The organism is Prevotella sp. RM4, from assembly GCF_000701965.1.
Classification (GTDB): Bacteria; Bacteroidota; Bacteroidia; order Bacteroidales; family Bacteroidaceae; genus Prevotella; species Prevotella ruminicola.
This window is the reverse complement of the sequence record NZ_JNKG01000008.1, coordinates 346,027-403,697: the sequence shown is the minus strand read 5'-3', so window position 1 is coordinate 403,697 and position 57,671 is coordinate 346,027. Positions and strand designations below refer to the sequence as shown.

The 57,671-nt window shown below is 49.3% G+C and carries 46 protein-coding genes, 1 tRNA gene and 1 riboswitch (1 of these 48 running past the window's edge); of the genes, 17 read left to right on the top strand and 30 right to left on the bottom strand.

What is annotated here, in order from left to right; genetic code table 11:
- Positions 1 to 274 carry the 3' portion of a flavodoxin FldA gene (fldA, locus tag T499_RS0107520; protein ID WP_013064475.1) on the top strand. It extends 221 nt beyond the left edge of the window, so 274 of the gene's 495 nt are visible here — the last part of the coding sequence; its start codon lies off the left edge, out of view; it ends in the stop codon at positions 272 to 274.
- A 158-nt stretch (positions 275 to 432) separates the two neighbouring features.
- Positions 433 to 1,821, top strand: coding sequence for a DUF1593 domain-containing protein (locus T499_RS0107515; RefSeq protein WP_033150435.1), 1,389 nt, complete (start codon positions 433 to 435; stop codon positions 1,819 to 1,821).
- 103 nt (positions 1,822 to 1,924) lie between these two features.
- On the opposite strand, the gene T499_RS0107510 is transcribed toward T499_RS0107515, so the two are convergent.
- The gene (locus T499_RS0107510; protein WP_036908982.1) at positions 1,925 to 2,320 is read right to left on the bottom strand and encodes an NADPH-dependent FMN reductase family protein; all 396 of its coding nucleotides are present in this window, start codon (positions 2,318 to 2,320) and stop codon (positions 1,925 to 1,927) included.
- Positions 2,321 to 2,366: 46 nt separating this feature from the next.
- Positions 2,367 to 2,552: riboswitch (cobalamin riboswitch) on the bottom strand.
- Positions 2,553 to 3,650: 1,098 nt separating this feature from the next.
- On the opposite strand from T499_RS0107510, the gene T499_RS0107505 reads away from it, so the two are divergent.
- Together T499_RS0107505 and T499_RS0107500 are read left to right on the top strand one after the other, a co-directional pair.
- Positions 3,651 to 5,456 (top strand): helix-turn-helix domain-containing protein, encoded by a 1,806-nt coding sequence (locus tag T499_RS0107505; protein WP_033150434.1) that lies wholly within the window; start codon positions 3,651 to 3,653, stop codon positions 5,454 to 5,456.
- A 21-nt stretch (positions 5,457 to 5,477) separates the two neighbouring features.
- Positions 5,478 to 6,887 (top strand): histidine-type phosphatase, encoded by a 1,410-nt coding sequence (locus tag T499_RS0107500; protein WP_198021263.1) that lies wholly within the window; start codon positions 5,478 to 5,480, stop codon positions 6,885 to 6,887.
- 156 nt (positions 6,888 to 7,043) lie between these two features.
- On the opposite strand, the gene cysK is transcribed toward T499_RS0107500, so the two are convergent.
- Positions 7,044 to 7,991: a cysteine synthase A gene (gene cysK, locus T499_RS0107495; RefSeq protein WP_013064323.1), complete on the bottom strand. Its 948-nt coding sequence runs from the start codon at positions 7,989 to 7,991 to the stop codon at positions 7,044 to 7,046.
- Between the two features lie 177 nt (positions 7,992 to 8,168).
- On the bottom strand, positions 8,169 to 9,461 hold the full coding sequence (locus T499_RS0107490) for an O-acetylhomoserine aminocarboxypropyltransferase/cysteine synthase family protein (protein WP_013065213.1): 1,293 nt from the start codon (positions 9,459 to 9,461) through the stop codon (positions 8,169 to 8,171).
- Positions 9,462 to 9,639: 178 nt separating this feature from the next.
- On the opposite strand from T499_RS0107490, the gene T499_RS0107485 reads away from it, so the two are divergent.
- Positions 9,640 to 10,107, top strand: coding sequence for an Lrp/AsnC family transcriptional regulator (locus T499_RS0107485; RefSeq protein WP_033150433.1), 468 nt, complete (start codon positions 9,640 to 9,642; stop codon positions 10,105 to 10,107).
- Positions 10,108 to 10,110: 3 nt separating this feature from the next.
- On the opposite strand, the gene T499_RS0107480 is transcribed toward T499_RS0107485, so the two are convergent.
- From T499_RS0107480 to T499_RS0107455, 6 genes are all read right to left on the bottom strand, one after another.
- The gene (locus T499_RS0107480; protein WP_033150432.1) at positions 10,111 to 10,554 is read right to left on the bottom strand and encodes a MarR family winged helix-turn-helix transcriptional regulator; all 444 of its coding nucleotides are present in this window, start codon (positions 10,552 to 10,554) and stop codon (positions 10,111 to 10,113) included.
- A 37-nt stretch (positions 10,555 to 10,591) separates the two neighbouring features.
- Positions 10,592 to 11,137 carry a glutathione peroxidase gene (locus T499_RS0107475; RefSeq protein ID WP_013064456.1) on the bottom strand — a complete coding sequence of 182 codons (546 nt, stop codon included), beginning with the start codon at positions 11,135 to 11,137 and terminating at the stop codon, positions 10,592 to 10,594.
- Between the two features lie 129 nt (positions 11,138 to 11,266).
- Positions 11,267 to 11,884 (bottom strand): nitroreductase family protein, encoded by a 618-nt coding sequence (locus tag T499_RS0107470; RefSeq protein WP_052173541.1) that lies wholly within the window; start codon positions 11,882 to 11,884, stop codon positions 11,267 to 11,269.
- A 111-nt stretch (positions 11,885 to 11,995) separates the two neighbouring features.
- Positions 11,996 to 13,351: a protoporphyrinogen oxidase gene (gene hemG, locus T499_RS0107465; protein WP_033150431.1), complete on the bottom strand. Its 1,356-nt coding sequence runs from the start codon at positions 13,349 to 13,351 to the stop codon at positions 11,996 to 11,998.
- 2 nt (positions 13,352 to 13,353) lie between these two features.
- Entirely contained in the window at positions 13,354 to 14,718 is a 1,365-nt protein-coding gene (gene hemN, locus T499_RS0107460) for an oxygen-independent coproporphyrinogen III oxidase (RefSeq protein ID WP_033150430.1), read from the bottom strand.
- A 53-nt stretch (positions 14,719 to 14,771) separates the two neighbouring features.
- On the bottom strand, positions 14,772 to 15,635 hold the full coding sequence (locus T499_RS0107455; RefSeq protein WP_033150429.1) for an AraC family transcriptional regulator: 864 nt from the start codon (positions 15,633 to 15,635) through the stop codon (positions 14,772 to 14,774).
- A 248-nt stretch (positions 15,636 to 15,883) separates the two neighbouring features.
- Between T499_RS0107455 and T499_RS0107450 the strand changes: the two genes are divergently transcribed.
- From T499_RS0107450 to T499_RS0107440, 3 genes are read left to right on the top strand one after another with little or no spacing between them, the layout of a single operon-like run.
- The gene (locus T499_RS0107450) at positions 15,884 to 16,279 is read left to right on the top strand and encodes an L-rhamnose mutarotase (protein WP_013064670.1); all 396 of its coding nucleotides are present in this window, start codon (positions 15,884 to 15,886) and stop codon (positions 16,277 to 16,279) included.
- Positions 16,272 to 18,092, top strand: a complete 1,821-nt coding sequence (locus T499_RS0107445) for an L-fucose isomerase (protein WP_033150557.1) — start codon at positions 16,272 to 16,274, stop codon at positions 18,090 to 18,092. The genes T499_RS0107450 and T499_RS0107445 overlap by 8 nt, the downstream gene beginning before the upstream one ends.
- Before the next feature lie 29 nt (positions 18,093 to 18,121).
- A complete protein-coding gene (locus tag T499_RS0107440; protein ID WP_052173540.1) occupies positions 18,122 to 19,741 on the top strand; it encodes an alpha-L-fucosidase in 1,620 nt (539 codons plus the stop codon).
- Between the two features lie 73 nt (positions 19,742 to 19,814).
- Here T499_RS0107440 and T499_RS14660 read toward each other — a convergent pair whose 3' ends face one another.
- The 7 genes from T499_RS14660 to T499_RS14655 all read right to left on the bottom strand — a co-directional run bounded on the left by T499_RS14660 (position 19,815) and on the right by T499_RS14655 (position 25,517).
- Entirely contained in the window at positions 19,815 to 19,916 is a 102-nt protein-coding gene (locus T499_RS14660; RefSeq protein ID WP_157054556.1) for a smalltalk protein, read from the bottom strand.
- Between the two features lie 73 nt (positions 19,917 to 19,989).
- Positions 19,990 to 20,514 (bottom strand): HU family DNA-binding protein, encoded by a 525-nt coding sequence (locus T499_RS0107435; protein WP_033150427.1) that lies wholly within the window; start codon positions 20,512 to 20,514, stop codon positions 19,990 to 19,992.
- A gap of 407 nt (positions 20,515 to 20,921) precedes the next feature.
- Positions 20,922 to 21,917, bottom strand: coding sequence for a hypothetical protein (locus T499_RS0107430; protein WP_033150426.1), 996 nt, complete (start codon positions 21,915 to 21,917; stop codon positions 20,922 to 20,924).
- An 18-nt stretch (positions 21,918 to 21,935) separates the two neighbouring features.
- Positions 21,936 to 23,570 (bottom strand): DUF4153 domain-containing protein, encoded by a 1,635-nt coding sequence (locus tag T499_RS0107425; protein ID WP_157054555.1) that lies wholly within the window; start codon positions 23,568 to 23,570, stop codon positions 21,936 to 21,938.
- Between the two features lie 90 nt (positions 23,571 to 23,660).
- A complete protein-coding gene (locus T499_RS0107420; protein WP_033150424.1) occupies positions 23,661 to 24,485 on the bottom strand; it encodes a nucleotidyl transferase AbiEii/AbiGii toxin family protein in 825 nt (274 codons plus the stop codon).
- Positions 24,469 to 25,104 carry a type IV toxin-antitoxin system AbiEi family antitoxin domain-containing protein gene (locus T499_RS0107415; RefSeq protein ID WP_033150423.1) on the bottom strand — a complete coding sequence of 212 codons (636 nt, stop codon included), beginning with the start codon at positions 25,102 to 25,104 and terminating at the stop codon, positions 24,469 to 24,471. Before T499_RS0107415 ends, T499_RS0107420 begins: the two co-directional genes overlap by 17 nt.
- 227 nt (positions 25,105 to 25,331) lie before the next feature.
- Entirely contained in the window at positions 25,332 to 25,517 is a 186-nt protein-coding gene (locus tag T499_RS14655; protein WP_157054554.1) for a hypothetical protein, read from the bottom strand.
- Between T499_RS14655 and T499_RS14650 the strand changes: the two genes are divergently transcribed.
- The 3 genes from T499_RS14650 (at position 25,507) to galA (ending at position 29,722) form a co-directional block, all read left to right on the top strand.
- Positions 25,507 to 25,848 carry a hypothetical protein gene (locus T499_RS14650; protein WP_157054553.1) on the top strand — a complete coding sequence of 114 codons (342 nt, stop codon included), beginning with the start codon at positions 25,507 to 25,509 and terminating at the stop codon, positions 25,846 to 25,848. The genes T499_RS14655 and T499_RS14650 overlap by 11 nt on opposite strands.
- A 174-nt stretch (positions 25,849 to 26,022) precedes the next feature.
- Positions 26,023 to 27,153 (top strand): DUF4421 family protein, encoded by a 1,131-nt coding sequence (locus tag T499_RS0107410; RefSeq protein WP_084162967.1) that lies wholly within the window; start codon positions 26,023 to 26,025, stop codon positions 27,151 to 27,153.
- A 121-nt stretch (positions 27,154 to 27,274) separates the two neighbouring features.
- Positions 27,275 to 29,722 carry a beta-galactosidase GalA gene (gene galA, locus T499_RS0107405; RefSeq protein WP_033150421.1) on the top strand — a complete coding sequence of 816 codons (2,448 nt, stop codon included), beginning with the start codon at positions 27,275 to 27,277 and terminating at the stop codon, positions 29,720 to 29,722.
- Here galA and pdxT read toward each other — a convergent pair.
- The 10 genes from pdxT to T499_RS0107355 form a co-directional block, all read right to left on the bottom strand.
- The gene (gene pdxT, locus T499_RS0107400; RefSeq protein ID WP_033150420.1) at positions 29,706 to 30,266 is read right to left on the bottom strand and encodes a pyridoxal 5'-phosphate synthase glutaminase subunit PdxT; all 561 of its coding nucleotides are present in this window, start codon (positions 30,264 to 30,266) and stop codon (positions 29,706 to 29,708) included. The two genes, galA and pdxT, sit on opposite strands and share 17 nt — an antisense overlap.
- A gap of 25 nt (positions 30,267 to 30,291) precedes the next feature.
- Entirely contained in the window at positions 30,292 to 31,167 is an 876-nt protein-coding gene (pdxS, locus tag T499_RS0107395) for a pyridoxal 5'-phosphate synthase lyase subunit PdxS (protein ID WP_033150419.1), read from the bottom strand.
- A gap of 7 nt (positions 31,168 to 31,174) precedes the next feature.
- Positions 31,175 to 32,065, bottom strand: coding sequence for a bifunctional hydroxymethylpyrimidine kinase/phosphomethylpyrimidine kinase (locus tag T499_RS0107390; protein ID WP_033150418.1), 891 nt, complete (start codon positions 32,063 to 32,065; stop codon positions 31,175 to 31,177).
- A gap of 100 nt (positions 32,066 to 32,165) precedes the next feature.
- Complete coding sequence (locus T499_RS0107385) at positions 32,166 to 35,069, bottom strand: TonB-dependent receptor (protein ID WP_033150417.1); 2,904 nt, start codon at positions 35,067 to 35,069, stop codon at positions 32,166 to 32,168.
- A 27-nt stretch (positions 35,070 to 35,096) separates the two neighbouring features.
- Complete coding sequence (locus T499_RS0107380; RefSeq protein ID WP_033150416.1) at positions 35,097 to 36,095, bottom strand: LacI family DNA-binding transcriptional regulator; 999 nt, start codon at positions 36,093 to 36,095, stop codon at positions 35,097 to 35,099.
- Between the two features lie 340 nt (positions 36,096 to 36,435).
- Positions 36,436 to 38,529 (bottom strand): PP2C family protein-serine/threonine phosphatase, encoded by a 2,094-nt coding sequence (locus T499_RS14160; protein ID WP_157054552.1) that lies wholly within the window; start codon positions 38,527 to 38,529, stop codon positions 36,436 to 36,438.
- Positions 38,530 to 38,554: 25 nt separating this feature from the next.
- On the bottom strand, positions 38,555 to 40,060 hold the full coding sequence (locus T499_RS0107370) for a succinate CoA transferase (RefSeq protein ID WP_013065192.1): 1,506 nt from the start codon (positions 40,058 to 40,060) through the stop codon (positions 38,555 to 38,557).
- An 82-nt stretch (positions 40,061 to 40,142) separates the two neighbouring features.
- Positions 40,143 to 40,790, bottom strand: a complete 648-nt coding sequence (locus T499_RS0107365; protein WP_028906842.1) for a PAQR family membrane homeostasis protein TrhA — start codon at positions 40,788 to 40,790, stop codon at positions 40,143 to 40,145.
- A 47-nt stretch (positions 40,791 to 40,837) separates the two neighbouring features.
- Positions 40,838 to 42,280, bottom strand: coding sequence for a glycoside hydrolase family 28 protein (locus T499_RS0107360; RefSeq protein ID WP_033150555.1), 1,443 nt, complete (start codon positions 42,278 to 42,280; stop codon positions 40,838 to 40,840).
- Positions 42,281 to 42,366: 86 nt separating this feature from the next.
- Positions 42,367 to 42,451 (bottom strand) — tRNA-Leu (locus tag T499_RS0107355).
- A 156-nt stretch (positions 42,452 to 42,607) separates the two neighbouring features.
- On the opposite strand from T499_RS0107355, the gene T499_RS0107350 reads away from it, so the two are divergent.
- Positions 42,608 to 43,705: a mannose-1-phosphate guanylyltransferase gene (locus T499_RS0107350; protein ID WP_033150554.1), complete on the top strand. Its 1,098-nt coding sequence runs from the start codon at positions 42,608 to 42,610 to the stop codon at positions 43,703 to 43,705.
- Here T499_RS0107350 and T499_RS0107345 read toward each other — a convergent pair whose 3' ends face one another.
- The 4 genes from T499_RS0107345 to T499_RS0107330 all read right to left on the bottom strand — a co-directional run bounded on the left by T499_RS0107345 (position 43,706) and on the right by T499_RS0107330 (position 46,676).
- On the bottom strand, positions 43,706 to 44,098 hold the full coding sequence (locus T499_RS0107345; protein WP_033150415.1) for an HIT family protein: 393 nt from the start codon (positions 44,096 to 44,098) through the stop codon (positions 43,706 to 43,708).
- 23 nt (positions 44,099 to 44,121) lie between these two features.
- On the bottom strand, positions 44,122 to 44,589 hold the full coding sequence (gene greA / locus T499_RS0107340) for a transcription elongation factor GreA (protein ID WP_013064600.1): 468 nt from the start codon (positions 44,587 to 44,589) through the stop codon (positions 44,122 to 44,124).
- A 144-nt stretch (positions 44,590 to 44,733) separates the two neighbouring features.
- On the bottom strand, positions 44,734 to 45,690 hold the full coding sequence (locus T499_RS0107335) for a phosphatase PAP2 family protein (protein WP_033150414.1): 957 nt from the start codon (positions 45,688 to 45,690) through the stop codon (positions 44,734 to 44,736).
- On the bottom strand, positions 45,681 to 46,676 hold the full coding sequence (locus T499_RS0107330) for an NAD-dependent epimerase/dehydratase family protein (RefSeq protein ID WP_033150413.1): 996 nt from the start codon (positions 46,674 to 46,676) through the stop codon (positions 45,681 to 45,683). The genes T499_RS0107335 and T499_RS0107330 overlap by 10 nt, the downstream gene beginning before the upstream one ends.
- Positions 46,677 to 46,835: 159 nt before the next feature.
- Here T499_RS0107330 and rnr point away from each other — a divergent pair, with 159 nt between their 5' ends.
- From rnr to pulA, 5 genes are all read left to right on the top strand, one after another.
- Positions 46,836 to 48,977, top strand: coding sequence for a ribonuclease R (gene rnr / locus T499_RS0107325; protein ID WP_013064580.1), 2,142 nt, complete (start codon positions 46,836 to 46,838; stop codon positions 48,975 to 48,977).
- 105 nt (positions 48,978 to 49,082) lie between these two features.
- A complete protein-coding gene (locus T499_RS0107320; RefSeq protein ID WP_084162965.1) occupies positions 49,083 to 50,666 on the top strand; it encodes an ATP-binding protein in 1,584 nt (527 codons plus the stop codon).
- A gap of 117 nt (positions 50,667 to 50,783) precedes the next feature.
- Complete coding sequence (locus T499_RS0107315; protein ID WP_033150411.1) at positions 50,784 to 53,462, top strand: 4-alpha-glucanotransferase; 2,679 nt, start codon at positions 50,784 to 50,786, stop codon at positions 53,460 to 53,462.
- Positions 53,463 to 55,676 carry a glycoside hydrolase family 97 protein gene (locus T499_RS0107310; protein ID WP_033150410.1) on the top strand — a complete coding sequence of 738 codons (2,214 nt, stop codon included), beginning with the start codon at positions 53,463 to 53,465 and terminating at the stop codon, positions 55,674 to 55,676. It abuts the gene before it with no gap.
- A gap of 36 nt (positions 55,677 to 55,712) precedes the next feature.
- Complete coding sequence (pulA, locus tag T499_RS0107305; protein ID WP_198021271.1) at positions 55,713 to 57,584, top strand: type I pullulanase; 1,872 nt, start codon at positions 55,713 to 55,715, stop codon at positions 57,582 to 57,584.
- The last annotated feature ends 87 nt before the right edge of the window (positions 57,585 to 57,671 follow it).

Below are 57,671 nucleotides of genomic sequence, written 5' to 3'. Positions count from 1 at the left end.
CCTGAGCGGAAAAACTATCGCCATCTTTGGTTGTGGCGACTGTTCTACCTATAGTGATACATTTGTAGGTGGTATGGGTGAGCTCTATAACGGCATCAAAGACAGCGGTGCCAACTTTATTGGTAGCGTTGAAACCGATGGTTACACTTTCGACGATTCTGAAGCAGTTATCGACGGAAAGTTTATTGGCCTGCCTCTCGACGACATCAATGAGGACGACCAGACCGATACACGTATCGATGCCTGGTTGGCAGCTATTACTCCAAGTCTTTAATCACAGGTGTAAATTTATAAATAAGTATTTGTTTAGTTAGGGTAAAGGTGGCTAGTCGAGACGACCAGCCACCTTTCTTTTTGCAATAAAAAAGACTAATAACAGACCATTATCCGATTTTTTTCGTATCTTTGCGGCACAAATTAACAATCATGATAATGCTAAGAATAATTATTTGCCTGCTGGCTATGATGGGAGCTCTTTCGCTCCAAGCTGAATACAAAGAATTAAAACCACGACTTGTGGTGTGTACAGACATTGCACCTGCTGATGTGGAACCCGACGATATGGAGTCGATGGTACGACTGATGGCCTATGCCGACCAATTTGAAATAGAAGCATTGATTACATCAGTAGGTTGGAACTGCGATCCCTATCCTACAGAATGGGCACAGTATCTGCAACGGGTAATTGAGGCTTACAGACAGGATGTGCCGAAGCTGATGCAACGTTCGAAGCAGAAGAATTTCTTAGCATTTGATAAAGAAAGAAAACAACAGTACATAGGATACTGGCCAAGTGCCGACTATTTGAAGAGCCGTGCGGTAATGGGTAGTATTCACGGTGGCATCAAATCCATTGGTGCTGATAACGATTCACCTGGTAGCGAACTGCTGATACAACTTGCCGACGAAGACGACCCACGCCCAATCTATGTAGCTGCCTGGGGTGGTGCCAACACATTGGCACAAGCCATCTGGCGAGTTAAGCAAACACGTTCTGCTGAGGCCTTAAAGCAGTTTTTGCATAAGTTTCGCATCTATACCATTACCGACCAAGACATGCATTACAATATGCGTATGAACCGTAGTTACAGTTCGCACATGTGGCTACGTAAGGAGTTTGCCGACGATTTGCAGTTTGTGTGGGATGAAGGCACATGGCAGGAGCAGTGCGAACTTGGCAAACGCCACTGGCAACAGCATAAGGACTACATACAAGGCCGAGGTGCGTTAGGCAGCGAGTATCCTACCTACAAATGGGGAGTTGAAGGCGATACGCCTAGTTTTCTGTATGTCATGCCCAATGGTTTGAACAATCCCGACGATCCACATCAAGCTGGTTGGGCAGGCTATCATGAGCATGGACTCTGTGCCGACTCGATTACCACCGCCTGGACCAGTTGGCAGGAGCCGCTGCGTAGCATCAGTATAGAGTATAAGCAGCGTTTCTACCCCGACGAGCTTAACGATTTCATGGCACGTATGCAGTGGGCTGCCGAGGGGCATGGCAATCATAATCCTCGAGTTATCATAAACAACAACACAGGTATTTTGCCCATTCATATCACAGCTAAAGCGGGTGATACAATACGCCTTGATGCCTCATCATCGCAGGATAGTGATGGCGACAACCTGCAATTCTTATGGTGGCAGCAGCCTGAGATAGGGCAAACAAAAGTGACCATCTCCCAGTCAACCCAGAAGACAGTCACCATACATATCCCTGCAGATACTGCAAACGACACGATTCACATTATTTGCGAAGTACACGACGACGGTCCCTTTCATCTGGTAGCCTATCGCCGCATCATTATTTCTATATAGCCACTAAACTTTGTGGTTATAGTGTCTGATAAGACACGCTACACCAATGGTTGCGAGCAAAAATTCCAAAGCTACTACTAAAATGTATACCATAGTAATTTGATTATAAATTAGGTGAAACAGAACATATCCAATTTTCGAGATTGCATTGGGGCGTTTCAGCATATAGCTGTTCGCCAACAATGTGCGCATGGCGTTCACGCAGTTCATGGCAAATTTTATCTGCATCATGATTCAGTTTGTTACCTAATGCCACTAACACGGCAAAGTTCTTTCCACTTAGGCTAGCACCACGCAACGTTTGACAAGCCCACTGCCAATGGGGAGTCATACTTCCATCAGCCATAAACTCTAATGCAAGAACAAAACTCTGGCAGTTTTCTATCTGCCTGTTGTTAATACTCTGTACGCTGATAGTTTCAGCGCCAAGCTTGTCGGCTATTTCTTCTGCAATAGCCTGACAACTGTCGTATACCACGACGATTGATTCATGTTTCATACCCACAAAAATTAAGTTGCGCCTCACGCCCTTACATCGAGAGCATTTAGCAAATACCGAAAAAGGCTGGTCTTCAGACTTTCCTCCACTCCCAAGCGCCTTCTCACCCAAACGGGCAATGGCATTGATGCTTAGGAGCCATAATGGAGTTCACTGCTGCGGGACAGTCGGAGATTCTCACTCACATTCCCAATTAATCGCGGCTAAGCGAACCTTTACGGGCGAAGGTCGAGGCTATGCCTCAACGTTCACGTTAAGTCGAGGCGTAGCCTCAACTTTCACATAGACTCATTCTTGAATCACGTTGCAAATATACAACATTATTCTTATACGCCAAACAAAAAATCAAAAATAATTTGTTTTATACAAAAAAAGGCCCCAGGCCTTCTATCCGTTAGCGAGATAGTTGGCCTGGGGCACGTTTGGCAGTTAACGCTTCGTTCCATTACGCACTGCCCTTCATTGTCAAAAGGATATTGATCATTAGGTTATATCTATTACTTAAAAAAAAGAAAGAGCGATTAAATTTTCTGGTTGCAAAGGTAAGGCAAAAAATCCATTCCCACAAGGGTTTAGACAAATGATCGGGTGGTTTCAGACAAATCGTCGGACATTTCAGACAATCTGTCGGACAAAACGACACGTCGTCGGACAAATTACACAACTTTTGGCACTTAATTTCAAGATAATGATAGCAAAACACACGATAAAACTACATTTTGTTTTGTGGTTTTAAACAATTTTATATCTATAATAGGTGTAGTTATCGCGAACAAATACCCGACTATTTGTCTGAAACCACCCGACCATTTGTCTGTGCTATTGCAGATACTGTCTTTTTGTTATATCTTTGCACCAGAAATTTAAAAACAAAAGTAATAAAAGTATGGAAACAAATCTAATTATCCTGATGGCATTCGCCTTAATAGTGTTGGCAATGATTGTAAGATTGTGGGTACTCGACATGAGCCACAATGGTAAACTGTAATAGTATATATCTTAAAAAGATGCATTTCAATATTGGTGTGATAAACTTCTAAAAACATGGAAATAGCGCTGATGGTTCTGTTAGTCGTCGCCGTGATATTATTTATCCTGGTGGTAAGAATGTTGGTGCTCGACATGACTCACAATGATAATTAATGCTAACTTAATTCAACTGGCTACGCAAAAAGAGTTTCGGCATGTATTCGGCTCTCTCTGCCGGTGGTTACAGATTCTAAATCTTTATGAATGGAATATTGAAGGGGGAAAAGATAAAAACTTGATTTTTTATTTGGGTTTTTAGAAAATAACCCGTACCTTTGCACCTAGAAACAAACTATTTATCATGAAAATTTGTAGGTGCATATATATAATAAGTATAGCTATCATCCTTACCGTGCTCACGGCCTGTGGCGGTAAGGGCAGTGAAAAACGAGGCGACATCCCCGCAAAGCGCATTTCCACACGTGGCGACAGTATTGCTCTGGCTGCTAGATTTTCTGGCGACTTTGAGCATTTCCTGGCCGTTACCGACAGTTTGGCCGAAGTTGGCGAACTCTCGCCGATACGTGCCGAAGGCTATCGTGGCGTAGCTTATTTCCAGATGGGACAGATGGATAAGTGCATCGAGTGCTTCCGTCGTGTTGTTGCTATCGAGAATCCTCCTGCCGAGGACTTCTGGGAGTACATACATGCAGGCACTAACCTGGTTATCATGCTAACCACCGATCGCGACTACGATAATGCCATGCGCACTGCCCTCCTGCTTATCGACAAGCTGAAGGATGTGGACAATCCATACTGTCCTGTCGAATTACAGACGCTTTACTTAAGCCTAGGCGACACCCAGATAATGTTGGAACGCTTCGACGAAGCCAAGAAGAGTTATGACGATGCCTATCTGTGGGTACTTCGCACAGTTAACGACTCTACAAACCGACCGATAGCAGCCAGCATTCAAACCTTAGAGAATATCGCCGTTAGTCACATCAATCACCACTTGAATGAGGCCGGCGTATGGGTAGATCGCATGGACTCGCTTGTAACTATCTATGAGAAAGAGCCCAAGCCGATTGAAAAAGAATTAAAAACACTGCGTGCCTTAGTTTGGCTGCATCGTGCACAAGTGTACCAGATGAACGGAAAAACAGCCGAAGCCGCCCGCAATTATGCCCAATATATGAAAACCGACTTTGGACAAACACTCGAGGGACGCATCAACGGCTGCGGATACCTGGTAGAAGCCCGTCGCTATGCCGAAGCTGCCGACAACTATACCGAACTCGACCGTTTTATTAAGGATTGGGGGTATGAATACGATTTAGAAACCATCGGTCAGAATCTACTGCCTAAGTTCCGTTCCAACTATTTTGCCGGACGTAAGGACTCGGCCCTCCATGTGGCCATGCAGATAGCCGAAGTCTACGATACGGCGCTTGTACGCCAGAAGCGTAGCGAAAGTGCCGAACTGGCTACCATCTACGACACGCAGGGCAAGGAGCGCCAGATAGCAGAACAGCGCGCCCAGAACCGATTCGTAACAGCCATCAGCATTGCCGTCACCACAGCAGCTTTACTTATCCTGGCTTTCGGTCTCTATGCCTTCCTGCAGTGGCGCATCACCCAGCGACACAACCGCATCCTGGCCCGACAGATTACCGAAGCCGTAGAGTATAAGGAGAAATACAAGGAACTGAAAGCCGCTAACCGTTCGGCCGAATCAACAAATTCACCAAAGGTCGAAGCTGAAACTGCTGAACCAAGTACAATTGGAGCAGGACTTAGCATCTCTGATTTCACGACACTTACCGACGAGCAGTTATTCCTCTGCCTGCGCGATTTGATTGAAAACGAAAAACTGTTCTTGCAGCCCGACTTTGGCCGACAGTCGCTCATCGATCGTACAGGCTTGTCGAAAGAACGCATTGGTGCCGCCTTTGCACAGGGTAGCGATAGTGTTTCGCTGCCAGCCTACGTTCGCGAACTGCGCCTCGATTATGCTGTAAGTCTGATGAACAGCCAGCCCGACCTGAACGTTGAGCAGGTAAGTCAGGCCAGCGGATTTACCAACGCCGACACCTTTACCCGCAACTTCCGCACCAAGTACGGCATGACGCCAACCACCTATAAACAAACAAATAACAACGCGTAAAAAAAATAACATATGGACAGAATGAAAAAACTACTTTTATTAATGCTTGCTGCCATGACAGCAACAATCAGTACACAGGCACAGACAAAGCGATCGGCCGACTTCAAAGCTAAGTACCAGCTGAAGGAGGTCGTAGTGATGAGTCGCCACAACATCCGCTCACCACTGGCATCGGGCGGTGCCACCTATATGCGAGTAACGCCTTATGAATGGTTTAAGTGGACATCGCCAGGCAGTCAGTTATCACTGCGTGGCGGCGTACTTGAAACAGAGATGGGACAGTTTTTCCGCAAATGGTTGGTAGGCGAAGGACTGCTGCCCGATAACTACCGTCCCGATGGCGACGATGTGCTGTTCTATGCCAACTCTCGCCAGCGTACATTTGCCACAGCTAAGTATTTCTCAGCCGGATTCCTGCCCTTCGCCAACGTGGAGATTAAGCACAAGTACGAGGAGGACAAGATGGATCCCTTGTTTACGCCACAGTTCACAAAGATGAACGATACCTACCGTCAGCAGGTTCTCGCCGAGATAAACGCCATGCACAACGGTCCACAGGCTTGGATGCAGTCTGTACAGTCCACCCTAACGCTGGTAGAGGAAATCATTGATATGGCGCACTCACCAGCAGCGCAGAACGACACAACGCACTTCTGGTACGATGACACGCAGTTTACATTAGAGAAGGGCGACGAACCGAAGATGACTGGCGGCTTTATGCTGGCCAATAGCGTAGCCGACGCTCTGGTGCTGCAATGCTACGAAAGCGAGAGCATGTCGGTCTTCGGCCATGAGTTGACTCAGGAGCAATGGCGAGCCATCTGCGGCATCAAGGAGGTGTACGACGCTTTGCTCTTCACAACTCATAGTGCTGCCGTAAACCTGGCTTACCCATTAGTGAGTCGTATCCGTGAAGAACTGCACCACGACCGACGTAAGTTCACATTCCTCTGTGGTCACGACAGCAATCTGGCCAGTATCGGTGCAGCCCTGCGTCTCGTATATCCAGAAACCGAACAGGCTCTGGAACTACATACCCCCATCGGTTCTAAACTCGTGTTCGAGAAGTGGAGCAACGGTACAGATGAGTACGTTGCCATCAATCTGGTATATCAGGCCGTCAGTCAGTTACAGAACCGCACATTGCTTTCTGTCGAAGAGCCACCTATGATTCTCCCCGTCACCATCGAAGGACTGACGGCTAATAGCGATGGACTCTACCGTCTGTCAGATCTTGATGCCCGCATGGCCGAAACAATGACGGAATACGATGCCATCAAAGACACCGAGACTTCCGCCATCCCAGCTCCTGCCACCACCATTCCCTCCGGCTCTGCCCGTTCCTACACACTCAGCGGAACCCAGGCTTCTAATAGTTACCGAGGAATCGTTATCGAACAAGGCCATAAGACCGCAAGAACAAAATACTAGTTTTTAAGTATTGCACACCCTACCAATAAGTACTGAGCGCAAACAGCGTATGGCCCAGAAGATTCTGGCAGCCAAACGCCGCATCGAAATAACAATGCTATCGGAATAAAAAAAATGGGTGACCAAACGGTCACCCACTTTTTATTAACAAACAACTTAAAGTGGATAATCTTCGAATGCATAAAGCACTGTCGAGAGATAGCGCTCGCCAGTATCAGGCAGCAGCACTACTATCTTCTTACCCTTATTCTCAGGACGCTTAGCCACCTCGGTAGCAGCATAGAGGGCTGCACCTGCCGAGATACCTACCAGCAGACCTTCCTGCTGAGCAATCTCACGACCTGTACGGATAGCAGCGTCGTTCTCTACATCAAACACCTCGTCGATAACAGTTGCATCGTAGGTCTTGGGAATGAAACCTGCACCGATACCCTGAATCTTGTGAGGACCGCTCTGACCGCCGTTCAGTACAGGGCTCGACTTGGGCTCTACAGCAATAATTTTCACGTTTGGATTCTGCTCCTTCAGATACTTACCTGTACCGCTGATAGTACCACCAGTACCAACACCGCCGATAAAGATATCGACCTGTCCATCGGTGTCGCGCCAGATCTCAGGACCTGTAGTAGCATAGTGCTTAGCAGGGTTAGCAGCGTTCTCAAACTGCTGCAGAATCACAGCACCAGGGATAGAGTCGCGCAGTTCCTCTGCAGCGCGGATGGCGCCTGGCATGCCGTCTTTACCAGAAGTGAGTCGTACCTCGGCACCATAGGCTTTCACAAGGTTTCGGCGCTCTACACTCATGGTTTCAGGCATGGTAAGGATCAAATGGTAGCCTTTGACGGCTGATACCAGTGCCAGTCCTACGCCCGTGTTTCCAGAGGTTGGTTCGATAATGGTTGCACCTGGCTTCAAGATGCCTTTGGCCTCTGCGTCTTCAATCATCGCCAGTGCGATACGATCTTTTACGCTACCACCAGGATTAAAGAATTCTACCTTGGCAATAACAGGAGTCTCCAGACCCTTTGCCTGTGAAAACTTGTTGAGCTCAAGAAGTGGAGTGTTGCCGACGAGCTCTGTCAGCTGTTTTGCGATTTTACTCATAATCCTTACCTTTTTTTATAAAATTAATAACAAATAAATCTCTCTCTTCAATATGATTTTTATCACACTGCAAAGGTACGACGTTTTTTGCAGTCTCACAATCCCTCTTGTGTGGCATTCTATATACCAAACGTTTGGTATATTGTTGAAAAACGGGGATTTTACTCCCCGTTCCCGTTAAATTTGGTCAAAAGCCTGCGACAAGTCGGCAATAATGTCGTCGATGTGCTCAGTACCGATACTCAAGCGGATGGTTGATGGCGTGATGTGCTGCTCAGCCAGCTCCTCAGGACTCAGCTGTGAGTGAGTGGTGGTATATGGGTGGATAACCAGACTCTTCACATCGGCCACGTTAGCCAGCAGTGAGAAAATCTGCAGGGCATCGATAAACTTCCAGGCCTCTTCCTGCCCGCCCTTAATCTCGAAGGTGAAGATTGAGGCACCACCCTGTGGGAAGTACTTATTGTACAAAGCATGGTCGTGATGACTTGCCAATGCTGGGTGATTAACCTTAGCCACCTTTGGATGGTTGGCCAGGAAGTCAACAACCTTCAGTGCATTCTCCACGTGGCGCTCTACACGCAGACTCAGTGTCTCAACACCCTGCAGCAGGATAAAGGCATTGAATGGCGACAGTGTAGCACCGGTATCGCGCAGAATCACGGCACGGATACGAGTCACGTAAGCGGCAGCACCTACTGCATCGGCAAATACGATACCATGGTACGATGGATCGGGCTTAGCCAGTGTGGGGAATTTTTCGGGATTAGCCTTCCAGTCGAACTTACCACCATCTACAATCACACCACCCAGTGAGGTTCCGTGTCCACCCAGGAACTTAGTGGCCGAGTGTACTACGATGTCGGCACCATGCTCCAATGGACGGATCAGGTATGGGGTACCGAAGGTGTTATCAACGATGAATGGGATGCCATACTTGTGAGCAACAGCAGCCACACCCTCAAGGTCGAGCACATCGCTGTTAGGGTTGCCGAAGGTCTCGGCATATACTACTTTTGTGTTGGGCTTGATGGCAGCCTCGAGCGCAGCCAGATCGTTTACATTCACGATGGTATTGGTAATGCCCTGGGTAGCCAGTGTATGGGTAATGAGGTTGTAAGAACCACCATACAGGTTATCAGCAGCTACGATATGGTCACCTGCCTGCACAATGTTCTGCAGAGCGTAAGTAATAGCGGCTGCACCACTGGCAACTGCAAGACCAGCTACTCCACCTTCGAGTGCTGCCACACGATCCTCGAACACACCTTGTGTAGAGTTGGTCAGTCGACCGTAGATATTACCAGCATCGCGAAGTCCGAAACGATCGGCAGCATGCTTTGAGTTGTGGAACACATAGCTTGTGGTCTGATAGATGGGCACGGCACGTGCATCAGTAGCGGGGTCGGCCTGTTCCTGGCCTACATGCAGTTGCAAAGTCTCGAAACGATAATTCTTACTTGTACTCATAACTTTATTCCTTTCTTTTTATTTGATTAAACTTTCTGGGTGCAAAGGTAATAGGTTTAGAAAAATCTACCAAATTTCTTGTTTAATTCAGAAAATATACCTAATTTTGCAGTCGAGAAAGAAAATCTTTCCGTTTAAGAGCTTAAAATAGTATCCAAACAGAATAAAACTCTAAGTTATGGCAGATATCCTGGACGAAACCGACTTGCAGATACTGAAAACACTGCAAAAAAACGCCAAATTGACCACCAAAGAGCTGGCCGATGCCGTTCATTTAACACCAACCCCCGTCTTTGAGCGTCAGAAACGACTCGAAAGACAGGGGTATATTAAAAAGTATGTGGCTATTCTCGATCCCGAGAAATTGGGTCAGGGCTTGCAGGTTTTCTGCAAGGTTAAACTCAAGCATATTAACCACGAGATTGCCGACTCATTTGTTCGTCGCATCCAGCGCATACCTGAGGTTACCGAATGCTACAACACCTCGGGTGCCTACGACTACCTTTTAAAGGTACGCGCGCGCGACATGAAACAATACCAGGAGTTCGTGCTCAACAAACTGGGCGAGATAGAAAGCCTGGCCTCTATCGAGAGCACCTTTGTGATGAGCGAGGTGAAACAGAACTACGGTATCCACATCGGCTGAATATTATTTTTGTCGTAATGTGTTGATGATGGTGTCCAGTTCACCAGCCAACCGCTCATAGTCGTCAAGCTGGAACGGACAAGCACTCAGTTCACGACCCATACCGGCGGGAATAACCTGATAAGCCTGCTCTTCCAGCGCCTTACCTTTCTCGGTAAGCGATACTATCTGCTGGCGCTTATCCTCCTTTCCGCGCTGTCGGGTCACTATGCCCAGTTTCTCCATACGCTGCAGCAGCGGCGTAACGGTGTTTGTTTCCAGCAGCAGTCGGCGTGCAATGTCGTTCACAGGTTGGGCGTCCTGCTCCCACAGCACCATCATTACCAGATACTGCGGATAGGTAATACCCAGCTCATTCAGCAGTGGCGTATAAGCCTGAGTTATTAAACGTGTAGCCGTATACAAACGGAAGCAGACTTGATTATCGAGTCGTAATTCTTCGTGCATATCTCTTAATTGTCAATTTTCAATTCTCAATTTTCAATTAGCCAAGCATGGCCTCAATGTCCTTCTCAAAGTCAGCGGGCTCGGTAGTAGGTGCATAGCGCTTAATGGTATCACCGTCTTTCGAAATCAGGAACTTGGTGAAATTCCACTTAATATCGCTGTCCTTCTCTACACTCTTGCTGATGGTTTTGAAGAGAGCCTTGGCAGCCTTGGCCTTTAAACCTTTATACTCCTCGGTGGGAGCCTGTGTCTTCAGATACTCAAAAATGGGATCGGCAGCAGCACCATTCACGTCAATCTTCTTCATAATCTGGAAGGTAACGCCGTAGTTCAACTGGCAGAACTCGCTAATCTCGCTGTCGGTACCTGGATCCTGCTCCTTAAACTGGTTGCAGGGAAAACCGATAACCACCAGTCCCTGATCCTTATACTTCTGGTTCAACGCCTCCAATCCTTCGAACTGAGGGGTGAATCCGCACTTGCTGGCTGTGTTAACTACCAGCAACACCTTTCCCTGGAACTCAGAGAAATCAATCTCCTTACCTTTGCTCGTCAGAGCCTTGAAATCATAAATCTTACTCATATCATTATTACAATTATATCGTTTGCGATGCAAAGGTAAGCATAATTATTTATATCGCAAGCGATTTAGTAAAAACTTTAAGAGAGTTTAACTATATATCGCTTGCGATACGTATTTAAAAGTCCTTGATTAGAAGAACTTTACGATATCATCCAGATCGCGTCTGTCGGGGTGTGTGGGCTCTTCGTTTCTGTAGCCCAAGGCAATTACAGCCATCACAGTCTCGTCCTCGGGGATGTCAAACAGCGCTCTCAGTTGGTCGGCATCGCGCATACCCATAATCAGGGTATCGAATCCCATGGCGCGTGCTTTCAATATCAGGTAGCAGTTGCTCAGTCCGTTATCGTAGGCACCCCAGCCTTCGCCTACCTCGTTGGTAGCCTGTCCCTGGAAATAGCCCGATTTCCCGCGCTCAAAGGTCGACACAATCAGTACCGGTGCATCGGCCACGCGATCCTTGTTGGCGCCAATCATCTCCATGGCAGCCTTCAGTTTCTCCTCGCCGATAGCCACATAATACTTCGAAGGCTGCTGGTTAGCCCACGATGGAGCCTCCTGGGTAGCCTTGAGCAGTTCGCGTACTTCGGCCTCCGAGATTTTCTTCGCTGGGTCGTAGCTACGTACGCTTCTACGGGTGGTTAAAACTTCGTCGAACGATACCGACGTCTCTGTGTTGGTGTTGTCATTATGGCAACTGGTTAAAGCAAGCAGCACTGTGGCTGCACCTATTAAAAACTTTTTTGTCATTAGTTGTTGTTATTAAAAATTACTATCTTCATAACCACTGTTTTTGTTATTGTGGCCACAAAGATAGTAATAATTCTTTAACGCCGCATCATTTGGGCGTTGATTTTAATCTTATTTTTGAAATAATCGGGCGATAGCGGCTGCCTGCTGAATGCGGTTACCCATGCCGATACCGTCGCGCAGATTACCGGCTATAATCAATCCGGGGTACTGCTGCTGGATAGCCTCCACCGCCTTAAAACGCTCGCCACTATCCACGCCATACTGCGGAATGGCATGCTCATGACGGAAGATACGTATCATGTCGGGCTCTACGTTCATAGGATATTTCAACATGCTGTGGAAAGCCTCACGCACCATCGAGCGTATCTCGGCATCACTCTTCTGCAGATAGTCGGTATGTCGGGCGCCACCCATAAAGTACGAGTACAGTGCTCCCCCCTCGGGTGCACGCTGCACAAAGCAGGCCGATGGGAACAAGATACCCAGCACCTTCTTCTGCTCCTTGCTGGGCACCAAACCGCCAAAGGCCGCATAGTCGATACCGCCAGTGTTCTTAATGCCCACACACACCTGTATGATAGGTGCATAGTAAAGCTTGCTGATAGGCGCCATCTGCTCCTGCGCCACAAAGGGTAGCAACGATGACAAGGCATAAGCACCCACAGTGGTAATCACATGGTTGCAGTGTATCTCCTCGGTACCGTTGTTATAGCGTATCAGCCATTTGTGCTCGCCATCGGGCATCACCGTTATCGCCTGTGCACCGGTTACAATGTCGATGCCCTCAGCCAGTGCCTCTACCAGATTCTGCAAACCGCCAAAGGCCGAGAACACCTTCTTGGTAGCCAAGCGGTCGCGCTCGCTCTTAGGCTCCTTGGCCTTAGCAATGGCACCACGCACAAAACTGCCGTAGTTAGCCTCAAGGTTATAAAGTTTAGGCAGCGCATAGCGGGTAGTCAGCTTCATCGGATCACCGGCATACACACCCGACACAAACGGATCAACGGCATACTCGTAGAACGATCGTCCCAGTCGGCGCTGTGCCAGTGCGCCTACGGGCTCATCGGGGTCGGTACCCTTCTTACGCCAGGGCTCACCCAGTATACGGAACTTATCCTTCAGTGTAAACAAGGGGGTACTGATAGCTGCTGGCAAACTGGCAGGCAAAGCATGAAACTCGCTGCCTTTCCATATCAGTCGGCGCTTCGACGATTCACGGGCTGTCTCCATCTGGCAGCGTCCCTCCAGATCACGGAACAACTCGGTAACCTCGGGAAACGATACCACGCCAGTGTTAGGACCACTCTCGAACGTAAATCCATCCTCGTTGTGCGTAGCTATCTGGCCACCTATGCGGTTCTGCTTTTCAAGCACCAGCACATCGCGGCCCATCTTCTTCAGGTTAAAGGCAGTGCTCAGTCCAGTCAGTCCGGCACCTATCACTACTATATCACGTTTTTGCATTGTTATATCGGTTTTGAGAATTGTTTGTCGTTATGAGCCATCAGTGGGTCGAGTGCAGCAGCCACGCAGCGCACAAATGGGCGCCCACAGGTGTTCACCTCAATATGGTCGTCGTCAAAGCGCAACAGTCCGTCGGCCTGCATCTCGCTGAATGTGGTTTCGTTGTAGCCACAGGCCTCGCGCACCTCAGCGGCACTCACACCCAGGTGTGCAGCCACGTCGCTCCAGTTCAGGGTGTAGTTACACATCAGCGTCTCAACCACCTGGCGCACCAGCTTTTCCTGAGGGGTAAGATGATAGCCGCGTGAAATGTAGAGCTGACCACTGTTCAGGGTTTCGATATACGTGTTGATATCGCGACCGTTCTGGGCGTAGCAGTCGTCCAGCTGACTGATACCCGTTACACCAAAGGCATACACCTGCGCCGTTGTACGACGTGTGCAGTAGCCCTGAAAGTTACGGTGCAGCTGTCCCTTGCCAAGCGCCACAGCCAGTTCGTCATCGGGCAGCACAAAATGGTCCAGACCTATGGGCTGATAGCCAGCCGCTGTCAGCACCTCGGCAGCCGCCTCATACATGCCGTTCTTCTCCTGGTTGGCAGGCAGTCCCACCTTATCCAGTATCTGCTGTCGTGGGAACAGCTTTGGCAGATGTGCATACGAGAAAGTAACCAGTCGGTCGGGTCGCCATGCAGCCGCCTGCTCGATGGTATTACGGAACGAGTCGATAGTTTGCAGGGGCAATCCATACAGGAAGTCGAGATTCACCGTTGCCCCACTCTCGTGCAGCATCTCAAGAATCTCACCCACAGGCATCATCGACTCACGTCGGTTCACCACCTTCAGCACTTCGGGGCGCAAGTCCTGCACACCCAGACTATAGCGTGTAAAACCGCATGCAGTAAGCTGCTGCCAGTCGTTGGCATCCAGATAACCGGGATGGCACTCGATGGCAATCTCGGGGCGCTCAATGGTAGGCGCTATCGATAACAGGTGCTCGTTCAGCTCCTTAATCATGGCAATGGGCAATGCCGTAGGACTGCCGCCGCCATAGTGTATCTGCGAGATCTGTCGACCATCGCTGATATGCTTAGCCACTAGGTCGATCTCCTTGTGCAGGGCCTCAACATACGCCTTTACCACCTCGGGCTTGGCCTGAGGATACGAGTTGCAGCCGCAGTAATGGCACAAGTGCCTGCAAAAGGGAATATGCAGGTAGAAAGATATCTGGTTCTGTCGGGCCTCGTTACTCTGATCAACCATCATCAGATAGTCGGCCTCGGTAAAGTTACTAAAGTAATTTGCCGGTGGATAGCTGGTGTATCTCGGTACCGGACGGTTATACTTCTCTATGATGTCTGTTTGCATGGGTGCAAAGGTACTACATTCCGCCGGCCCTCACAATCCCTATTTATATGGATTTACAGTTTAAAATGACTTTTACGGTATTGCTGGGGCGTCATACCCGAGTTTTTCTTGAAAATGCGGTTAAAGTACGAGTAGTCGTCGTAGCCTAACGCGTCGGCTATACGGTTCACGGCCATGTTGGTGGTTACCAGTGTCAGCTCGGCCTTCTCCAGCTTGCGCTTGGTAATAAAGGCATTGGGTGTTTCGCCTGTTTCGTGCTTAAACACGCGTATGAAATGATCCTTCGACATGCAGGCCTTTTCGGCCAGCTGTTCTATGTCGAGCCTTTCGCCGATGTGCTTGCGTATATAGGCCAGCGTCAGATGTATACGGTCGTCCTTCACATCGGCCTTAGGCGTGGCATACTTCAGGAATCGCGACATCAGGATGTACAGGATACCACGACTCTCTACCTTATCGCAGAACGGACGGCGCTGATTAAGTTCCAGGTTACTAATCAGTGTCTGGTGGTTGTCGTACGCTTCAGGGTCCGACTGCTGCAGCTTCAGGAATGGGTTGATAAAGCACAGTCGCCTTACCAGTTCCAGATCGCCCGGAGCCGCCTTTACCTCCACGGGATAGTCCCATTGGTCCAGTATGCTCATATCGCTGTGCATATCCTCGTATATATGTATATAATAATGTGAGAACGGTGCATCGCAGATATAGCTATGCATGGTATAGGCTGGTATAAAATACAGATGGTTAGGTATCAGCGTGTAAACACCCGACGGCATCTCAACCTGCGCCGTACCATCGGTAACGTAATACAAGCGCGCAAACGGACTGCGCACATTTTTCCAGTTCCAGTCGGCCATATGGTCGGCCAGTCCTACGTTCAGGGTCAGTAAGTGAAGCTTGTCTATAGGATAGTTCATAACCAAGTGTTTATAGTGTTTCGTTTACAAAGTAACAACATTTATTTTAAATATACAACAAATTTCAAGTTTTTTTCAGTGCCGATTCGAAAACTAACTATAAAATATCGATAAAGTGCTATAAATCTGAAACAAAATTAACTTTTTTACCATTCTGCCGTCGATTTTCTCTAAAAAAACGCGTTTGTTGATTGGTGTATTTAAAATTATTCCTTAACTTTGCGCCGACAAAAAAGAAAACTACGATAATGGACGAGAAAATTTCAGGTTACAAATGCAAGACTTACAGCATGCCCGTAAAAAGGTATTGCCAAACCATGGATCTTAAAAACGATCCTGAGCTGATAGCCAAGTACAAGGAGGCGCACGACCGCCTGCATGCCTGGCCCGAAATCTTAGCAGGTATCCGTGAGGTGGGCATCCTCGAGATGGAGCTCTACATCCTGGATAACCGTTTGTTCATGATTGTAGAAACCCCACTGGATTTTGATTGGGACAGCGCCATGGCCCGACTGGCCACCCTGCCTCGCCAGGCCGAATGGGAAGATTACGTAGCCATGTTCCAGGCCTGCAAGCCAGGCAGTACTTCCGACGAGAAGTGGCGCATGATGGACCGCATGTTTTATCTTTATGATCATGAATAACTATCCTAAAATTGGTATTCGCCCCACCATCGACGGTCGTCAAGGGGGCGTTCGCGAAAGCCTCGAACAAAAAACAATGGCTTTAGCAAAGGCTGTAGCCCAGCTCATCAGTTCAAACTTGCGTAATGGCGACGGCTCGCCTGTTGAGTGCGTGATTGCCGACACTACCATCGGTCGTGTGGCCGAGAGTGCTGCCTGCGCCCAGAAGTTTGAACGTGAGGGTGTTGGTGCCACCATCACCGTTACATCGTGCTGGTGCTACGGTTCCGAAACCATGGACATGAATCCCCACTACCCCAAGGCTGTTTGGGGCTTTAACGGCACCGAGCGTCCAGGCGCTGTATATCTGGCTGCCGTACTGGCCGCCCACGCCCAGAAGGGATTGCCTGCCTTTGGCATCTATGGCCACGATGTGCAGGACCTCGACGATAACACCATCCCCGCCGATGTAGCCGAGAAACTGCTGCGCTTTGCACGTGCCGCACAGGCCGTAGCCACCATGAAGGGCAAGAGCTACCTCTCATTAGGTAACACCTGCATGGGTATTGCCGGCAGTATCGTTAACGCCGATTTCCTGCAGCAGTATCTGGGCATGCGCACCGAGTACGTATCACTGGTCGAGATTCTGCGCCGTGTTGATTTCGGCATCTTCGATCCCGATGAGTTCAACAAGGCCATGCAGTGGGTAGAGAAATACTGCAAGCCCCAGGAGGGCCACGATTATAACGAGGACCGCCCCCTGTTCCCCGGCACACCTATGACCACCTTCAACGGTAAAGGCAAGGGCAAGAACCGCCAGGAAAAGGATGCCGACTGGGAGTTCACCGTTAAGACCATGATGATTATCCGCGACCTGATGCACGGCAACCCACGCCTGCTGGAGATGGGCTATAAGGAAGAGGCACTGGGCCACAACGCCATCTTTGGCGGTGTACAGGGCCAGCGCCAGTGGACCGATTACAAGCCCAACTTCGACTTCCCTGAGTCGATGCTCTGTACCTCGTTCGACTGGAACGGCCGTCGCGAAGCCGATGTGCTGGCCACCGAGAACGATTTCCTCAACGGCATGTCGATGCTGTTCGGCCACCTGCTCACCAACCGTGGTGTGATGTTCTCCGACATCCGCACCTACTGGAGCCCCGGGGCTGTAGAGCGTGTGGCAGGCCATCGCCCTGAGGGACAGGCAGCTGGTGGATTCATCCACCTTATCAACAGCGGTGCCACCACACTCGATGCCACAGGCGCCATGACAGATGCTAACGGAAAACCCACCATGAAGGAGTTCTGGAATATGACCGATGCCGACGTAGAGGCCTGCCTGAAGGCCACCAGCTGGATGCCAGCCGATCGCGACTACTTCCGTGGTGGCGGCTACAGTTCGCACTTCGTTACCAAGGGTGGCATGCCCATGACCATGATTCGCATAAATATGGTACAAGGCTTAGGTCCTGTGCTGCAGCTGGCCGAAGGCTGGACTGTAGAACTGGATGCCGAAACCCACAACATACTCGACAAGCGTACCGATCCCACCTGGCCTACCACCTGGTTTGTGCCACGATTGGACGCTACCAAGGATTGCTTTAAGGATGTGTACAGCGTGATGAACTGCTGGGGTGCCAACCACGGTGCCATCGCCTACGGCCATATCGGTGCCGACCTGCTCACACTCTGCTCTATCCTGCGCATACCCGTATGCATGCACAACATAGCCGACAAGGACATCTTCCGTCCTGCTGCCTGGAATGCCTTTGGCATGGACAAGGAGGGCGCCGACTACCGTGCCTGCAAGAATTTTGGTCCGATATATAAATAACAATTCATACTTACGTTTACTAACAATTAATGACAACAAGAGAACTACTATTTACGTTCATGGCAGTCGGCGCCTCGCTGACTGCCTTTGCACAAGATTACAAGGTGCCCGTTAGTGAAAGTCATGAACAGATGCAGCAGGGCAAGTACGAACCAACCTGGCAGTCGTTAGAGACGCACCAGACACCCGAATGGTTCCGCAATGCCAAGTTCGGCATCTGGGCCCACTGGGGACCTCAGTGTGTCGAAGGTTCTGGCGACTGGATGGCTCGTGGCATGTATATCGAGGGTAGTAGTCAGTACAAGCACCATGTAAAGCACTACGGACATCCCTCAGAGTTCGGTTTCAAGGACATCCTGCCCTTGTTCAAGGCCGAGAAGTGGGATCCCGAGGCGCTCGTGCAGCGCTACAAGCGTTGTGGTGCTCAGTACTTCTTTGTACTGGGCAATCACCACGACAACTTCGACCTGTGGGATTCACAGTATCAGGAGTGGAACTCCAAGAACATCGGACCTAAGAAGGATATCCTCGAAGGCTGGGCCCGTGCTGCCAAGAAAGCCGGACTGCCACTGGGAATCTCGTTCCATGCCGACCATGCCTGGACCTGGTACGAAACCGCACAGCGTTACGATCAGAACGGTCCGAAAGCCGGTGTATATTACGATGGCAAGCTTACTAAGGCCGATGGCAAAGGCAAGTGGTGGGAAGGTCTCGACCCCCAGAAGCTCTACGCCCAGAACCACCCCATGAGCGACCGCTCGTGGAACAACGGTCAGATACATGCCCAATGGGGCTGGGAGAACGGCGCAGCCACACCATCCGAGGAGTTCGTAACCAACTTCTACGATCGCACCCTCGATGCCATCAACCGCTATAATCCCGACCTCATCTACTTCGATGTAACGGTGCTGCCCTTCTATCCCATCAGCGACTGTGGACTGAAGATTGCCACCCACATGTATAACAAGAATCCACGTAGCGTGGTGTTTGGTAAGATACTGAACGAGGATCAGAAGAAGGCTCTTACCTGGGATGTGGAGCGTGGTGCCCCCAACCAGATTATCGCCGAGCCCTGGCAAACCTGCAACTGCATTGGCGACTGGCACTATAACACCAGCACCTACAAGCACGGCTACCGCACATCCGAGAACATGGTAAAACAGCTGGTCGACATCGTATCCAAGAATGGCAACCTGCTGCTTAATATCCCCCTGCGTGCCGATGGCACCTACGACGAGAAGGCCTCGCAGTTCCTCGACGAGCTCGAGGCTTGGATGACACCTAACGGCGAGAGTATCTTTGGCACCCGTCCTTGGGTTAAGTTCGGCGAGGGTCCTGTAGCCGAGAAGGCTATTGCCATCAATGCCCAGGGCTTTAACGAGGGTCAGTACAACGGTATGGACTACCGCGACGTGCGTTTTAACCAGACCAAGAAATACCTGTATGCCACCGCTATGGGATGGCCTCAGGACGGCCGTCTGGTCATCAAGTCGCTGGCCAAAGGCAATAAGGATTTCAAGAAAACTATTACAAGCGTTTATCTGTTAGGCTACGGCAAACTCAAGGCTTGCCAAACAGCCGACGGACTGGTAGTAAACCTGCCCAAGCCCTGCAACAAGATCGCTCCTGTACTCCGTATAACGAAATAAACCTGCTAACAACTAAATTCACCCTTATAAAAGGGCAAACGGTGCAGCTCGTGAGAGTTGCACCGCTTTCATTTCACACGATTTGAACGCCTGCGGCAGTTGCACCTACTGCGCCTAACAAGGCGGTGATTACTGCCACCACGATCTTCGCAATCGTCCTCCAGTTCTTCATCATAATTCCTCCTTTCTTAATTTTTACATTATTACATTTTTACATTTTAATAAGGCTGGGGCCGAAGCCCCAAACCTTAATCCCCGATGGGCTCGTGGCTGCCACCGCCGTTACCACCGTTGCTTGGCTGGGTGCTACCACCGTTGCCACTCTGACTGTTACCGCCAGTGGTTGGCTTAGTGGTGTCGACATCGTTCTTTGGCGCCTCCTGCACACTACAACCAGTGATGAAGGTCTTCTGACGCAGACCACTGCCATCGGTCTTTACCTCGGGCTGAAACAGCACATGCAAGCCTTTGATGTTCTTACTGGTGCTGAAGTCAGCAGCGCTGTCAGCGCCCTCACCACGGATACCGATCTTAAACGATCCAAAGCCATTCAGCTTCACACGCTTAGAATCCTGTAACTGGTCGGCCATCGTCTCGATGAGCTCAGAGATCACAGCCACGATATCGGCCTTTTTCAAGGTACAGTTACGCTGCATGATAGCGGCCAGCTGCTCCGTATCCACGGTCTGGGTAATCACGGCACGTGGATACCACTTGCCATAGCCCTTGGCTTTAGGTGATGTCACCTTCGACAATCTGTACAATACAGACATATTGCTCCTCCTTTCTTTACTCGGGATTCACATCCCTACTGCGTTAATTACTACTTAGGGCAGGAGTTTCCTGCTTGCAGCATCATTTTTCAAATGCACTGCAAAGATACAATATTTTTCACCCTTTTCCAAGAAAATCAGCCTTTGGCAGTTAGCCAAAATAATTCTTTCATTTTCTTTCTGTCACCAGAAAGAAAACCGAAACAAAAGAAAGAGTGCAAAAACGTCCTGAGCTCAGAGGCCGGAAACAATTACTTATAATCTGCGGATTGGTAGTAGCAGAGGTTTTCGCCTTTTTCGTGGTGTTTGGTGTTCTCGGCGGCGCATCCCGTCAAGAAAGCGAGCAAAACAAAAAGCCCTAAAACCTTATAAATAGATATACTTCTTTTCATACAATCCTGGTAGGTTTATTTATACTCATGCAAAGGATATTTCTTTAGTAATGGTTTATATAATGGGTGGGGATTTTGTTCAAGCGCTAAATGGAAATGCCAACAGTATGAAAAATAGTCCTTATTCTTCTTTTTACTTGTTGATAGTGCCTGGTCTATGACGTTATAACTCCACCGCGTGTTATAGTTTATCAATGCTTCAAAAGGAAATAGCACTCCTCCCTCATTCGCCAATCTCTTGCATACATGCTGAATAGGCACTTTGAATGAAGCCGAAGGCCAGACAGCTATTGCATCAAATACAATAGGCACTGTATCACGATAATCAAATGCTTTATCATGTTCTATCTTAGATAGAAGTCGAATAATCTCCTGCTTATCCTGCTCTTTATGATACCTTGCCAAAGCTATCAGCGCCCGTTTGTCTTGTTTATACAATTGTCGAAGATGACACTCATATTCAGGCTTTACTGGTAATTCCTGGTATAATTTGTATGTATAGTTGAGCTTTGAGCTATTTACAGAATACAGAACGGCACTGTCAATTCGTATTGAATCTTCTATAGTAACCTTACTTCGTACTCTGTTGCCCAACATCATTGATATTCTGATATCGGTAACACTCTCAGCTTGTCCACAAAATCCATCTGAAGTACAAACAAGAGTGATATCATCTACCTCAGAAATAGCTAGGTTTGCAGCCTCATGCGGATCCTTCATCAGAAGTGCGCGAAAGGCAATCAGACGCTCGATGTAGTTTTCATGTTTAGATGCAAGCTGTATTAATTCAGCAACGGAGGCATGAGCATATAAGCTATCTGATTTTATCCATTGAGGCGACACTTCTTTACCAGCCCTAATCGTTCTGATTCTATGAAATGTCCTTTCCACTCTTTCTGCCTGGGTAGTTTTGTCAGTCTGACCAGAAGAAGAACTCCCAGTCTTTGCATTATTATGACAACCTTGCAAGGTTATTGCCAATAATCCCACTATTATCACTCGTTTTGACATACAGTTATGATAGGTTTATTATTTCTGCTTTCTGAACAACTGGAGACCGTAGTACCTGACATCGGTAATGACACTATCTCTGATACAAATGCCTTCAAGTATTAGCATCAGTGAGTCGTTGCGATAGGTAAGCAGTGGTTCTGGATGGCGCAGAAGCGATCTGTCCTGACTGACAATCTTTTGGATAGGATATTCGAGTACGGTATCCTTATTCAGGGTGACAATGACCGTCGTGTCATTATAGTTGCATTGGTAAGCTTTTGAGGGTAGCATAATTGTGTATTCGCCTAACTCAACAGGATTTCTCCTGCTATACGAGTCGTAATCACTATAATCGCGATCCTTTGCCTTGGCATAGCTGAAGCTATACTCCGAATGCGACCATTTGCCGTATTTAGCTTCGAACTCCTTGTCGCCGATTCCATCGCGTACATACTTGATAACACTGCTTACATCCTTGTATCGCTCGCACATCATACTGTCTTGCTTGATACTCCAGGTGTCAATATCGTCGTTCAGCTTGCCCGTCTTGGCGTCAGTAAGTTTCAGTTCGCTGATAAGCTCAGTGAGTCGTTGCTTCTGACAGCTAAGGCCGATGCTCTTGGCAGATATACCAGGAATGTAAGTAAAGAGGATGATGGCTACACCGAAGATGAGCGCCATAAGTTGATAACGACGAGTGCGCTTGTGGAATAGCATCAGCACAAATAGCGTCATCAGCACACCTGCCACCATCAGATAGAAACGACTCTCGGTGAAACTATACAGACGGATACGGTAGATAGAGCCAATCCAGTACATGATGAGTGGAGGGATGGCAATAAAAGAGAATCGATTGTAAAACCAGTCGTAATATCGATGACTGAGTATGGACTGGGCCACACGACCTATCAATGCCACCGTAATAAATCCCATCACCATCCAAGCTACCCCACCCTTGGGCAAATCCCACACGAATACAATCTTTATGAAATAGGTATACAGAATGACGGTATAGATAATGACAGCTGGCGAGAGGATGAAATTGAGGATGATTCGCAGTATCTTGAAGGGCTCTTCAACAACATCCTCGTTCTGCCGAACCAGTGTACAGCATATTTGCGAAGCCAGCACCAAGAATACGAACTGGGCGATATGCTCGTAGAAATATTGGGGCTCGTCGATGCCAAAAATATAGAAGAAAGATGCACAAATAGCCAACACCGCCATATAAAGGAGACCTGATATGATCAGACCGAAAAATATCTGTGTAGCCACATGCAGCGCATGAGCCGCAAACGAGCGGTTGTCTAATCGTCTGTTGCCGATAATGAGCAGGATGGCAGCCAGAACATAGGTGAACGTGAATCCGTATGTCCATAGGAACGGCTTCAAGTCGAGCATCATCAGAGGCAGGAATATGAAGAACGAGACGTAGTAAGCCCAACGATTAACGCGATGGAGCCACAATGTCAACGCCATTAGCGGAACAAAGAACCAGAGAATGTCACCATTTACTGCACTTTCATACTCTGCCGTATTCTCATTCCATACGTGCGTCTCAGTATTCCAAACGGCAATGATAAAGAATGCTAATCCCAAGACGAACTCTACAGGGAACTTACGCGGACTAAGCAACAACTGCTGCAATAATGATTTCAGTTTTGTACTCATATACAATGTTAGGTTATTATCAGTTTTTTAAATTCTGCCGACAAAGATACTGACTTATTTCTATTCCGCCAAATGTTTTGCGAGAAATTATCACTTAAACACTATCATGTCGGCTAGCTGCATGAAGTAATCGTTACTCCAGATGTCGAGTTCACGCTTGTCGATGATGTAAGGGATAACATCGGCCTTTACTACATCAATGTCTGCTTTAGAAATACGTTCCTTTAGGAGTTCCTTGAAGAGTTCCTTAGTAAGGTCGATATCATTAAACTCCTTTGTACGCACTCTCAGATGATCAAAATCCAATGCCACGCGATTTCGAACATACCATTCGAAATCGTACCAGTCGCGCCCCTTTATGCGATTCTTCCAGGCACGAAAAGTTAGAGCATGCATCTTACCGGCATACAGATCGGGCAACGTAAAGCAACGGGTTGTAAACGAGAAGGGCTGCATAAGCAGTTTCTGCTCGGTAGAAAACTCAAGAGGCGGATTTACATCTACCTCGATCTTTATCTTCAATGTCTTTTCGGTCTGAAACGTCAGATTGTACACATCAGTATTATCCTTCAGGAAAGCTGATTCCACCTTGCCAAAAGTACGCTTGTCCTTCTTAGTAATGGTAACCGTTCGCCCTAAGAGTCGAGCCTCTTCGATAATGGCTGGAAAATAGGTTTCGAGCGTAAAATTTGGATTCTTCGCCAGCAAAGAGAAATCCATATCCTCAGAATAACGTCTTAATCCGTGAAAGATTCTAAGGCACGTACCGCCGTAGAAGGCAGCCTCCTTAAAGAAACCGCCACGATACAAACCACTCAGCACCACCTGCTGCATTACCTCGTAGAGTGCATTCTTCCTATCGTTATCGCCTGCGATAGTGTGCTGCGCTACCATTTGTTCAAAGATGTCTGACATGCTTTATATACTTTATTAACGTGTTTATACTTGATTGCTTGCGGCTTGCTAATGCACATCGTTCAAGAAGTTCGATATCAAAGTTCTCAAGTGTGTCTGTGTCAAAACGAATGTCTTCCTCAAGATAACTCTCTACATCCTTCATGAAACGTAGATTCAGACACTTGCTAAAGTTAATCACATCGCAAAGAGCCTTCTCGGGGGTAGCTATCAAGAAACTAACACCATCGGCCTGCTCTATTCTAACGCCAACAGCGAAATATTCTGGCGAGCAGTTCTGATAACTGAAACGGCCTACAGCGTTCTCAAAATCTCTGGAGTGCTTGGTGGTAACTGATGTTACCTGATACACACGTTCTGGTATCAACCCATAATAGCGCATGGCATATTCGCAACCCACATACGATGGTCCGTAAATGTGATTGGCTATCAGTTCCTTCGACAGTTCCTTACCGGTTTCCATCTTGCTGGCCACGTACATACCCTTCTTTAAGCGTATAATCTGACCATTCTTTTCGAGCGCGCGCGCTTTTTCGTTAATATGCTTATGGTTCGGGAAAAACGCACTTAGCACATTAACATCAAAGGGGATATTGCCTATGTTCTCAAACGGTGTCATCTATATACAATTAGTGCTTGAACGGTGCAAATATAGTTATATTTCGTACACAAAACAAATATTTTCTTTGTTTTCTGTGCAAAATATTACTATTTTAACTTTATTTCAAAAAAAAGGCTGATCCCCTAAGAATCAGTCCTTGCAGTGGCAAAAATAAAAAGTAGCTTTTTGGCGCACGAAAAGCTACTTTTTGATGGGTGAAAAGTTACTTTTCGGAGGGCGAAAAGCTACTTTTCGTTGAGATGGTGGTGGCGGGCCTCCAGTTCGCGAAGGATGCGGCGATCGCGACTGGGCTTTACGTAGTACAGCCACTTGCAGTGGTTGCATACGTGGCGGTAGGTGCCCGTCTTCATGCGTTCTAATTTGCTGCGCGGCAGTGTTTGCCCGCAACGCGTACAAGTTATGTATTCCATATTAAAACGGATTGCCATCTTTCCAGTCGGCATTATCGTCAATCGCCGCCACGCCACCGGCATCTGCTCGCGCGCGCCACCCTCATCAGACGGCTGCGTGTCGTCAAGACACACGCAAGCAGACTGTTTTTCTTTATTTTCTTTTTCTATTTTTATTTCTATTTCTTCCGCGTGCGTATTAATAAGTACGCGCGGGAGTGCCGCAACTTTGCTGCATCTTACTGGCAACCTTGCCGAACTGTTGTTGCATCCAATGGCTGGTAAAACGCTTCTTTTCGTCATCCACCACAAACAGGCCATAACTAATAATCAGGCGCTTCACCTGTCATAAAAGGCATCTAAGTTATATTGAAAAAGCAGCCCAACAAATCGATCCTGGGCTTAGATAATTAGTTGTTGTGTTAGCTACTTCGGACATTCCGGAATGCAAAAGTACCCAAAATATTTGGAACTTTAAATACTTATTCGTATATTTGCAAGCAAACAATCTAATTATTAATATACAATGACATTGAAAAGCATCATTTTAGCGATAGGTATGGGCTGTTGCGGGACGGCGACGGCACAAGGGGGCCTGACTACTTTCGTGAAGAAAGTGGGCACGATGATCGACTCGATGTCGGTGAGAGGCCTCGACCGTAGCTATATTGATGCTCCTGAGAAACCATGGCAACTGATAGCCAAGGGCAATGTGAGTCAGACGATTGTGAGTATGAACGCCGATGGAAACATATTAGGCGTGGACTACAGTGCCCGACCCTATCTTAAAACGCAGCCCTCACAGTACGTAGGTTTCTGGGCGGGCTACCGAGGCTATGGCATCGGCTACACCGTGAACGTGGGCGGCGACAAAGGTAGCAACCTGGTGTTTGGTGCCACAGGAGGCGCCTACGGCGTGAACGTGCGCATACACTCGTTCGACAACAGCAACCCCAGCATCAACCTGAACAGCGAACTGCTGAGCGAGGAAGAACAGAAAACCTGGGACGACGTACAACTGATAGACCCCATACACGTGCGAACCGTGATTGCCGATGGCTACTATATGTTCAACGGCAAGAAATTCTCGTATGCGGCGGCCTACGACCAGTCGGTGATACAGAAACGTTCGGCTGGATCGCTCATGGCCGGACTGATGTACAACTATACGCGTATCGACTATGCCACCGACCTGAATGGCGACCTGGTGTATCTGATGCACGGACTGGGCAAAGTAAAGCTGTGGCAGGGCAGCGCTGGCGTGGGCTATGCCTACAACTGGGTGCCAGCACGCGGACTGCTGGTTAACGTGATGCTGATGCCCATGGTGACATTCGTGAACAAACTGAAGGTGTTTGCCTACGCCACCAACGTGCCCGAACTGATGACCGACGACAGATTCTGGAGCGAAGACATCAGCAACGAGGAATGGGACGAGTGGTTCTACAGCAATGTGCACATCACACCCATGGGCGACAAAACCATCAACAGCGGTATCAGTCTGGGATTCGACACACGCATGTCGGTGACCTACAACTTCGGACGCTACTTTATCAGTGCCTACGGACAGTTTAACAACATACGCTATCGCCACCAAAGCACGCATGGCTATCTGAACGACTGGTTTATCAACACCGCCATCGGCATAAGATTATAACCGATGATTGTTTGTACTATTTTGCTGATTGTTAGTATTATAGAACGACTTTGCGAAAAAAATTTTGTATTTCGCGCGATTTGCACTATCTTTGCAAAAAAATAACTATAAACAGCAAACAATGAAACTTAAAACGATGATTGTAGCAGCGATAGGCTGCCTGCTAACTGCCAACTTGAATGCACAGAGCGTACGCGAAACCATCCGACTTGACAAGGGATGGCGATTTGCACTGGGAAACGCTGCCGACCCTCAAAAGGACTTCGGCTGCGGCACGGAGTATTTTAACTATCTGACAAAGGCCAACTCGATACACAACGAGGGACCGTACGCGCAGAAATTTGTGGAGGACAACCGTTGGCACGAGGTGCAGTTGCCGCACGACTGGGTGACCACACTGCCCTATGCGGCCGAAGCCAGTCACTCGCACGGCTATAAGACGGTGGGCTACAAATACCCTGAAACCAGCGTGGGATGGTACAGGAAAAATGTAAAAATTGAAAAATTAGAAAATGAAAACGAATTGCCGTATAAGTACTATTTGCGCTTCGACGGCATCTTCCGCAATGCCCGTGTGTGGTTCAACGGCTTTTATTTGGGCATCGAACCCAGCGGTTACGCCACACAAACCTACGACATCACACCCTATATCAAATACGGCGACGACAACCTGATATGCGTGCGCGCCGATGCCACCCTGGAGGAGGGGTGGTTTTACGAGGGCGCCGGCATCTATCGCGACGTGTGGTTGGAGAAAGCAGCACAGGTAAGCGTGGCACCTTTCGGCACGTTTGTGTACGCCGAACTGCAGCAGCCTTACAACGAGGCTGTGGTACATGTAAAGACAGAGGTGACCAACAGCAGCCTGAAAACCCAGCTATATGAGGTTGAGCAGCGAATGCTGGATGCCGAAGGCAGAGAGGTGGCACACGTCAGCGGATTCACGTACCCTATACTCGCCAAAGAAACGCGAACAACCGATCATCGGATAAAGATTTCTAATCCGCACCTGTGGAGCACCACCGACCCCTATCTGTATAAGGTGGAGACGACGGTAAAGGTAGATGGTAAAGTAACGGATGTGTACGAAACAACGACAGGTTTGCGTGATATACAGTTTACTGCCGACCGTGGTTTCTTGCTGAACGGCCAGCCCCTGAAGCTGAAGGGCGTGAACCTGCATCAGGACCATGCGGGTGTGGGCGCTGCCATTCCCGATGCCTTGCAGACATGGCGAATTAAGCAGCTGAAGGCCTTTGGCTGCAATGCCTATCGCGCATCGCACAATCCCATGACGCCAGCACTGCTGGACATCTGCGACCGCGAGGGCATCTTAGTCATCGACGAGAACCGACTGATGGGCATCAACGACGAGCATCTGCGACTGCTGGAGCGGATGATTAAGCGCGACCGTAATCACCCCTGCATCATCCTGTGGAGCGACGGCAACGAGGAATGGGGCCTGGAGAACAACATACAGGGCACACGACTGGCCGAAGCCATGCGCGAATACACCAGACTGTACGACCCGACACGACCCAGTACGGTGGCCAATGCTGGCGGTACCGAGCTGATAAAGGGACTGGACGTGAAGGGATTTAACTACATCATCCAGAACGATGTGGATAACCGTAAGAAGGCCAATCCCAACTGGAAGATTGTGGGCACCGAAGAGACAACGGGCTGCGGGACACGCGGCATCTATTTTAATGATCCCGACTGCAAGGGGCGCATGGTGAGTATGAACCGCACCATGGAACAGAACTACGAGAACATCATTGAGCGCGGCTGGAAGTTCTACGACGAGCGACCATGGGCTGCAGGACTGTTCTACTGGACGGGCTTTGACTATCGCGGCGAGCCCAATCCCCTATCCTATCCTGCGCACGACTCGGAATTCGGTATCCTGGACTACTGCGGATTCTGGAAAGACGAAGCTTACTACCTGAAGGCATGGTGGACTGATGAGCTTACGCTGCATCTGCTTCCACACTGGAACCTGCAGGGCCACGAGGGCGAGGAGATAGAGCTGTGGGCCTACAGCAACTGCGACGAGGTGGAGCTAATTGTGAACGGGAAGAAACTGGGACGACAGACGATGCCAAAGAACGGGCATCTGAAGTGGAAAGCCACCTACCAGCCAGGTAAGGTGGTGGCCATAGGCTACAAGAACGGCAAGCGCACACTGACACAGACCATAGAGACCACCAAGCCTGCCTATAAGACAGTGCTGAAGGCCGACCGACAGACGATTACGGCCGACGGACAGGACCTGGCCGTGGTGACCATCGAAGTGCAGGACCAGAAAGGGCGCGTGGTGCCCGATGCCTGCCCAATGTTGAACCTGCGATTAGAGGGTGATGCCCGCATATTAGGTGTGGGCAACGGCGACCCGATGTATGCAGGCATCGACCATCCCAAGGAGCTGAACTGTAAGACTTTCAGCGTGCCAGCCTTTAACGGCAGGGCACAGGTGCTGGTGCAGAGCACCACACAAAAAACAACCGCCACCCTGACATGTGAGAGTGGCGGCCTAAAGAACGGAGTAGTTATTATTGTAACGAAATAAGCAATTGGTGCAGACGGGTATCGCTGTCGAGTTCGGGGTGGAATGCCGTGGCAATCTGGTTACCCTGACGAGCGGCGACGATATGGTCGTCGACCTGTGCTATCGGCTGACAATCGGCCGATAGCACTTCTTCGATATACGGTGCACGGATAAAGGTCATAGGCACGTCATCGCCAATGCCTTCGACAGTGCCTGTGGTATGGAAACTGCCCAACTGGCGCCCGTAGGCGTTGCGACGCACACGGATGTCCATAGTGCCCAGATAACCCTGTGAGAGCAGAATCATGCCTGCACAGGTGCCTAGCACAGGCATGCCATCGGCAATGGCCTGGCGGATGGGTTCGAAAAGCCCCAACTCCTTGAGCAGGCGCAGCTGCACGGTGCTTTCGCCACCAGGCAGGATGAGGAGCCTACCCCTAACCTCTGAGATAAACTCGGTCCAATCCCTTAACTGGCGGATTTCCACCGTTTCAACGCCTAGGCGTTGCAACACCTGCTCGTGCTCTATAAATGCCCCTTGCAGGGCCAACACTGCTGCTTTCATGCTTCAATTCTTCAATCCTTCAATTTTACTTTCCACGTTCGGCCATTAAGAGCTGGATTTCCTGCTCGTTGATACCTACCATAGCCTCGCCAAGATCCTCGGAGAGCTGGGCCAGCAGCTTGGCATCCTGATAGTTGGTTACGGCCTGTACAATGGCGGCAGCACGCTTGCGGGGGTTGCCACTCTTAAAGATACCGCTACCTACAAACACGCCCTCGGCACCAAGTTGCATCATGAGCGCAGCATCGGCAGGGGTAGCCACACCACCAGCAGCAAAGTTAACCACAGGCAGCTTGCCATTATCGTGTACGTAGCGTACCAGCTCGTAAGGGGCCTGCAACTGCTTGGCTGCCTCGAAGAGCTCATCCTCGCTCATAGATACCAATCGGCGGATCTCGCTCTGCATCAGGCGCATGTGACTCACGGCCTGTACTACATCGCCGGTACCTGGTTCGCCCTTAGTACGAATCATGGTAGCACCCTCGGCAATACGGCGCAGGGCCTCGCCAAGGTTCTTGGCACCACACACAAAGGGCACATCGAACTTGGTCTTATCGATATGATAGATGTTATCGGCTGGGCTGAGCACCTCGCTCTCGTCGATATAATCAATTTCGATGGCCTGCAAGATCTGAGCCTCGGCAATATGACCGATACGGCACTTGGCCATCACGGGAATAGTTACAGCCTCCTGGATGCCACGAATCATCTTAGGGTCGCTCATACGGCTAACACCTCCTGCTGCACGGATGTCGGCAGGAATACGTTCGAGGGCCATTACAGCGCAGGCACCAGCCTCTTCGGCTATCTTGGCCTGCTCGGGAGTAGTCACGTCCATTATAACACCACCCTTCAGCATCTGAGCTAACTGGCTGTTTAACGCTTGTCTTTCGTTTGTCATTTTGTATTTATTGTTTATGTTGAAATTCGGTGGGCGAAACACCTTTGCGCTTTTTGAAGAAACGCGACAGGTGGGCCTGCGACGAGAAGCCCAGACACAGGGCTACGTCCTTGAGTGGCTTGTTGGTTGTGGTGATAAGCTTGGCAATCTCGGCAGTGATACGCTCGTCGATGATGGCCTTGGGCGAACGACCGGCAATCTGACGGGTTACCTGTGCCAGATAGCGCGCACTGACATTGAGCTGCTCGGCATAGAAAGCCACATCGGCATAGCGGTTGTAGTAATGCTCAACAGCATCCAGGAACTGATTGTAAAGCTCCTCGCTACGGGTGTTACCATCGGCATAAACGGCAGGCAGCTGCTTGAGATAGGTTTGCGCATGCAGCAGAGCATCGCTCACCTTCTCGTCGAGACTGAGATAATAGGCCAATGCCGATCCCAACTGGTTGGCAAGACCATGGCGACGGGGACCGCCAGGCAGATCGGATGGCGCCAGAACCACGGTACACAGCGGTATGAGCAGGCGCTGGATGGCCTCGTAAACACGGGGCAGAACCAGTTGTTCGCCCTTGGTAGATGTGAGCACGGGGGCATAGATAATGTGCTTGGGCTGATAGCGCTTGAGCACATCGGCCAGCATCTCGACCACATCGATACGGCGCACCAGACCAATCTTGATGACTTGCGGCTGGAGGTCGTTGATGATAGCCTCGACCTGCTGACGAACCACTGAGGCAGGCAGATCGTGGAACTCCTGGATACCCAGGGTGTTCTGCACGGTAATCGACGTGATAGCCGATGCTGCAGCACCGCCTAACGCACTGATGAGCTGGATGTCGGCCTGAACACCAGAACCACCTGTACCATCGCTACCTGTTATCGTGAGTATCGTATTCATGGGTGCAAAGGAAACAAAAAACACTGAATTAGCCAAAATTTATTCGCACATTGATAAAAAAAACTGCAATTTGGAAAAAAATTGCAGTTCTTTTTAGTGTTTATCGGCGCCATCCACCACGACCACGGTTGTCGCGGCCGCCCCACTTCTTGTCGTAACGGCCCTCGGTGTCGATCTTGCCACCGAACATATTCAGGCGGTAACGCACATGCAGCATGGCGTAAGAGTTAACGCTGTTGAAGCGGGTATCGCTACGACCAGTGGCGTTTACCCATCGCTCGTAGTTGCTCTGCTGCCCCAACAGATCGTAGAAGTTAAGGGCCACGATGAGCGACTTATTCTTGAGGAACGGCTTGGATACCTGACCATTCCATATCAGCTCGTTGGTGTTCATCGAGGCATCGTTATAGCCACGACGACTGCGCTCGTGCAGGTTCATGCTCAACTCGAAGTCGAGCGGCAGGCGCACCAGGAACTGTCCACCGTAGTTAAACTGCCAGGTATCGAGGTTGGCTGTGGGCTGCAGCTCGTTGCGGGTGTGCTGGTAGTTGAGCTGGCCATCGAGCGACACCTCGACCCAATCGTTACGGTAGCCCATGGTGATGCGCTCGTTCAGGTTAGTGGTACGGGTGGTGTTCTTGGCGGCATCGGCCTTATCCTGTGCCACATAGCTTACCAGATTGTTATAGCGCACACGGGTATCGGTACCTACATTCCAATGGGCAGTGCTGTCGAGCGCCGTATTAAAGGTAAAGCCGGCATTAACGTTCCAGTTGCCGTTGATATTCTCGGGACGGGTGATGCTACCACCTGTTTCGGGGTTGTAACGCACCAGGTTTGAGATGGAGTTGCGGATGTGGCGGTAGTTGGCATAAACCACGATACTACGCTTGTAACGCACAATATAGTTGTTGTAATAACCATTGAGCGAACTGGTGAACTGAGGCTTCAGACCAGGGTTACCCATGGTGACGTAAAGCGGATTAGAGTCGTCGGTGATATCGAGCAGTTGGGTCATCTCAGGCTGACGGGTATCGCCACGGTAGTGCAGCCACAGGTTGCTCTGATCGCTGAACTTATAGTGGAAATCGAATGTTGGCGTAAGGTTGGTTACATTACGCACGGTATCTACATACACACCACGGTAGTTCTGGATAAAGTTAGAGTGCTGGGGCTGAACCAGGAAACCGATGTTGTAATCGTACTTCTCGACACGGTGGCGCAGGTTCAGGCGCACGTTGTGGGTATAGTTCTTATACTCGGAATAGCGGCTCAGGTCGCGCTCCAGGTAATCGTCGAGTTTATCGTACACACTGTGCAGCCAGGGATCCCAGGTGCGGTACTCGGGGGTGATGCCCTCGAAGATGTTCGTAGACATGTGACTGAAGTCGTAAGTCAGACGGTCGCTCTTATTCTGGTTATAGCGCAACTCGTAGCTGAGCTGCAGGTGGGCACCTTTCCACAGGGGCTCGCTGTAGGATGTACGCAGCACATAGCCCCAGTTATCGGCAGGCGTGGTGCTGTAACGGGCAGTATAGTAGGTAGAATCGTTACCATACTGATCCTGCTTGCGGAACAGCAGCACCTCGTTATCGGATACGCTCTGGTTCTCGCTGTTGCCGGCACTACCCTCAACACGCAGAATGATGTTACGACCGCGAGGATTCAAGCGGCGATACAGCTGCAGCATGGCCCAGGCATTCTTGTTCTCGCCATACGTCAGGTTGGCATTCAAGTTCTGGTTAATGGCATAGGGCTTGAGCACCGAGAGCTGGTTGAGCGGGTCGGTGGCATACAGATAAGGGTCGGCATCGTAGGTGGCAGCCATCGACTGGGTAGTGCCATCGCTGGTGCCATAGCTACCGTTGGCACGTACCAGGATGTTAGTAAGACTGTCGGGCTTCCACTCAAAGCGCAGGTTACCCCACCAGTTATCGCTACGGGTATAGTTGGCCGTAAGGGTGTTAGAGAAGGTGCTGCCTTCACTGTAAAAATCCTCCTTGGCATTCTCGGTCTGGTTGTCGCCACCACGGTGGTTCCAACGCACGCTGGCATCAATCTTGAGCTTATCGTTATCATCAAAGTTGAAGTTGGTGCCTAACATCTTGCGCGAGTTCAAGCCACGACGGTTCCACCAGCCGGCATTCTCCTCCTTATTATTAAAGTTACCCAACAGCACAAAGCGTGTTTTATCGGTAAAGCTGCTACCCATACCACGCGAGGCATAGCGATGCTTGGTGCCGCCACCCAAGTCGAGGTTGGTCATGTAGCCGCGGTTCATACCTTTCTTAATAGAGAAGTCGAGCACGGTTTCCTTCTCGCCATCCTCGATACCAGTGATACGCGACTCATCGCTCTGCTGATCGTAGAACTTCATGTTCTGGATGATGCTCACGGGGATATTCTTGAGTGCCGTCTCGACATCGCCCAGCATAAACTCCTTACCATCCAGCAGAATCTTCTTAACCTGCTTACCGTTGATGGTGATGTTGCCATCCTCATCTACCTCGGCACCAGGAATACGCTTGATGAGCTCCTCGATAGGCGAGCCCTCGGGAGTACGGTAGGCCTCAGGGTTATACAGGATGGTATCCTTTTTAACGATGACTTGTGCGGCACGACCGATGATAACAGCCTCCTGCAGCATGATACTCTCGGTCTCCATGAGCAGGTTGCCCAAATCCTGATTAGCGTTACGACGCAGCGTTATCTCGCGTTCGATGGTCTGGTAGCCTACCGACGAGATTTTAATGCGATAGGTGCCACTGGATGGGGCGGTAAGATAAAAATTACCTCGCTCGTTACTAACGGTGCCGCCTACAAAAGTGCTGTCGGAGGCGGCAAACAACTGGATGGTAGCCTGTACCATCGGTTCCTTCAGCTCGGCATCGCGCACCTGTCCGCGGATAGTAAGCTTTCTGTCCTCGGGGTCGGGCTGCGCCGCAGCTGTAAAGGTTACAAATAATAAAGTTAAAACTAAAAAAGACCTAATTAAATTGTACATATTACTAATTAAATTTTATGTTGGTTGTCATCGGGTACTGTCGCGCAACTCCAGTCGGGCTTTTACGATGACATGCTGCACACAGGTGTCGCCATCCATCTGGTCGTGCAGCAGTTTAAAGGCCTTGATGCCCATCTCTTTCTGGTTCTGCTTAACAAACGACACACGAGGGGTTAATACCTCCGAAATCCAATCGCTCATATAACCCACAACTGAGATATCATTGGGAACATTCATCCCACGAGCCTCGATGGCCTTCATTGACGAAAGGGTCAGCAAACCATGACTGGCAACAATGGCATCAGGACGGTCGTGCATATCAAGCAACTCGGTAGTATTCGAGAAACCAGAACTGAAGCTTAGAAAATCACACTTTACCAACTCCTTGCGGATAGGTATTCCACGTTCGCGCAGAGCCTCAAGATAGCCATGCTTGCGATCGGCCGTCTGCTTCAGGCGGTTAGGACCACCCAGGAAAGCAATACGCTTGGCACCACCGTCAATCAACCTGCAAGTAACTTCACGAGCTGATTCAACATCGTTGATAACTACCGACGAGATATCGATATCAGCATCTCTGTCAAACAGCACTACAGGCATATGAATCTTCTTTAGATGCTGAATATGAGAGAAATCGGTCGTATCCTGAGCCAGGCATAAGATAATACCCTCTACATGCATATTCACCAACAGCTCGAGACAGTTCTTCTCATTCTCGTATTTGTCGTTCGAATCGGTGATGATACACATGTAGCCCACTTTGCGGGCTTCGGCCTCGATACGCTTCACGATTTGGGCATAATGGTTAAACGACACATCGGGCACCACAACACCTATGGTACGGGTGGTATCGTAACGTAAGCTTACAGCAAACGGGTTGGGACGGTAGCCCTGCTCCTTGGCAAGACTAAGAATTTTCTGACGTAATTCCTGACTAACGCCTTCGAGACCTCGCAAAGCACGAGATACGGTAGAGACGTTGACACCCAATAAGTTAGCGATTTCTCGCTGCGAAATTCTTTTCATCTAAGTCGTTGTATAATGTTAGTCAGCACAAAAATACATATTTTTGCATAAATAATAGGCGCAACACATCAAAAAAATTTGCGCAACGCGTTGCTTTCTCCAGTTAGATGGGTCACCGACTTTCACAAGCCGGTGACCTTATCTAATAATTAAATTTAATGATATGTGCAACAAGACAACCCTATTGTGATACCATCAAATGACCTATTATATGAATATTTGTGTTGTTTTGGTATTGCAAATATGAACATTTTTTGCCAAAAATGCAAGCGCATATACGCAAAAAAGTACCGCAACGCGTTGCGGTACTTTTGATGATATCGGTATATAATTTTACGGATTATCCTACCTTCAGGCACATCATAGTGAGGTCGTCGTTAGGATCGGCACCCTGACGGTGCTCCTCTACCTGACGCTTCAAGCTCTCAACCACCTGCATGGCGTTAGCAAACTCGGTATGACGGAGAACATCCAGCATGTGATCATCGCCAAAGCGAACCAGATCGGGGTTCTCGGCCTCGTTCAAACCATCGGTATAGATGAAGAGAGGCTTACCCTTGATGCTATCGATATACTCACCCTCGAACTCGAGGCCCTGCCACAAACCGATAGGTGCATTTGGAACCATCTTCAGGAAGTTACCACCATCAGCATCGCCACCCAGTACGGGAGGATTATGACCTGCGTTACAGAAGTCGAGACGACCGCTATTCAGGTCGATCAAACCAATGAACATGGTGATGAACATACCGTTCTCGTTATTCTCGGTCAACTCGTTGTTGATGCGGGTACAAATATCAGCAGGCGTGTAGTGCTGCTTAGCCATGGCACGGAACAGGCGGATAACCTGAGCCATGAACAGTGAGGCAGGCACACCCTTACCAGATACGTCGCCGATAGCAATGTAAAGGTGATCCTTCTCAAGGAAGTAGTCGTAAAGGTCACCACCAACCTCCTTGGCAGGCGTCATCGATGCAAACAGATCCAAGCCCTCGCTCTCAAGGTTAGAGGCCGGAATCATCGACATCTGGATATCGCGCGCAATACGCAACTCACTCTCGATACGCTCACGGGCCGAAGTAGCCTCCTCAAGCTGATCGTAGGCATCCTGCAACAGCTTAAAGGCCTTACGCTTGTTAAGTGTATAGAAGCCCAGGAAGCCTGTGAGCAGCAGGATTCCAATACCGAAGCTAATCATACGCTGACGGGCAATATCATGTCCACGCTTCTCAAGCTCGTACTGACTGCGAGCCAGTTCTTCTTCTTTCTGGTGGGTTTCGTAGATGGTTGCCATCTCGGCTGTATCATCACGCTTTGACCATACAAGGGCAGAATCGTATGCGTTTACAATCTGATTGGCTACGTAAATAGCCGAATCCTTACGGCCAGCACCGATATTGGCACGATACTTAGGAATGAGATACATCGAGATATTATCAAGATTCATCTTCATGCCACGGACATCAACCCAGTGATCGAGCGTACGGAAGTTCTTAGCAGCCTCCTCGAAACGATGAGCCTTCATCAGATAGTCGTTAGCATCCAACTTTCCCTGCTCGGTAGCTGCATAATCAGTTTTCTGGAAGGCAGCAAAGCTGGCATCTGCCTCGGCACGATGACCGAACTCATAGGCAGTCAAAGCGTTGAACAAACGGATACGAGCGCGATAGTGGTCGCAAACCTCAGAGTCGGCATCCGGACGCAAGCGATACACATACAGCAGAGAGTCGGTACGGTCATTCCACTTCTTACCCTCCTTATAGTGCTGGGTGTTCAAGCAGGCCACGGTAATATTGTTAATACCGGTAATGGCCGAACGGATACGTGAACCGTTGGTATCTTTCTTCGAGATAGATTTCATATACTGCTCGAAGGATTTCTCGTAACTCTCAGAAGCATCCTCGACGTGACCAAGATACATCTGGGCCGAACCGATTACATAATAGAGGACAGCCAAATCGCCCGACTGTGCCTTGGGAAGTCCTGCCAGTTTCTGTACGGCAGGTGTTGCCACACGCAGGGTTGCTTCGTAATCGTTCTTAACCGAAAGCATCTGCGACAATATGCGAGCCGAACGGCTATAATAGAGCACATCCTTTTCCTGTAAATCCTCTACTTCCAAGGCTTTCTTGAAGTATGCCTCAGAGGCTGCTTTTTTCTTCATGCTGCGCAAAGCAGTACCGCGCCAATAATTTGCCTTTACAGGACTGATGTCGCCTGTCTTTTCCAAACTGTCGGCCAAAGCAAACTTACGTTCATAATCCTTTGCTTCCTCAACAGCTACAATCATACTGTCTATGGCACTTACCTTCAGCGAATCCTTAGCCGACTTACTGTTTCCCTTCCATGAGCGCGAATTGCCGCCACACGACATCAGGATTGCAGCAGTAAGGATTAAGGTAATCCTAAATTGCCATTTTTTCAAATCTCTCATATATTAATAATTAGTCCATTGTTTTTTATTTCACATATTCAGCAAAGTCAGTCAGTTTCATGTCGCCCTTACGAGCCAGTGTGTCGTGCATGGCAAATGCAGCAGTGAGGCAATGACGGGTCTGTCCCATCTTAGCAATCTTCAGGTAATCCCACAACAGCTGCTTATAGTCGGGATGTGCGCAGTTCTCGATAATACACTCTGCACGCTGGGCAGGGCTCTTACCACGCAAGTCGGCCACACCCTGCTCGGTTACGATGATATTAACATCGTGCTCCGAAGAGTCCTGGTGACTAACGAATGGCACGATAGAACTGATGACACCACCCTTAGCAATCGAAGGACAGGTGAAGATAGAGAGGTAGGCATTGCGGATAAAGTCGCCGCTACCACCAATACCGTTCATCATCTTCACACCACTGATGTGGGTAGAGTTTACGTTACCATAAAGGTCGGCCTCGATAGCCGTATTAATAGCAATCACACCTAATCTACGGATAAGCTCAGGCGAGTTACTGATCTCGCTCTGACGCAGTGTCAGGTGCTGCTTCATGTAGTCCATATTGTCGTAAACCTGCATCAGGCAATCGTTAGATACAGTGAGCGAGCAAGCCGATGCATCTTTTACACGTCCGTTCAACATCATCTCGATTACTGAGTTCTGAATCACCTCGGTATAGATATTGAAGTTAGGCACGTGCTTGTCCTCACCGAGTGCACCAAGAATAGCGTTGGCTGTTGAACCTACACCACTCTGCAATGGCAGGAACTCCTGAGGGATACGACCTTTGTGCATCTCCTCCACCAGGAACTCGGCAGTCAGGAAACCAATCTTTTCGGTTACAGGATCGCTATCCTTAAAGGCACGGGCCTCGTCGGGAATGTTGCACTCTACAACACCTACCACCTTGTCCTTAGGAATGCTTACATAGGGCTTACCAATACGGTCGCCTACGTGCTCAATGGGGATAGCCTTGCGGTAAGGAGGATCAAGTGGCTCGTACACGTCGTGAATAAACTTGGCGTTGGGATTGTGGAACGAGTTGAGCTCGAGAATAACCTTCTTAGCCAAACGGGCTGCTGTGGGTGAGATACCACCTGCAGCAGTGAGATACACGTGATAGTCGTTGCCAACCTCTTCGATGTCGCACACCTCGAGGATAGCCCAATCCACATCGCCATAGAAACCGTAACGCAGCTCCTGTGCCATATGACTCAGGTGCAGGTCGTTATAGGGAATCTCACCCAAATTAACATGCTTACGGAAATCGGGATTAGTGGTATAAGGGGCACGGTACTTAATGGCCTGCGCATTTGCCAAGTCGCCATCGGTACTCTGACCAGTAGAAGCACCGGTAAAGATACCTACCTTAAACTCGCGACCAGCCTCATGCTCAGCTACAGCAATTTTAGCCAACTCTTTTGTTGTTGCCTTGGCTACACCTGCGGGTGTAAAACCACTCATGGCGATGTTCTCGCCATTCTTAATCAATGCTGCAGCCTCGGCAGCTGTGATACGTGTATATGCCATATGATAGATTAAATTTGCAAATGTGCGTGCAAAATTACTACTTTTTAGCGAAACGACCAAAAAAACCCCGAACTTTTAACCATTATAAGTACTCCATCAGCACATCCCACACGGCAATGATGTGACAAATGCTACCAGCAAGCACAAAAAAGTGGAAAACGGAGTGCATATACTTGGTCTTATTCAAAGAATAAAAAACGGCACCAGTGATGTAGCTCACACCCTCGGCAATAATCCATACAACAGCCGCTGTTGATACCGAATCGATCAGGGGTTTGAAGGCCACCAGAACACTCAGACCCATACCGACGAAACAGAACGTTTCGACGTTGGAATGCTCTTTTAGATGGATAAAGCTGATAATGGTTCCAGCAATAGCACAAGCCCACACAAAGCAGAAAAGGCTCCATCCCCAATAACCTTGTTCGCGCAGGGCCACCAACGTTAAAGGCGAGTACGAACCAGCTATATGCCAGTAGATGGCAGCATGGTCCCATTTGCGTAATCGTTCCTTCCATTTTGAGTGGTGCTTGATGGAGTGATAGATGGTAGAGGCAGCATACGAACCCAGCATACCAAACAGGTAAAGAATCACGCCAATTCGGGCCCAGTTATTATCGGCCTGGAAGCACCATATCAGGAAAATAATGCCAAACACCACACCCAACAGAACACCTCCACCGTGTGATGCTGCATTCCATATCTCCTCCTTCTTGGTATACCTAATCATAACGAATCTATTTAATTAAAATCTTTTGTAGAGTTTTTGACATTTTCTTATTCAATCAACAGCCTGTCCACATCCTCATCAACAATGGCAGGACGGAAATCATCGGCTGCTAACTTCAGCTGCACATTCTGGAGCGTTATACCATCGATATGACGAAGATAGAAGCCCCAAGACGGGAGTTCGCCAAACATGGTAAACTCCGGATATTTCTGTATCTGTTCGGGCACATCGCCTTTACGCCAAAGGGGAATATAGGCCATACCTTTGGTGGCCCGACCAGGATAAAGGATGCTGACATTCTGAAGCAGAACGTCCTGGATTTTATTGCCAGGGATACCGCAGATGCTACTGGGGAAGGGATTGTGAAAGAAATCCACTTCAGGGCCTCGCAAGTCGTAAGCCTCATCAGGACGACCGGAAGGTACCTCACACTTAAAATCGCGAATGGTAACATTCTTAAGCGAGCCTTTACGCTGACCTGCACGCTGTCCTAAACGCATAAATACAGGATTGCCGGTGTTCCGTGCATCAACACGCTCCACAAGGATGCTATCTATCTGAGCACCATCAACACTCTCGATAGCGATGGCCGAACGGAACGTATCGCGAACCTTGATATCGTGGATATACACCTGACGAAATCCACCCCACGAAGCAGTACCGAACTTGATGGCCGAAGCACTGCTACGGATATCCAAACGAGCCAGCTCTATATCACGGCACTCGCTCTGGGTGTGATACGACTTCAAGCAAACGCCATCATCGGCCGAGTTGATACGGCAATCGGCTACCAGTACATGCTGGCAATCCGTAAAGTCGATACCATCATTATTCCAATAAGCACGGTTCTCGATAGTCAGGTTGGTAAGCTTCAGGTGCTGACATAAATCGAACGACAAGCCCCAGTTGGCACTGCTTTTCAATGTCACGTCATTGACCTCAATATTCTTACAGCGGTAAAAGAAAAAGAGTTTGGGACGCGCCAGTTCGCCGGGACGTTGGCGACGCTGGTTGTAATGTGCATCAACCCGTTCGCCTGTATGGTGCAGACTATCGATATTCAGGGCCAACTGCAGGCCCTGCCCATCAATCACACCCTTTCCGCAAATAGAAACGTGTTCAGCTCCATCTGCCATCAACAAGGCCATCGAGGCATTATCACCCCGTTGGTCGTCGGTATCTTCAACAGCCATCGACTGATAGTGGTAAGGATTGGTGCTACCAAGCAACACAGCACCCTCATCAAACTGCAGTGTAATGCCTGAATGCAGCATCAAGCCACCTGTAAGATAGTGTCCTGGCGCCAGCAACAATGTGCCACCACCTTTCTTAGCCAAACGATCGATGGCTTGTTGCAACTGGTTGGTACACAGCGACTGGCCTGTAGTATCTACCTGCAAATCGCGGGTACTTATCGTTGTTTTCACCTTAGCAGAGCAAGGCAAAACAGCCAACAACAGCAACAGAAAAAACGCAAAACACTTTCTCATGGCTGCAAAGGTAATCATTTTCCTGAAAAACTACTAACTTTTTGGCACAAAAAAAGGGAATCCGAAGATTCCCTTGCCTTAGGACTTGGTACCCAGACCCGGGATCGAACCGGGATGGATTGCTCCACTGGTGTTTGAGACCAGCGCGTCTACCGATTCCGCCATCTGGGCTTAACAGTCTTTGCTGCTTAATCTCCTAAAGCGGGTGCAAAGATACGACTTTTATTTGAATTACCAAAAGAAAATGAAAAAAAACTTGGATTTTCTTGTTTGTTTCGCAAAATATTTGTATGTTTGCAGGTAGAATATAATGCTAAAATCCTAATGATGGAAATAAATAATAATAAAAATTACTGCGTGATTCTGGCAGGGGGTCGCGGTCAGCGATTATGGCCCGTCAGCCGAGAGCAGTACCCTAAACAGTTTTTGGACCTTTTTGGCACTGGCCGCACTTTGTTACAGACGACATACGACCGTTTTGCCCGAATGCTACCCAAAGAGAATATATTAATATGTACGTGCGCGGGATATCTGGAACTGGTGAAAGAACAGCTCCCCGAGGTTGATCCCAAAAACATCATAGTAGAGCCTATTCATCGCAACACAGCCCCCAGTGTGGCATGGGCAGCTATGCGTATTCACCACCACACACCAGATGCCAACATCATCGTATCGCCCAGCGATCAGCTGATATTGAACGAAACATCATTTATGCACAGCATGGAGGTTGGCATCAGTTACGTAACCAAAAACAACGTACTGCTGGCCATGGGCGTTAAACCCACACGTGCCGAGCCAGGCTATGGTTACATACAGCTAGGCGACCTGAGCTGCAAGCCTGATGTGTTCGAGGTTAAATCATTCACCGAGAAGCCCGAACGCGAGTTTGCACGCATGTTTATGGAGAGCGGCGAGTTCTACTGGAACACAGGTATCTTCATTTCGAACGCCTACCACTTACTCGACACGTTCGAACATGTATTTCCCCCAGTACTGCGCGAGTTACGCTACGACAACCCGGACTACACTGAGGAGGAGGAAGCCAAGTTTGTGGCCGATAACTATCCACGCTATCCCAACCTATCACTCGACTACGCCATTCTGGAGCAGAGCAACAACAACGTGTATGTGATGAAGTGCGACTTTGGTTGGGCCGACCTGGGTACCTGGCATGCCATCTACGAGGTGATGCACAAAGTACCCGACGACAACGTGGTGATGGACTCGGAAGTAATACTTGAGGACTGCAAGAACAACATCATCAAGCTACCTAAAGGAAAACTGGGCGTGTTCAACGGCCTGGAGGGATATATCGTAGCCGAAGAAGACGGGGTGCTACTCATCTGCAAGAAGAGCGACAACTCGTCGATGGTAAAGAAATATGTAAACGAGGTAAGGATTAAATACGGCGATGAGTTTGTGTAATCACACAAACTCACCACGTATTTTTTCGGCAATAGCCTTAAACTGATCTTCTGTAAGCTTCAGCTTTTCACGGCGGAAGTCAACATCGGCCTCACTCTGCATAGGGATGAGGTGGATATGTGCGTGGGGCACTTCGAGGCCCAGCACTACCTGTGCTACCTTTTTGCATGGGAAGGCCTTCTTGATGGCCAGAGCAACGCGCTTAGCAAACACCTGATAGCGAGCCAACTCGTCGTCGTCCATATCAAAGATGTAATCTACTTCGCGGCGGGGGATAACCAGTGTATGTCCCTCTACCAACGGATTAATATCAAGAAATGCGAAGAACTCCTCGTTCTCAGCGCACTTATAGCTGGGAATCTCGCCAGCTGCGATTTTGCTAAAGATATCCATGCCTTTCAATTTTCAATTATCAATTAACCAACAGTGATCTTGTCGATACGCAGTTTGATAGTACCACGAGGAATCTTCACCTCAACCTCATCACCCACCTTATGGTTCAGCAAGCCCTGGGCAATAGGAGTCTGGATAGAGATCTTACCCTCACGCAGGTTAGCCTCGCTCTCGCTTACAATAGTGTAAGTCATCTTGGCCTTATTGGTCAGGTTAGTCATCTCTACTTTCGAGAGAATCTGTACAGAATCGGTGCTCAAACGGCTGGTATCTATCACCTTTGCTTCGGCGATAGTCATCTTCAGCTGATTGATCTTATCCTCAAGATGAGCCTGTGCCTCCTTAGCGGCATCGTACTCAGAGTTCTCACTCAAATCACCCTTTTCACGGGCCTCGGCAATAGCGGCTGAGGCCTTTGGACGCTCAACACCTTCTAAACGCTGCAGTTCGGCTATCAGTTTATCGTAGCCTTCTTGTGACATGTATGCCATAACTATTCAATTTTTAAAGATTTTCTTAATTACTCGGATGGACAAAAAAGAAAAGAATCCCGACTCGCCTTGTGTCGGAATCCCTATGTTGTATTATGTCTTATCCTTACTTATTCGGTTGCAAAGATAAGCATTATTTTCGAATCAAACAAATTTTTTTGATAAAAAAAACAAAAACGCATAGATGACGAGGGCCGAAATCCAACCACCAATCACATCTACTGCATAGTGCGCCTGAATGTAAACAGTTGCGAAACACATCAGCACGTAAAAGGGCAACAATGTGTACAGCAGTTTACGATTACGGGCATGCCAAGCCAACAACAATAGAATGGTGGTTACACCCACATGACTGCTGGGGAAAGCTGCCGTAGGACGTTCGCCTGCTGCGTGCGCACTGGCCACACACTGGTAGAAGAAGCCATCTTTCCAACCTGGTATGGTTAACGCCTCAGTGTGGGTAGCGAAATAATCGCCCACATTGGGGAAGTTGCCCTGTGCTATCTGATCTACGCCTGCTGCCAAGTAGTAATACTGCGGACCGGTAACGGGCATCAGTACAAAGATGACATAATAGAGCATGAATGATGCCAGGATGATAAACACCACACGCGAAAACTCCTGATAACGATACAGGAAATAGTAAAGCGTTACCAAGGCTATGAGCGGATAATACGAGGCATAGCCCAGATGCATCAGCTCGCTGAACACCGGATTAGAAATAACCTGCGAAAAGACCAGAGCGGGCTGGAAGTGAAACAGCTGCTGCTCGTAACCGGCAAACACATGGTCGAAATTAGGGAATACCTGATTGATATCATAGGTATCAGGATACCACCACGACAGCAGTATCAGCTGCAATGCCACACGGAACATCATCGTGAGGCGGCAGGGAATCATACGATACACCCACCAGAGTGCCAGAGTAGAAATAACCACCTGCGCACGTCCCCAGAGCATCGCACCTGGATTCTGCAATTTGGTAAAGGTGATCATCATCAGCAGCAGTGTAAATATCAGATAAGCCATCACTGCCCACTCGAATGCCATTAATCCCTTACGGGGTTTCTTTTCTATCTCGAATATCTTTTTTATAACCATTTGTTATCCTGATACCATTTAATTGTTTCTTTCACGCCACGTTCCAGATCGTACTCAGGCTTATAGCCCAGTTCACTGATAGCGGGCTGAATATCACAACGCCAATTACGCTGACGAAGAATATTATATTTATCGTTATTAAGCGCGGTCACCTTACCTGTCAGTCGTCCGATATACTCACCAAAGAAGGTTACCACACGCAGTACCCAGATAGGCGCCTTGATTCGAATCCACCATGGGCATCCCAGTTCCTGATGAATCAGATTGCTGAACGTCTCGCTCTGATATACCTTACCATCGCTCAAGAAGTACTTTCTACCGTTCTCGCCCTTATCCAAAGCCAGGAAGATGGCCTGAACCACATCCTTTACATATACAAAGGTGATATCCTGACGCTTGTAGCCTACAGCAAAATCGGAGTGCTGCTTAATGCTCTTGGCCATAATAAAATAGTCTTTCTCACGAGGACCATAAACACCAGTTGGACGTACTATTATATAAGGTACGCGCGAGGCCATCTGTTCCAGATACTGCTCAGCGGCCAGTTTACTGCGACCATAAGCGGTATTAGGCTGGGGCGTATCGGTTTCCTTAATCTCCTGATAAGGCTGCTGTTCACGGATAGCACCAAAAATGCTCAAGCTGCTTACAAACACCAATCGCTTCAGCGGCATACCTACCTCGACGAGTGCATCAACCAGATTCTTAGTTCCCTCGGTGTTTATACGGAAGAAATCCTTTTTATCCAAGCACTTAGTTACACCTGCAGCATGTACCACATAATCGAATGCCTGACCACGTAGCTGCTCCACCAGTTGAGCCTTCGACGAAAGGTTCAGTTCGATAAAGTTGATGCGCTCATCCTGCAGATAAGCCTTAGAGCTACTGCCACGTACCGCAGCCCATGTATCAAAGCCGCGACGGAGTGCCTCCTCAACAATAAACGAGCCGATAAAACCACTCGCACCAGTTACTAATATCTTCATACATCTTAAAAATTTCCGTGCAAAGTTACAATTTTTTAGGCACGGATTACACGGATTACACGGATTTTAACTATTTTACGAAAAAATCTGTGTCAATCCGTGTAATCCGTGCCTTTTTTTTCTTATCTTTGCAGGCAGAAAGAAAAAAGAAAACAAGCTATGGGTAAGAAGAAAGGTGGAAAACGTTTAGGAAAGAAGCAGGTAAGCGAACTGCTACAGAACCTGTTTCAACATAATCCTAACGAAACATTCTCGTTCAAACAAATATTCAAGGTGTTGAAACTCGACACTCATCCTCTCAAGATGCTAGCCATCGATGTGATGGAGGAGATGGCGTGGGATGATTTCCTGCTGAAAGTGAGTGACAACTCCTATAAACTAAACCTGAAGACTCAGGTACAGGAAGGTATCTTCCACAGAAAAGCTAACGGACGTAACTCGTTTGTGCCTGATGATGGTGGTACACCTGTGTTTGTGGCCGAACGTAACTCGATGTCGGCTATGGATGGCGACCATGTAAAGGTATCACTTATGGCGCGCCGCGATAAGCATATCAAAGAGGCAATGGTTATCGAGATTGTGAAGCGAGCCCACGACACGATCGTTGGTAAGCTGCGCGTTGAAAAGGATATAGCCTTCCTGGTAACAGCCGACTCTACGATTGTTCACGATATCATTATCCCTAAGCGTAAGCTGAAGGGAGGTAAGACCGACGACAAGGCAGTAGTAAAGATTATCCAGTGGCCCGATCAGGACCATAAGAACATCATCGGTCAGGTCATCGATATTCTGGGTAAGACAGGTGAAAACAATGCTGAGATGCACGCCATCCTGGCACAGTATAATCTGCCTTATAAGTATCCCAAGAACGTAGAAGAGGCTGCCGAGAAGATCGACGCAGCTATCACCCCAGAGGAGATTGCTCGCCGTGAGGACTTCCGCGATGTATTCACATGCACCATCGACCCCAAGGATGCCAAGGACTTCGACGATGCCCTGAGTATCAGGAAGACAGACAAAGGTCTTTGGGAGGTTGGCGTACACATCGCCGATGTATCACACTACGTAAAAGAGGGTTCAACCATCGACAAGGAAGCATATGCACGTGCCACTAGTATCTATCTGGTGGATCGTACCATCCCTATGCTGCCCGAGCGTTTGTGTAACTTTATCTGTTCGCTGCGCCCCGACGAGGAAAAACTGTGCTACAGCGTTATCTTCAAGATGGACGACGAGGCAAACATCAAGGATTGGCATCTGGCACACACCGTGATTAAGAGCGACCGTCGCTATGCCTACGAAGAGGTTCAACAGATTATTGAAGAGGGAAAAGGCGAAAACGCCGAATTCCTGTTGAAGCTCGATGCTTTGGCCAAGAAACTGCGCGAAGCCCGATTTAAGAACGGCAGTGTGAAGTTCGACCGTGAGGAGTTGCACTTTGATATCGACGAGACTGGCAAACCTATCCGCGCCTACTTCAAGGTGTCGAAAGATGCCAACAAGCTGATTGAGGAATTCATGCTGCTGGCCAATAAAACGGTGGCCGAAAGTATCGGTCGCGTGAAGAAGGGTGTTAAAGCAAAGACGCTGCCCTACCGTATTCACGACCAACCAGATCCACAGAAGCTGGAGAATCTGCGCGAGTTTGTGGCTAAGTTCGGCTATAAGGTAAAAACTGCCGGTACCAAGGGTGCTATCACCAAGTCGCTTAACGCCCTGATGTCGCAGGCCGAAGGTACACGCGAGCAGAATGCCATTGAGACTGTTGCTTTGCGTGCCATGATGAAAGCCAAGTATAGCGTACACAATATCGGTCACTATGGACTTGCATTCGACTACTACACGCACTTCACTTCGCCCATCCGTCGTTATCCCGACATGATGGTTCATCGTCTGCTTACCAAGTATCAGGATGGTGCCCGTTCGGCCAACAAGGATAAGTACGAGGAGTTCTGCGAGCACTGCAGCGACATGGAGCAGATATCCATGAATGCTGAGCGCGACTCTATCAAGTACAAGATGGTAGAGTTTATGGCCGACAAGATTGGTAATACCTACGATGCACATATCAGCGGCATCCAGTCGTACGGTATCTATGCCCAGATTGACGAGACCCACTGTGAAGGAATGATACCTATTCGCGACCTGGGTAACGACTACTACGACTTCGACGAGAAGAACTACATGATTGTAGGTCGTCGTCATCACACCAAGTACCAGTTGGGCGACCCCATACGTATTCAGGTAGCCCGTGCCAATCTGGAGCGCAAACAGTTAGACTTTACGCTGGCTGATGATTAAGAAGATTAAGAACTTATATTAATAAAACAAATACACGTGATTAAATTGAGACTAGACAGATACTGGATTGTAGGGTTGTTGATAACAACTCTATGCAGTATATCTATGCGAGCAATAGCATTCGTGCCACCTACAGACCAGATTACAATTGGTCTGGATGCCAACTATGCCCCACTGCAATCAGTAGATAAAGACGGACTTCCCCATGGTTACGACATCGACTTCACACGCGAGTTGATGAAGCGTATGGGTATCAAATACTATTATGTGCCCAACCTGTGGAACAAGGTGGCCACCTCGGTGCTTAACGGCGATACCGATCTGGCGATGATGGTTTACTCATCCTATCGCAAGGATACCATCTATTATTCGCGCCCTATCTTCCGTCTGTACTACCAGGTGGTGTATCGTAAAAGCGACTACAAGACGTTTGACTTCCGTAACCTGAAAGGTAAGACATTTGCCTTCCTGAACTCACGCCATATTTCCGAACTGGTGGAGCGCGAAGGTGGTACTTGCGTAAAAGTTAACGATCTCGACCAGTCGTTCCGCGAACTGGCAAACGGCCGTTACGATGCCATTATCTGCTACCGTTATCAGGCCAAATACTTTATCGAGCATTACGGCCTCGAGAGTCTGGCTCGAGAGGAGATTTCGCTACAGCCACGCGAATACTGCTATGTAGGCCACAACAAGGAGCTGATCGACGCCATCAGTCTGGAGATAGCCAAGATGGACAGCGAAGGACTGGTTGACAAGATATATGGCTCGGAAATCAAGGAAGGCGTTAGTCATCATGGTGTGCCCATGTGGATCTGGTATCTAAGTGTTATAATCATCCTGGCACTCATCTCACTTTATATCTTTACCCTCTATCGCTCTCGCCGCAAGTTGCAGTTCACTAACGCTATGTTAGAAACCAACTACAACATCTTGGAAATGAGCCACATGGAGTTGGAGCAAACCAACCACCAGCTGATAGAGGCCACAGCCAGAGCTGAGGAATCATCGAAGATGAAGACCCACTTCATCCAACAGATTTCGCACGAGATACGTACCCCATTGAATATCCTGAGTGGCTTTACACAGATACTCACCACTCCAGACTTAGAGTTAGGCGAGGACGAGAAGAAGCAGATTGCCAACGACATTGTTACCAATACCGAACGTATTACCGGTCTGGTTAACAAGATGTTGGAACTGAGCGATGCCAACAGTCGTAACGTGATTGATCGAACCGATAAGGTATCGCCTAACAAGATTGCCAGCGAGGCCATCGCCAAGAGTATGATTGCCGATAATCCCTCACTGACGTTTGATCTGGAGATACAGCCTGAGGTAGAGAAGATTCTACTGAAGACAAATATGCAGGCTGCTGTTCGTGCCCTGACTTTGTTACTCGACAATGCGCGCAAATTCAGTGCAAAAAGTGCCGATCAACATGTAAAACTGCATATAGAGGCCCTGACCAGCAGTGTACAGTTCGCAATCGAAGACAATGGTATAGGCGTTCCAGCCAAGGAAGCTGAGCACATCTTCGACGAGTTTGTACAGCTCGACGCCTATTACGAAGGCACTGGTATCGGACTAACCGTAGCACGTAGTATGGCCCGCCGAATGGGAGGCGATATACAACTGGATACCGACTTTAATCCTGGCGCCAGATTCGTCATGACACTCCCCCGATAAGCAGAGCTTCTTGCATGCAATCGTTTGCATCGAGAAACTATCAAATACAAGCCCGTTTGGAAACACCGAACGGGTTATTTTCGTACTTTTGCCAAAAATAACTAAAAGCAAGTTGGTATGAAGATCACTTTCAACCTGGAGTACCAGACTATCTTCGGCGAAGAGCTGGCACTGAACATCCTAACGGATGGCAAGACGGAAGAGCACAAGATGACAACCCTGGATGGGCTGCACTGGATGTGCGAAATGAATAAGGCAGAGAAATCGGCTGCCCACATCGACTATTATTATACCGTGATGCGCGGCGACCATGAGCAGCGTCACGAGTGGCTGGTTATTCCCCACCGTTTGGAGTTTGCTGCAGCCAAGGGAGCCCGTTATATGGTTTACGACCACTGGATTGATATCCCTGAGGATTCGTATATGTACTCGACTGCTTTTACCGAGTGTGTGGCCGCCCGTACACAAAAAATGAGCAACCTTACATCCTATGGCAAGACCGTACGTCTGAAGGTTCGTGCCCCACAGTTGCGTAACAACGAACGTCTGGCACTGATTGGTGGTGGCGAAACCTTAGGCAACTGGGAGGCAAAGCGTGCCATCGACATGGCTGAGCACGAGAACAACGAATGGGTGATCAGTCTTGACGCCGACAAACTCCCTCGTACCATCGAGTTCAAATTCGTGGCCCTCGACGAAGAGGTAGATGTCACTCCATTGTGGGAGAACGGCATGAACCGTACCGTTGAGCTACCGGAAATAGCAGATGGCGAGGTCGTTGTGTACGAACTGTCGCAGGCCTACTTCCCTGTCTATCCTTGGAAGGGTGCCGGTACCGTTATCCCTATCTTCTCATTACGCAGTGAGGGCAGCTTTGGTGTTGGCGACTTCGGCGACCTGAAGCTGATGATTGACTGGTGCGACAAGACCAAGCAGCGCGTACTGCAGGTGCTGCCCATCAACGATACCAATATCACCCACACCTGGCAGGATTCATATCCCTACAACTCTATCAGCATCTATGCACTGCATCCGCAATACACCGATTTGCGCCAGCTGCCACAGCTTAAGGACGAGAAGCTGCGCCAGGAGTACGAGGTTCTGCGTAAATCGCTGAACGCCCTGCCACAGATCGACTATGAGCGTGTAAACAATGCCAAGATGGAGTATCTGCGTGCCATCTATGCTCAGGAAGGTGCCAAGACTATGAAGACGGCAACCTTTAAGCAGTTCTTCGAGCAGAACAAGGAGTGGCTGGTACCTTATGCCGCTTTCTGTCATTACCGTGATCTATACGGCACAGCCACATTCCAGGACTGGCCCGACCATCATGAGTTGCCCGACAGCGAGCGCGAGGCCATGAGCAAGTCAACAACTAAGTTATATAAAGAGGTGGCCTTCTGGTACTATGTACAGTTCAACCTCGATCAGCAGATGCGTGCCGCCCATGCTTATGCCCGCAAGAAGCGCGTGGTACTGAAGGGCGATATCCCCATCGGCATCAGTCGCGATGGTGTAGAGGCTTGGGTAGAGCCCAAGTACTTTAACCTGAACGGACAGGCAGGTGCACCACCTGATGCTTTCTCAGCCAACGGTCAGAACTGGGGATTCCCCACCTACAACTGGGATGCTATGCTCGAAGACGGCTGCTCTTGGTGGGTTCGCCGTTTCCGCAAGATGGCAGAGTACTTCGATGCTTATCGCATCGACCACGTATTAGGCTTCTTCCGCATTTGGGAAATACCTATCGATGCCGTTCACGGTTTGTTAGGTCAGTTCTCGCCTTCATTGGGTATGACTCGCGAAGAGATTGAGGCCTACGGCCTGCACTTCCAGGAGGAGCTGTTCACCAAGCCATTCATTGCCGACTGGACTTTGGAGCGCATATTTGGCGAGCGTGCTCAGTACGTGAAGGACACCTTCCTGGATCATGCTCACGACGATATCTGGCAGATGAAGCCTGAATACGACACCCAGCGTAAGGTTGAAGCCGTATTCAAGGGCAAGACCGACGAGGCTGATCTGAATCTGCGCGATGGTCTGTATGCCCTCATCAGCGATGTGCTCTTTGTGCGCGATCGCAAGAACAAGGACAAGTTCCATCCCCGTATCGGCGTTCAGAACGACTTTATCTACGAAGCCCTTTGGGACAACGATAAGTTTGTGTTCAACCGTTTGTACAACGACTACTTCTACCGTCGTAACAACCAGTTCTGGTACACCGAGGCAATGAAAAAGATGCCTCGCCTTACACAGGCTACCCGAATGTTGGTTTGTGCCGAAGACCTGGGAATGGTACCCGACTGCGTGCCCTGGGTGATGAACGAACTGCGCATCCTGAGTCTCGAAATCCAGTCGATGCCAAAAGATCCTACTACACGTTTCGGCAAACTGTCGCATAACCCCTATCGCTCGGTAGATACCATCTCTACCCACGATATGTCAACATTGCGCCAATGGTGGGACGAGGACGAGGAGCAGACACAGACTTACTATAACACCACTTTACGTCGTGGTGGTGCAGCCCCTCACCCACTGCCAGGTTGGTTGGCCAAGGACATTGTGAGTCGTCACCTCACATCGCCTTCAATGCTCTGTCTGCTGTCTTTGCAGGATTGGCTGAGCATCGACGAGGGCCTTCGCCTACCCGACCAGAATGCCGAGCGCATCAACATCCCGGCCAATCCACGCCACTACTGGCGTTATCGCATGCACCTCACCATCGAGCAGTTGCTGCAGGCCGACGACTTCAATAACGAAATCAGCACATTAATTATTCAAAGCGGAAGAAAATAAATGAAAAAGTTACTCTTATCGCTGGCTTTGCTGCCACTGATGGCCATCGCCGGCAATGTGAAATCGCCTAACGGCAACATTGAATTAAAGTTTTCTGTTGACAACACTGGTCGCCCTGTCTATGAGATGACCTACAAGGGACGTGCCGTCATCAAGCCTTCTCATCTCGGACTGGAGCTGGCTAAGGACCGCCACTCATCCAAGTGGACCAACGAGACCGACCTGATGGACGGCTTCGCTATCGCCAAGGAAGAAACCTCTACCTTCGACGAGACCTGGCAGCCAGTATGGGGCGAAACCAAGAACATTCGCAACCATTACAACGAGTTGGCAGTAACGTTGGATCAGCCATCGGCTAAACGCCAGATGCTCATCCGTTTCCGTGTCTATGACGATGGTATCGGATTCCGTTACGAGTTCCCTCAGCAGAAAGAGCTCAACTACTTCCTGATTGAGGAGGAGCGCACAGAGTTTGCCATGGCAGGCGACCACACAGCTTGGTGGCTGCCTGGCGATTACGACACCCAGGAGCAGGTGACACAGGAGACCAAGCTCTCAGGCATTCGTGGACGTTTCAACGAGGCAGTCAACTGGTACAACTCCTCGGTAGCCGTATTCTCAGAGACGGGCGTGCAGACATCGCTGCAGATGAAGAGCGACGATGGTCTTTACATCAATATCCATGAGGCAGCCTGTCTGGACTATGCCACCATGCATCTGGAGCTGGTGGATGCTCAGACCAAGCACCTCTCACAGGAGCTGAAAGGCTTTACTAATGCCTATACCCCAAATCCGGCTCCTTCACGCTATCCTTTGCCACAGCCTTTCACCTTCGTGAGCCACCTTACTCCCGATGCTACAGGCTTGAAGGGTGCCATGCAGACACCTTGCAACACCCCTTGGCGCACCGTGATGGTATCGGATGATGCACGCGACATGCTGTCGAACAACCTCATCCTGAACCTGAACGAGCCTTGTAAGATTGAAGATACCTCATGGATCCACCCCACCAAGTACTGCGGTGTATGGTGGGAGATGATCGTAGGCAAGAGCTCATGGAACTATACCGACGAATATCCCAGCATCAAGCTCGACCAGATCGACTGGAACAAGGTGAAGCCTAATGGTCGTCATGGTGCCAACAACGAGAAGGTGAAGCGTTATATCGACTTTGCAGCCAAGAACGGCCTCGACGAGGTATTGGTTGAAGGTTGGAACGTTGGTTGGGAAGACTGGGCCAACCTGTGGAAGCGCGACGTGTTTGACTTCGTGACCCCCTATCCTGATTTCGACATCAAGATGCTCAACGACTATGCCCACTCTAAGGGTGTGAAACTGCTGATGCACCACGAGACCTCAAGTTCTACTCAGAACTACGAGCGCCACATGGAGCAGGCTTTCAACTTGATGAACAAATACGGCTACGACGCTGTGAAGACTGGTTACGTGGGCGACATCATCCCACGTGGCGACCACCACTACTCGCAGTCGATGAACAACCACTACCTCTATGTAGTGAAAGAGGCTGCCAAGCACCATATCATGGTCAACGCCCACGAGGCAACACGCCCCACCGGTATCTGCCGTACATGGCCTAACCTCGTTGGTAACGAGTCGGCTCGCGGCACAGAGTACGAGGCCTTCGGTGGTTCTAACCCCGATCACACCTGCATCCTGCCATTCACCCGTTTGCAGGGCGGTCCGATGGACTACACCCCAGGTATCTTCGTCACCAAGCTGAAGGAGTGGAGCGACAACGACTCTTGGGCACGCATCACCATCGCCGGTTCGCTGGCCCTCTATCTCACCATGTACTCACCATTGCAGATGGCTGCCGACCTGCCAGAGAACTACGAGAAGTTCGACGATGCCTTCCAGTTTATCCGCGACGTAGCTTGCGATTGGGACGAAAGCATCTATCTCGAGGCCGAGCCTGCCGACTATATCACCGTAGCCCGCAAAGCCAAGGGCACCGACAACTGGTTTATCGGTGGCAAATGTGATGAGAACGGACACAAGAGCACCATCAAGCTCAACTTCTTAGACAAAGGTCGTAAGTACGACTGTACCATCTATGCCGATGCCAAGGATGCTCACTACGAGAAGAATCCTCAGGCTTATGTCATCACCAAGAAGGTGGTAACAGCCAAGGATGTGCTGAAGCTCACAGAGGCTCCTGGTGGAGGTTTCGCCGTATCACTTATTGCAAAATAAAGCATGAAGAAATTGATTTTTGCAGGATTGTTGTCTATGCTACTACCCCATCAGGTAGTAGCACAGACGTTTAAAGAGGTGAGCTATGCACCTCAAGCAACCAAGTTCCAGCTGTTTGCACCCAATGATGCCAAGCAGATTACTGTCCGTGTCTATAAAGACGGACTAGGCGGCAAGGCCATCAAACGCGTAAAAATGCAGAAGACTGGCAACGAATGCTGGACAGCCACCATCAAGGGCGACCTGATGGGAAAGTTCTACACCTTCGACATGGGTAAGGGCGAGTGCCCTGGTGTCTTTGCCAAGGCCGTAGGTGCCAACGGTAAGCGTGGCGCCATCATCAATATGGCCAGCACCGATCCTGAGCACTGGTGCTGTGATGAGCGTCCTGTCACAAAATCGCCTGCAGATCTGATTATCTACGAGATGCACCATCGCGACTTCTCTATCAATCGTCAGGATGCGCAGTATCCAGGCAAGTTCATGGCTTTGACTGAGCCCTGGGCTATCGACCATCTGAAGTCGTTAGGTGTGAATGCCATCCACATTCTGCCCAGCTACGACTACGGTTCGGTGGATGAGACACGACTGAGCGACAACAAGTACAACTGGGGCTACGATCCAGTGAACTACAATGTGCCCGAGGGTGGCTATTCCACCAATCCTTACAAGCCCGAGGTGCGTATTCGTGAGTTCAAGCAGATGGTGCAGGCGCTGCACAAGGCCGGCATCCGCGTGATTCTCGACGTGGTGTATAACCACACCTACGACATCGAGCACTCCAACTTCCAGCGCACCTATCCCGACTATTTCTATCGCAAAACAGCCGATGGTCAGTACAGCAACGGCAGTGGCTGTGGCAACGAGACTGCATCCGAAAAGCCCATGATGCGCCAGTTCATGATTGAGAGCGTGAAGTACTGGATTAACGAATTCCATATCGATGGATTCCGTTTCGATCTGATGGGCGTTCACGACATCGAGACGATGAACGCCATCCGAAAGGCTGTTAACGACATCGATCCCACCATTTTTATTTATGGCGAGGGCTGGAGCGCTGGCAGCTGTGCTATTCCTAACGAGCAGTTGGGCATGAAGGCCAACATCCCACAGATGCCAACTATCGCAGCCTTTAGCGATGAGATTCGCGATGCTTTGCGCGGTCCGTTCAGCGACGATAAGCAGCCCGCATTCTTAGCTGGCTTGGCAGGCCATAAGGAGAGCATCAAGTTCGGTATCGCTGGTGCCATCAGTCATCCGCAAGTGGATATGACCAAGGTGAACTATAGCAAGGAGCCTTGGGCCACAGAGCCCACGCAGATGATTAGCTACGTGAGCTGTCACGACGACATGTGCCTGGTGGACCGCTTGCAGAGCAGCATCCCTGGCATCACCACCGAGGAGCTGATCAAGCTCGACCTGCTGGCACAGACAGCCGTGTTCACCTCACAGGGCGTGCCTTTCATGCTCAGTGGTGAGGAGCTGCTGCGCAACAAGAAAGGCGTGCACAACAGCTTTGAGTCGCCCGACAGCATCAATCAACTCAACTGGGACAACCTGAAGCAGTATCCACAGGTGTTCAATTATTATAAGAACCTGATTCAGTTGCGCAAGAATCATCCAGCTTTCCGTTTAGGCAATGCCGACTTGGTGCGCAAACATCTGGAGTTTATCGATACACCAGAGAGTGTGGTAGCCTTCCGTCTGAAGAACTATGCCGGACGCGACGACTGGCGCAACATCATCGTGGTGCTCAATGCTAATAAGGAGCCCATGGAGCTCACCATCCCTGATGGCCGCTACACCATCGTATGCTGCGATGGCACCATCAATGAGAATGGCCTCGGCACCATCATCGGCTCCAAGGCCATCGTCGATGCCCAGTCGGCATTAATTCTCCACGACTAAATCAAAAAGTAACTTTTCGCTAGTCGAAAAGTAGCTTATCACCCAACAAGAAGTAGCTTTTCGCATGGCGAAAAGCTACTTCTTGTT

What these genes read in the sequence shown, in the direction of transcription:
- T499_RS0107345 (WP_033150415.1), bottom strand. Translation starts at nt 44,098, where the DNA reads ATGGATATCTTTAGCAAAATCGCAGCTGGCGAGATTCCCAGCTATAAG.
- T499_RS0107380 (WP_033150416.1), bottom strand. Translation starts at nt 36,095, where the DNA reads ATGAAAAGAATTTCGCAGCGAGAAATCGCTAACTTATTGGGTGTCAAC.
- hemN (WP_033150430.1), bottom strand. Translation starts at nt 14,718, where the DNA reads ATGCAAACAGACATCATAGAGAAGTATAACCGTCCGGTACCGAGATAC.
- T499_RS0107390 (WP_033150418.1), bottom strand. Translation starts at nt 32,065, where the DNA reads ATGAATACGATACTCACGATAACAGGTAGCGATGGTACAGGTGGTTCT.
- T499_RS0107425 (WP_157054555.1), bottom strand. Translation starts at nt 23,570, where the DNA reads ATGAGTACAAAACTGAAATCATTATTGCAGCAGTTGTTGCTTAGTCCG.
- galA (WP_033150421.1), top strand. Translation starts at nt 27,275, where the DNA reads ATGAAACTTAAAACGATGATTGTAGCAGCGATAGGCTGCCTGCTAACT.
- T499_RS0107420 (WP_033150424.1), bottom strand. Translation starts at nt 24,485, where the DNA reads ATGTCAGACATCTTTGAACAAATGGTAGCGCAGCACACTATCGCAGGC.
- T499_RS0107475 (WP_013064456.1), bottom strand. Translation starts at nt 11,137, where the DNA reads ATGAGTAAGATTTATGATTTCAAGGCTCTGACGAGCAAAGGTAAGGAG.
- hemG (WP_033150431.1), bottom strand. Translation starts at nt 13,351, where the DNA reads ATGCAAAAACGTGATATAGTAGTGATAGGTGCCGGACTGACTGGACTG.
- T499_RS0107440 (WP_052173540.1), top strand. Translation starts at nt 18,122, where the DNA reads ATGACAACAAGAGAACTACTATTTACGTTCATGGCAGTCGGCGCCTCG.
- T499_RS0107330 (WP_033150413.1), bottom strand. Translation starts at nt 46,676, where the DNA reads ATGAAGATATTAGTAACTGGTGCGAGTGGTTTTATCGGCTCGTTTATT.
- T499_RS0107320 (WP_084162965.1), top strand. Translation starts at nt 49,083, where the DNA reads ATGCGAGCAATAGCATTCGTGCCACCTACAGACCAGATTACAATTGGT.
- T499_RS0107470 (WP_052173541.1), bottom strand. Translation starts at nt 11,884, where the DNA reads ATGACAAAAAAGTTTTTAATAGGTGCAGCCACAGTGCTGCTTGCTTTA.
- pulA (WP_198021271.1), top strand. Translation starts at nt 55,713, where the DNA reads ATGCTACTACCCCATCAGGTAGTAGCACAGACGTTTAAAGAGGTGAGC.
- T499_RS0107410 (WP_084162967.1), top strand. Translation starts at nt 26,023, where the DNA reads ATGACATTGAAAAGCATCATTTTAGCGATAGGTATGGGCTGTTGCGGG.
- T499_RS0107370 (WP_013065192.1), bottom strand. Translation starts at nt 40,060, where the DNA reads ATGGCATATACACGTATCACAGCTGCCGAGGCTGCAGCATTGATTAAG.
- T499_RS0107415 (WP_033150423.1), bottom strand. Translation starts at nt 25,104, where the DNA reads ATGACACCGTTTGAGAACATAGGCAATATCCCCTTTGATGTTAATGTG.
- T499_RS0107490 (WP_013065213.1), bottom strand. Translation starts at nt 9,461, where the DNA reads ATGAGTACAAGTAAGAATTATCGTTTCGAGACTTTGCAACTGCATGTA.
- T499_RS0107435 (WP_033150427.1), bottom strand. Translation starts at nt 20,514, where the DNA reads ATGTCTGTATTGTACAGATTGTCGAAGGTGACATCACCTAAAGCCAAG.
- T499_RS14160 (WP_157054552.1), bottom strand. Translation starts at nt 38,529, where the DNA reads ATGAGAGATTTGAAAAAATGGCAATTTAGGATTACCTTAATCCTTACT.
- T499_RS0107385 (WP_033150417.1), bottom strand. Translation starts at nt 35,069, where the DNA reads ATGTACAATTTAATTAGGTCTTTTTTAGTTTTAACTTTATTATTTGTA.
- T499_RS14660 (WP_157054556.1), bottom strand. Translation starts at nt 19,916, where the DNA reads ATGATGAAGAACTGGAGGACGATTGCGAAGATCGTGGTGGCAGTAATC.
- pdxS (WP_033150419.1), bottom strand. Translation starts at nt 31,167, where the DNA reads ATGACAAACGAAAGACAAGCGTTAAACAGCCAGTTAGCTCAGATGCTG.
- T499_RS0107455 (WP_033150429.1), bottom strand. Translation starts at nt 15,635, where the DNA reads ATGAACTATCCTATAGACAAGCTTCACTTACTGACCCTGAACGTAGGA.
- T499_RS0107335 (WP_033150414.1), bottom strand. Translation starts at nt 45,690, where the DNA reads ATGGTTATAAAAAAGATATTCGAGATAGAAAAGAAACCCCGTAAGGGA.
- T499_RS0107445 (WP_033150557.1), top strand. Translation starts at nt 16,272, where the DNA reads ATGAATAACTATCCTAAAATTGGTATTCGCCCCACCATCGACGGTCGT.
- T499_RS0107430 (WP_033150426.1), bottom strand. Translation starts at nt 21,917, where the DNA reads ATGTCAAAACGAGTGATAATAGTGGGATTATTGGCAATAACCTTGCAA.
- pdxT (WP_033150420.1), bottom strand. Translation starts at nt 30,266, where the DNA reads ATGAAAGCAGCAGTGTTGGCCCTGCAAGGGGCATTTATAGAGCACGAG.
- T499_RS14655 (WP_157054554.1), bottom strand. Translation starts at nt 25,517, where the DNA reads ATGGAATACATAACTTGTACGCGTTGCGGGCAAACACTGCCGCGCAGC.
- T499_RS0107365 (WP_028906842.1), bottom strand. Translation starts at nt 40,790, where the DNA reads ATGATTAGGTATACCAAGAAGGAGGAGATATGGAATGCAGCATCACAC.
- T499_RS14650 (WP_157054553.1), top strand. Translation starts at nt 25,507, where the DNA reads ATGTATTCCATATTAAAACGGATTGCCATCTTTCCAGTCGGCATTATC.
- greA (WP_013064600.1), bottom strand. Translation starts at nt 44,589, where the DNA reads ATGGCATACATGTCACAAGAAGGCTACGATAAACTGATAGCCGAACTG.
- T499_RS0107315 (WP_033150411.1), top strand. Translation starts at nt 50,784, where the DNA reads ATGAAGATCACTTTCAACCTGGAGTACCAGACTATCTTCGGCGAAGAG.
- T499_RS0107485 (WP_033150433.1), top strand. Translation starts at nt 9,640, where the DNA reads ATGGCAGATATCCTGGACGAAACCGACTTGCAGATACTGAAAACACTG.
- T499_RS0107310 (WP_033150410.1), top strand. Translation starts at nt 53,463, where the DNA reads ATGAAAAAGTTACTCTTATCGCTGGCTTTGCTGCCACTGATGGCCATC.
- T499_RS0107500 (WP_198021263.1), top strand. Translation starts at nt 5,478, where the DNA reads ATGAAAAAACTACTTTTATTAATGCTTGCTGCCATGACAGCAACAATC.
- T499_RS0107350 (WP_033150554.1), top strand. Translation starts at nt 42,608, where the DNA reads ATGGAAATAAATAATAATAAAAATTACTGCGTGATTCTGGCAGGGGGT.
- rnr (WP_013064580.1), top strand. Translation starts at nt 46,836, where the DNA reads ATGGGTAAGAAGAAAGGTGGAAAACGTTTAGGAAAGAAGCAGGTAAGC.
- cysK (WP_013064323.1), bottom strand. Translation starts at nt 7,991, where the DNA reads ATGAGTAAAATCGCAAAACAGCTGACAGAGCTCGTCGGCAACACTCCA.
- T499_RS0107480 (WP_033150432.1), bottom strand. Translation starts at nt 10,554, where the DNA reads ATGCACGAAGAATTACGACTCGATAATCAAGTCTGCTTCCGTTTGTAT.
- T499_RS0107450 (WP_013064670.1), top strand. Translation starts at nt 15,884, where the DNA reads ATGGACGAGAAAATTTCAGGTTACAAATGCAAGACTTACAGCATGCCC.
- T499_RS0107505 (WP_033150434.1), top strand. Translation starts at nt 3,651, where the DNA reads ATGAAAATTTGTAGGTGCATATATATAATAAGTATAGCTATCATCCTT.
- T499_RS0107515 (WP_033150435.1), top strand. Translation starts at nt 433, where the DNA reads ATGCTAAGAATAATTATTTGCCTGCTGGCTATGATGGGAGCTCTTTCG.
- T499_RS0107510 (WP_036908982.1), bottom strand. Translation starts at nt 2,320, where the DNA reads ATGAAACATGAATCAATCGTCGTGGTATACGACAGTTGTCAGGCTATT.
- T499_RS0107360 (WP_033150555.1), bottom strand. Translation starts at nt 42,280, where the DNA reads ATGAGAAAGTGTTTTGCGTTTTTTCTGTTGCTGTTGTTGGCTGTTTTG.